Origin of the sequence: Streptococcus sp. 9903, assembly GCF_013276625.1 — a bacterium.
In the GTDB taxonomy this organism is placed as follows: Bacteria; Bacillota; Bacilli; order Lactobacillales; family Streptococcaceae; genus Streptococcus.
In genome coordinates this window covers 1-57,671 of the sequence record NZ_VMLI01000012.1, presented here as the reverse complement: position 1 = coordinate 57,671, position 57,671 = coordinate 1, and the positions used below count along the sequence as shown (strand labels likewise).

Sequence of the window (57,671 nt, the reverse complement as noted above, 5' to 3'; positions counted from 1 at the left end):
TTTTCTTCTAGAAGTTCTGGAAGAATAAGGTCTCCATTCATCAATTTATAGCCTTTGTTTTTGATACTATCAATTTCAATGCCTTCTTGTTCTAGCCGCTTGATGGCTTTCCAAATTGATGTTCGGGTCAGTGATAGTTCTTCTGCAATTTTTTCTCCGCTGATATAATCGGTTTCTTTAGCTAGAATTTGGTAGACGGCTTGGTAGGATTTCATAGTGTTTCCTTTCTCACTAGTTGGTGTTGAGAATATTCTTTTCTTGTTTGACTTGGAGTCTGATTAAAGTATTGTTTATAAGCTTTCGAAAAATGTAGTGGATCTGAAAAACCTACCGAGTATGCAATTACCTTGATAGACTCTTGGGTATTTTCGAGAAGTTGTTTAGCTCGGTGCATTCGAACGTAGAGTAGGTATTCTTTGGGTGATAAGGTATTAAATTCTTTGAATACGCTTGATAAGTAGCTTCTGTGAACGGATAGTTCTTTTGATAAATCTTGAATTGTAAGTGATTGAGGATAGTGGCTATCAATTAATCGTTTGCATTCAAGATAGAGTTGGTAGGTTGATGAAATATTCTTTTTTTTCTGATTGGGAGCAATAGTTCCCAGATGAAACATCAGTTCATGGAGTTGTCCCATGATATGAAGTTGGGCTAATTCATTGGATTTTGTAATCTGAGCGAAGCGAACAATGTCTGAGATGAGTTTTGCAGTAGTCTGGGTATGACAAGTTTCAGATTGGATGAGATAGGATTGATCAGAAATTTGAGAAAGAGCAAAATAGTCAGGAGCTTTCCCTCCAGTGATTCCTAACCAGTAGTAGGCCCAAGGTTCTTCACTATCTGCTTGATAAAAGGTTAATTCATCTGGTTTTAATAGAAAGAAATCTCCTTCTTTTAAATCAACAATTTTACCTTTATAATGAAATTTTCCTTGTCCTTTAGTAATGTAATGTAGAACGTATGTGTCACGAATAGCTGGACCAAAAGAGTAATTTGGTGTGCATTCTTCATATCCATAAAATCTTAGGGAAAGGTCAATTGTTCCAGTCTGGTATTCTGAAAAAACTAGCATGTGCTACCTCCTACCTAACATTTTACCATATTCTTGAGACATTTTTCTATTTTGGAAAGCGATTTCAGATGATAAAATAGAATCAATAAAGTGATGAGGTGAAGTAAATGGGAGTTAGGATAGAGAATAATCTATTTTATGTTGAGAGTAAAAATTTAAGTTTGATTATTGAAAATCGTGATGGGTACTTACTATTGAAACATTTAGGAAAGACTATTAAGAACTATAAAGGTTCCAATAGTGTTTATGAACGAGACCATGCCTTTTCAGGAAATCCAACGGCTCATAATCGAACCTTTAGTTTGGATACGCAACGTCAGATTTTTGGACAACATGGTTTAGGAGATTTTAGGAAACCAACCATACAGGTTCAGCACGATGCAACTGAGGTAACAGATTTTCGTTTTATAGAAGCAAAGATTTTAAAAGGTCAAAATGGTCCACAGGGTTTACCTTCTCCACATAACATGGATGGTACAGAGACTCTTGCCTTGATTTTAGAAGATTCTAAGGCTCAACTTAGTCTGACTTTGTATTATACTGCTTTTAATAATGATTCGACTATTGCTAGCTACAGTAAATTAGAGAATAATAGTAATCAGGAAGTTGTCATCCATAAAGATTTTTCTTTTATGGCTGATGTTCCAGCTGCAGATTACGAAATCGTAACTTTTCAGGGAGCTTATGCTCGTGAAAAGACTGTTCGACGTCAACAGGTAGAACAAGGAATCTTTTCGATTAGTTCGAACCGTGGGGCTTCTGGGCATGCTCAAACACCAGCTCTTCTCTTATGTGATCAAGGAGTCACAGAGGATGCTGGAAATGTGTTTGCTATTCAACTAATGTATAGTGGAAACTTTGAAGCTTTTGTTCAAAAGAATCAATTGAATGAAGTTCGGCTGGCTATTGGGATTAATCCGGAAAACTTTTCTTGGAAGTTAGACCCTGAGGAATATTTTGAAACACCGGTAGCTTTAATGACCTATTCAGATAAGGGATTAACTGGTGTTAGTCATGAAAGTCAGAATTTTATACTGAAGCACATTCTGCCAAGTAAATTTTCTAAAAAAGAACGCCCAATTCTAATCAATAACTGGGAAGCTACTTACTTTGACTTTCAGAGAGAAAAACTGTTAGAGCTAGCTGATGAAGCTAAGAAAGTTGGCATTGAACTTTTTGTATTAGATGATGGTTGGTTTGGCAATCGTTTTGATGATAATCGTGCTTTAGGTGACTGGAGTGTGAATGAGGAAAAACTGGGTGGAAGTCTAGAAAGTCTGATTTCAGCTATCCATGAAAGAGGTTTGCAGTTTGGGCTTTGGTTAGAACCTGAGATGATTTCTGTAGATAGCGATTTGTATTGTAAACATCCTGACTGGGCTATTCAGGTTTCAGGATATGAGCATACCTATTCTAGAAATCAATTAGTACTTAATCTTGCCAATCCTCAGGTAGTAGAATACTTGAAAAATGTCTTAGATCAACTCCTATCTTATCATGAGATTGACTACATCAAATGGGATATGAATCGTAATATGACTAAACTGGGGAATGGATCGAACTACCTAGAGACACAGATGCAATCTCATCAGTACATGTTGGGGCTTTATGAACTTGTCGCTTATCTGACAGAGAAGCACAGCCATATTCTCTTTGAGTCCTGCTCTGGTGGTGGTGGACGAAATGATCTGGGTATGATACGCTATTTCCCACAAGTCTGGGCTAGTGATAATACTGATGCTATTGCACGTTTACCAATTCAATACGGCTCATCCTATCTCTATCCAACCATTTCTATGGGGGCTCATGTGTCAGCAGTACCGAATCATCAGATGGGACGAATGACACCATTAGAAACACGTGGCCATGTAGCAATGATGGGAAATTTGGGCTATGAGCTTGATTTGACAAGTTTATCAGATGAAGAGAAAGCTGAGATTGCTAATCAGGTGAACTTGTATAAAGAATTACGACCAGTAGTTCAGTTAGGACAGCAGTATAGGTTAATCAATCCCGAGTCTGCATCCAATGAAGCAGCTGTACAATTTAATTACGGCAATCAAACGATTGTAACCTACGTTCGCGTTTTGTCAGTTGTAGAGACCATGGAAACAACTTTAAAATTAAAAGATTTTGATGAAGAGGGACTGTATGAATTACAGGAAAATGGAGTAGTTTACTCAGGTGCAGAACTCATGTATGCGGGCTTAACTGTCGTTCTTCCTCAGGGAGATTTCTTCACTAAACAATATGTTTTTGTCAAAAAATAAAAGGAGACAGCCAAATGAAATGGTATAAAAAAATCGGACTTCTTGCAACTACAGGTTTAGCTTTGTTTGGGCTCGGCGCTTGCTCCAACTATGGTAAATATGCGGATGGCACAGTGACCATTGAGTATTTCAACCAGAAAAAAGAAATGACCAAAACCTTGGAAGAAATCGCTCGTGATTATGAGAATGAAAACCCTAAGATCAAGGTCAAAGTCGTCAATGTACCAAATGCTGGTGAAGTATTGAAGACACGTGTTCTTGCAGGAGATGTGCCTGATGTGGTTAATATTTACCCACAGTCCATCGAACTGCAAGAATGGGCAAAAGCAGGTGTCTTTGAAGATTTGAGCAACAAAGATTACCTGAAACGCGTGAAAAATGGCTACGCTGAAAAATATACTGTAAACGAAAAAGTTTACAACGTTCCTTTTACAGCTAATGCTTATGGAATTTACTACAACAAAGATAAATTCGAAGAGCTGGGCTTGAAGGTTCCTGAAACCTGGGATGAATTTGAACAGTTAGTCAAAGACATCGTTACTAAAGGACAAACACCATTTGGAATTGCAGGTGCAGATGCTTGGACACTCAATGGTTACAATCAATTAGCCTTTGCGACAGCAACAGGTGGAGGAAAAGAAGCCAATCAATACCTTCGTTATTCTCAACCAAATGCCATTAAATTGTCGGATTCGATTATGAAAGATGACATCAAGGTCATGGACATCCTTCGCATCAATGGATCTAAGCAAAAGAACTGGGAAGGTGCTGGCTATACCGATGTTATCGGAGCCTTCGCACGTGGGGATGTCCTCATGACACCAAATGGGTCTTGGGCGATCACAGCGATTAATGAACAAAAACCGAACTTTAAGATTGGGACCTTCATGATTCCAGGAAAAGAAAAAGGACAAAGCTTAACCGTTGGTGCGGGAGACTTGGCATGGTCTATCTCAGCCACCACCAAACATCCAAAAGAAGCCAATGCCTTTGTGGAATATATGACCCGTCCAGAAGTCATGCAAAAATACTACGATATAGACGGATCTCCAACAGCGATCGAAGGGGTCAAACAAGCAGGAGAAGATTCACCGCTTGCTGGTATGACCGAATATGCCTTTACGGATCGTCACTTGGTCTGGTTGCAACAATATTGGACCAGTGAAGCAGACTTTCATACCTTGACCATGAACTATGTCTTGACCGGTGATAAACAAGGTATGGTCAATGATTTGAATGCCTTCTTTAACCCGATGAAAGCGGATGTGGATTAGGAGTAGAGAGACTATGAAAAAAGTATTACAAAAATATTGGGCATGGACTTTTGTGGTCATCCCCCTCTTGTTACAAGCAATTTTCTTCTATGTGCCGATGTTTCAAGGAGCCTTTTACAGTTTTACCAACTGGACAGGATTGACTTATAACTACAAATTTGTCGGCTTAAACAACTTTAAGCTCCTCTTCATGGATCCAAAATTCATGAATGCGATTGGCTTTACCGCAATCATTACAATTGCCATGGTGGTTGGTGAGATTGCACTCGGGATCTTCATTGCGCGTGTCTTGAACTCTAAAATCAAAGGCCAAACCTTCTTCCGTGCTTGGTTCTTCTTCCCAGCTGTTTTGTCTGGTTTGACAGTGGCTTTGATCTTCAAGCAAGTATTCAACTACGGTCTTCCAGCGATTGGGAATGCCCTTCATATTGAATTTCTCCAAACCAGTCTTTTAGGGACTAAGTGGGGAGCAATCTTTGCGGCTGTCTTTGTCCTTCTTTGGCAAGGGGTGGCTATGCCCATCATCATCTTCCTAGCTGGTTTGCAATCTATTCCAACTGAGATTACAGAGGCAGCAAGGATTGATGGCGCGACTAGCAAGCAAGTTTTCTGGAACATTGAATTGCCTTACTTGCTACCAAGTGTCTCTATGGTCTTTATCCTAGCCCTAAAAGGTGGGCTGACTGCCTTTGACCAAGTCTTTGCCATGACCGGTGGTGGTCCAAACAATGCCACGACCTCACTTGGGCTTTTGGTTTATAACTATGCCTTTAAAAACAACCAATTCGGTTATGCCAATGCCATTGCCGTAATCTTGTTCTTCTTAATTGTAGTGATTTCGATCATCCAATTGAGAGTATCTAAGAAATTTGAAATTTAAGAGGAGAAGCATGATGAAACAAGATGAAAGAAAAGACCTGATTGGCAAATACATTCTATTGATTCTAGGATCGGTTCTGATTTTAGTGCCGCTCCTTGCTACCCTCTTTAGTTCCTTCAAACCCACTAAGGATATTGTAGACAATTTCTTTGGCTTTCCAACCAACTTCACATGGGACAACTTTAGTCGTCTCTTAGCTGATGGGATCGGAGGCTATTATTGGAACTCTGTCGTCATCACTGTCTTGTCTTTACTTGCAGTAATGATCTTTATTCCTATGGCAGCCTACTCCATAGCTCGCAATATGAGTAAAAGAAAAGTCTTTACCATCATGTATACCCTCTTAATCCTCGGAATCTTCGTACCTTTCCAAGTCATCATGATTCCGATTACGGTTATGATGAGTAAACTCGGTTTGGCTAATACCTTTGGTTTGATCTTGCTCTACTTGACCTATGCGATTCCACAGACCCTCTTTCTCTATGTTGGCTATATCAAAATCTCGATCCCAGAAAGTCTGGATGAAGCAGCAGAGATCGATGGGGCTAATAAATTTACAACCTATTTCCGCATCATCTTCCCAATGATGAAACCGATGCATGCGACAACCATGATCATCAATGCCCTTTGGTTCTGGAATGACTTCATGTTGCCACTCCTTGTCTTGAACCGGGATTCCAAAATGTGGACTCTGCCTTTGTTCCAATACAACTACGCAGGCCAATATTTCAACGACTACGGACCAAGCTTTGCCTCATACGTTGTCGGCATTATCAGTATCACCATTGTCTATCTCTTCTTCCAAAAACATATCATTTCAGGAATGAGCAACGGGGCAGTGAAGTGATACTCAATGAAAATCAAAGAGCAAACTAGGAAGCTAGCCGCAGGTTGCTCAAAGCACAGCTTTGAGGTTGCAGATAAAGCTGACGTGGTTTGAAGAGATTTTCGAAGAGTATAACACGAATTTGATTTACGAAGCCAGGTCATATGAGACTTGGCTTCAATTAGAAAAAGGAGAGTAATGATGCCAATTCAGAATAAAACCATGTTGATTACCTATTCAGATAGTCTTGGAAATAATCTTAAAGACTTATATGAGAATTTGGAAGAGCATTTTGGAGATGCTATTGGAGGAGTTCACCTTCTACCATTTTTCCCATCAACAGGTGATCGTGGATTTGCACCAGTTGACTACGACGAAGTGGACTCAGCTTTTGGTGATTGGGAGGATGTTAAGCGTTTAAGTGAGAAATATTATCTTATGTTTGACTTTATGATTAATCATATTTCTCGTCAATCCAAGTATTATAAGGACTATCAAGAAAAACATGAAGCCAGTGAATTTAAAGATCTCTTTTTAAACTGGGATAAGTTTTGGCCAGAAAACCGTCCGACACAGGCTGATGTAGACTTAATTTACAAGCGTAAGGATCGTGCACCAAAGCAAGAGATTGTGTTTGAAGATGGTTCAGTGGAACATTTGTGGAATACCTTTGGTGAGGAGCAGATTGATCTTGATGTGACCAAAGAAGTAACGATGGAATTTATCCGTAAGACCATTCAGCACTTGGCAAGTAATGGGTGTGATTTGATTCGTCTAGATGCCTTTGCTTATGCAGTGAAGAAATTGGATACTAATGATTTCTTTGTAGAACCAGATATTTGGGATTTATTGGACAAAGTTCGAGATATCGCTGCTGAGTATGGGACAGAGCTCTTACCTGAGATTCATGAACATTATTCGATTCAGTTTAAGATAGCGGATCATGATTACTATGTTTATGATTTTGCTCTTCCAATGGTGACGCTTTATACTCTTTACAGTTCCAGAACAGAGCGTTTGGCTAAGTGGTTAAAGATGAGCCCAATGAAGCAATTTACGACGCTAGACACCCATGATGGGATTGGAGTGGTGGATGTCAAGGACATCCTGACAGATGAGGAGATTGACTATGCTTCAAATGAACTCTATAAGGTTGGAGCTAATGTCAAACGTAAGTACTCCAGTGCAGAGTATAACAATCTAGATATCTACCAAATCAATTCAACTTACTATTCTGCGCTTGGAGATGATGACGACAAGTATTTCCTTGCCCGTTTAATTCAAGCTTTTGTCCCAGGTATTCCCCAGGTCTACTATGTGGGGCTACTAGCAGGAAAGAATGACTTGAAACTATTAGAAGAAACTAAAGAAGGTCGAAATATTAATCGTCATTACTATAGCAATGAGGAAATAGCAGAAGAAGTCCAACGTCCTGTAGTGAAGGCCCTTCTCAATCTATTTTCTTTCCGTAACCGTTCAGAAGCCTTTGAACTAGAAGGAACTATTGACGTTGAAACACCAACAGCCTACAGCATTGTAATCAAACGTCAAAATAAAGATAAGTCCGTAACAGCAGTAGCAGAAATTGATTTGCAAAATCAGACTTATCGGGTAATTGAGAACGGAATTGAAGTAACATTTTGAAGCCTTGATATGGTTGATAAAATAGGGTTTTTATTTTAGAAAACGTTTCCTTTGTTTCCAAATTACTAAAAAAGTGGTACAATATAGGATAGCTTACTATTATCTGAATCAACTGATTTGGAGAGAAAGGATTCATTTTGAAATCAATAGGCTTTATTGAAAAGCTGAAAGGGTTGTCTAGTAAAGAGCTGATTTTATTGGGAATTATCCTGAGTATCTTTTTACCCTTTTATCTTTTTGTAGTTGTATTCTGTTTATATATTATTAGTTTGATTTTTACAGGAGACATGAAAAGTATTTTTCAGAAAATGGGGGAGCATCCGATGCTGCTTCTTTTTCTTGGCTATAGTACTGTAATATCCATTTTTGCACAAAATTGGATGGGAGTTGTAGCTTCAGTAGGAATTTTTCTATTTACTATTTTCTTTTTGCACTATCAGTCGATTTTATCACATAAATTCTTTCGCTTGATTTTGCAGCTCGTCTTGTTTGGTAGCGTCTTGTCAGCTGTTTTTGCGAGTTTAGAACATTTCCAAATTGTGAAGAAATTCAACTATGCTTTTCTTTCACCCAATATGCAGGTCTGGCATCAGAATCGTGCAGAAGTGACCTTCTTTAATCCTAATTATTATGGAATTATTTGTTGTTTCTGTATCATGATTGCCTTCTATCTGTTTACAACGACCAAGTTGAATTGGTTGAAAGTATTCTGTGTGTTTGCAGGCTTTGTGAATCTCTTTGGATTGAACTTTACTCAAAATCGAACTGCCTTTCCTGCTATTATCGCTGGAGCCATTATTTATCTCTTTACGACCATTAAAAACTGGAAGGCCTTTTGGCTTAGTATAGGGGTCTTTGCGATTGGCTTGAGTTTCCTCTTTTCCAGTGATTTGGGAGTTCGGATGGGGACTTTAGACTCTTCTATGGAAGAACGCATTTCTATCTGGGATGCTGGGATGGCCTTGTTTAAGCAAAATCCTTTTTGGGGTGAGGGGCCATTGACCTATATGCACTCTTATCCTAGAATAAATGCTCCTTATCATGAACATGCTCACAGTCTATATATCGATACGATTCTGAGTTACGGAATTGTGGGGACTATTTTATTAGTTTTGTCTTCTGTTGCTCCTGTTCGCTTGATGATGGATATGAGTCAGGAGTCGGGGAAACGTCCGATTATCGGTCTTTATCTGTCTTTCCTTACAGTGGTTGCTGTGCATGGAATCTTTGACTTGGCCCTCTTCTGGATTCAGTCAGGTTTCATTTTCTTGCTAGTTATGTGCAGTATTCCATTGGAGCATCGAACGTTGGTATCGGATATGACGGATTAAGTTTATAAGATTAAAATCTTCTATCTTGGGTAGGAGATTTTTTTATACGATGGGCATGTCGTGCATCTGAGGTGTAAGTCCTCTGTAGGGATTCACCACCGGCGAATTCAATAGCGCTCCCCAAGCCTGACTATCGTGAGGTAGCGGATTAAAATGGTCTGGGGATAGATCGTTTTAAGTCTGACGCAGAAAATAAGAATTGTCAGAGGAAGGGATAGCGAAATCGTACGCTATGAATAGACACGTGATAGCAAGGAGCATATAGTGGATAAGGTAGCGAGAAATTTTAAAGTATAAAAGATAGTCTTAATCTATATGTGTAAATCACGAAAGTAATTGAATTCGGAATAAGGTTGGTGTGAAAAAGATATAGTAAACGGAATCTTGAATACTAGAATGATACTTCTACAATATTATTATAATTTAATTTGAATTCCAAAATCACATTGTTCCGTCCGTATTTTATTTTACTGTATGTCTTCCTAAGCTCCAAAGCTTCTGCGTCAAATTTCCTATTTTCACTGTAGTCTTTGACACTTCGAACGACAATTTGAATCATATATTCAGAAAAAATGAAAAATTTGTGTTAATAAGCCTAAATATTCTGAAAATTCGTTTACTTTTCTTGAAATCTATGATATAATTGATGATAACCTATACTTTATAAGAGGAGTAAATAAATGAAAAAAAGTCAAGTGCTTGCTGTAGCGGGAACTACCTTATTAACGTCAGGAGTTCTAGCTGCGTGTTCAAACACTAGTTCGAATAATGCGAAACTAGCAAAAGATTACCAATATGTTTATCAAACAGATCCAGAAACTTTGGATTATATCGTCAGCAATATCGATTCAACATCATTCGTCACAACAAATGCTGTAGATGGTTTGCTGGCTAATGATAAATATGGTAACCTGGTTCCTTCTATTGCTGAATCATGGACAGTTTCAAAAGATGGTTTGACTTATACCTATAAAATCCGTAAGGATGCTAAATGGGTTACAGCAGAGGGAGAAGAATACGCTCCTGTAACTGCTAAAGACTTCGTTACTGGTTTGAAACATGCTGTAGATGGAAAATCAAAAGGACTTTCAATCGTTAGCTCTTCTATTAAGGGATTAGAAGCCTATATCAAGGGTGAAACAAGCGATTTTTCAACCGTTGGAGTAAAAGCGCTTGATGATCAAACACTAGAATATACCTTGAACCAGCCGGAAACTTTCTGGAATGATAAGACAACTAGTGGTGTTTTGATGCCGGTTAATGAAGAATTCTTAACTTCAAAAGGGGAAGGTTTTGGTGCCCCAACCGATGCTAACTCTATTCTTTATAACGGTCCATTTGTCTTAAAATCTGTAACTCCAAAATCATCTATTGAGATGGCTAAAAATGATGCTTACTGGGACAAAGAAAATGTAAAAATTGAGAACGTTAAGTTCACTTTCTGGGATGGTAAGGACCAAGATGTGATTGCCAAAGGTTTTGCTGATGGTCAATATAGCAAGGCTCGTATCTTCCCTACAAGTTCTACATATGAAAAATATGCAGCTGACTTTAAAGATAACATTTACTTTAATGAACCAGGAGCGGGTGTTGCAACTGTCAGCTTGAACTATGGCCGTACAACCTATAATCATACTGCCAAAACAAGTGATGCTCAAAAGACATCTACTCAGAAAGCATTGCTAAACAAGGAATTCCGTCAAGCCTTGAACTTTGCTGTCGATCGCAATTCTTACTCAGCTCAAACAAATGGTACTGATGGAGCTGCAGTAGCCATCCGTAATACATTTGCACCATATAATCTTCAAGTTGGTAAGAAAACATTTGGTGAATTGGTACAAGATAGCTTGGCTAAGACAAATTCTTCTACTTGGTCAAACGTGTCTCTAGCAGATTCTCAAAATGGCCTTTACAATGAAGAAAAAGCGAAAGAAGTCTTTGCTAAAGCAAAATCAAGTCTACAAGCTGAAGGTGTTGAATTCCCAATCCACTTGGATGCCTTGGTTATCCAAGAATCAACAGCGGTTGTAAACCGTGTTCAATCATTGAAACAATCAATTGAAAAAGTATTGGGTTCAGATAATGTTGTTGTAGACTTACAACAAATGACTCAAGCGGAAGCTTTACCAATTTCATTTAGCGCTCCAACAGCTAAAGAGCAAGACTGGGATATCCATACCTTGCTAGGATGGAACCCTGACTATCAAGATCCTTCTACTTTCTTGGATCAATTCGTCCTTAAGGGAGGAAGCACTCGTCTTTACCTTGGTATTGACCAAAACACAGATGCATCAGTAGTAAGCAAACTTGCTTTAGCTGACTATGGAAAATTACTTGATGACGCAAACAGCGAAAACCAAGATGTTCAAAAACGTTATGAAAAATACGCGGTAGCACAAGCTTGGTTGACTGACAATGCTTTGACAATTCCAGTAATGGCTTCTCCTAAAGAAACAGCCGTTTCATATGTTTCAAAAGTTCTACCATTTAGCTCTTCATATTCAGTAGACGGCCTTAAAGGTGAAAATTCAGGATACTTGAAGTACACTGAAGTTGGTGAAAAAGCAATCACCAAAGAAGAGTATGAAAAAGCTCGTGAAAAATGGTTGAAAGAAAAGACTGAGTCAAACGAGAAAGCTCAAAAAGAATTGGCAAGTCATGTGAAGTAAATAATTTTCAATAGAACTTTCTCTCCAGGAGGAGAAGGTTCTTTTGGGATTTTTAAAGGAAATGATATGAAAAAATATATTTTTATGCGTGTTTTGCGGTCCTTGGTTTCTATCTTCTTAGTAACAACCTTGACCTACACGATTATCTATACAATGGTTCCTCGAAAATTGATTTTCAAACAGGATACCAACTATAACAAGATTGCGACAACGGCTGATAAACGTGATAACTATGAAAATACTGTGTTTGAGCGTATGGGCTACATTGAGTATTACGATACTAAGGAGTTGCAAGAAAAGGCAAGTAGCATGGATTCTTCTGTAACAGTAGAGGCAAATGCGACCAATAAAGCTATTTATGAAAAGTACATCAATCAATTAGGTCATGGTTGGACTTTGGGAGAATTTACTGAAAGTGGTCAATTTTATGCTACTCGTGAAATTCCAATTTTTGAACGTGTTTTTCACTTCTATGCTAACTTGATTGACATTGACCATACAAATAAAATTCAAGACCCTGAAAATCCAGACTTGAAACGCTACCTTCGTTTCGAAAATGATCCAGCTATCGGATGGTCATTGGTCGGTTCGGGTACTAAACATAAATATCTCTTGTACTTCAACAGTCAGTTCCCATTTGTGCATCAAAATTTTGTGAATATCAATTTAGGTGACTCTTATCCAACCTATGCTAATACACCAGTTCTTCAGGTTATTACTCAAGGTCAAGGACAAACCAAAACTGCCCAAGTTCAGTTCCCAACAGGTAAGAAAACGTCTTCTGTAAATATTTACTCAAGAACCTACAAGTCACCTAGTCAGGCTGACTCTCGTGAAGTAGCTAGCTATGGGAAAGATGATCCTTATACAGCGACTGAAAGTAACTACCAATATCCTTCAATGATTGCCAGCTCTGCTGTTGTAGGATTGATCGGTTTGGTGATTTCTTATGCGATTGCCGTGCCACTTGGTTCAGCTATGGCTCGCTTCAAGAATACTTGGATTGATAGCTTTTCAACAGGGGCTTTGACCTTCTTGATGGCTCTTCCAACAATTGCCTTGGTTTATATCGTTCGTTTGGCTGGTTCTTCAATCGGTTTGCCAGATTCATTCCCTATCTTGGGTGCTGGAGATTGGCGTTCGTATGTTTTACCAGCAGTTATCCTTGGTTTGTTGGGTGCTCCGGGTACAGCTATTTGGATTCGTCGTTACATGATTGACTTGCAATCACAAGACTTTGTTCGTTTCGCTCGTGCAAAAGGTTTGTCTGAAAAAGAAATTTCAAACAAACACATCTTTAAAAATGCCATGGTTCCGCTGGTTTCAGGAATTCCTGGTGCCGTTATTGGGGTTATCGGTGGTGCAACCCTTACTGAAACAGTCTTTGCCTTCCCAGGTATGGGTAAAATGTTGATTGACTCTGTAAAAGCATCTAATAACTCTATGGTCGTTGGTCTTGTCTTCATCTTTACATGTATTTCTATCTTCTCACTTCTTTTGGGAGATATTTGGATGACCATTATTGACCCACGTATTAAATTGACTGAGAAAGGAGGCAAATAATGTCTACAATCGATAAAGAAAAATTTCAGTTTGTAAAACGTGACGATTTTGCCTCTGAAACTATTGATGCGCCAGCATATTCTTACTGGAAGTCAGTGTTTAGACAATTTATGAAGAAAAAATCAACTGTAGTTATGTTGGGAATCTTGGTAGCTATCATTTTGATGAGTTTCATCTACCCAATGTTTTCTAAGTTTGATTTCAATGATGTCAGCAAGGTAAACGACTTTAGTGCTCGTTATATCAAGCCAAATGCTGAGCATTGGTTCGGTACAGACAGTAACGGTAAATCGCTCTTTGACGGTGTCTGGTTCGGAGCTCGTAACTCTATCCTCATTTCTGTGATTGCGACAGTGATTAACTTGGTTATCGGTGTTTTTGTCGGTGGTATTTGGGGAATTTCAAAATCAGTTGACCGCGTGATGATGGAAGTTTATAATGTCATCTCAAACATCCCATCTCTTTTGATTGTCATTGTCTTGACTTACTCAATCGGAGCTGGATTCTGGAATTTGATTTTTGCCATGAGTGTAACAACATGGATTGGAATTGCCTTCATGATCCGTGTGCAAATCTTGCGTTATCGTGATTTGGAATACAACTTGGCGTCACGTACTTTGGGAACACCAACCTTGAAGATTGTTGCCAAAAACATTATGCCACAATTGGTATCTGTTATTGTGACAACGATGACTCAAATGCTTCCAAGCTTTATCTCATACGAAGCCTTCTTGTCTTTCTTCGGTCTTGGATTGCCGATTACAGTGCCAAGTTTGGGTCGTTTGATTTCGGATTATTCACAAAACGTAACAACCAATGCTTACTTGTTCTGGATTCCATTGACAACCCTTGTTTTGGTATCCTTGTCCCTTTTCGTAGTTGGTCAAAACTTAGCGGATGCTAGTGATCCACGTACACATAGATAGGAGTAGAAATGACAAAAGAAAAAAATGTAATTTTGACTGCTCGCGATATTGTCGTGGAATTTGACGTTCGTGACAAAGTATTGACAGCCATTCGCGGCGTTTCCCTTGAACTAGTTGAAGGAGAAGTATTAGCCTTGGTAGGGGAGTCAGGATCAGGGAAATCTGTTTTGACAAAGACCTTCACAGGTATGCTTGAAGAAAATGGTCGCATTGCCCAAGGAAGTATTGACTACCGTGGTCAGGATTTGACAACCTTGTCTTCTCACAAGGATTGGGAACAAATTCGTGGTGCTAAGATTGCGACGATCTTCCAGGATCCAATGACTAGTTTGGATCCAATTAAAACAATTGGTAGTCAGATTACAGAAGTTATTGTAAAACACCAAGGAAAAACAGCCAAAGAAGCAAAAGAATTGGCCATTGACTACATGAATAAGGTTGGGATTCCAGACGCAGATAGACGTTTTGATGAATACCCATTCCAATATTCTGGAGGAATGCGTCAACGTATTGTTATTGCGATTGCCCTTGCCTGCCGACCTGATGTCTTGATCTGTGATGAACCAACGACTGCCTTGGATGTGACTATCCAAGCTCAGATTATTGATTTGCTAAAATCTTTACAAAACGAGTATCATTTCACAACAATCTTTATCACCCACGACCTTGGTGTGGTAGCAAGTATTGCGGATAAGGTAGCTGTTATGTATGCAGGAGAAATCGTTGAGTATGGAACGGTTGAGGAAGTCTTCTATGACCCTCGCCATCCATATACATGGAGTCTCTTGTCTAGCTTGCCTCAGCTTGCTGATGATAAAGGGGATCTTTACTCAATCCCAGGAACACCTCCGTCACTCTATACTGACTTGAAAGGGGATGCTTTTGCCTTGCGTTCTGACTACGCAATGCAGATTGACTTCGAACAAAAAGCTCCTCAATTTTCAGTATCAGAGACACATTGGGCTAAAACTTGGCTACTTCATGAGGATGCTCCAAAAGTAGAAAAACCAGCTGTGATTGCAAATCTCCACGATAAAATCCGTGAAAAAATGGGATTTACCCATCTGGAAGATTAGGAGGAAGGAAATGTCTGAAAAATTAGTAGAAATCAAAGATTTAGAAATTTCCTTTGGTGAAGGAAGTAAGAAGTTTGTCGCGGTTAAAAATGCTAACTTTTTTATCAACAAGGGAGAAACTTTCTCGCTTGTAGGTGAGTCCGGTAGTGGGAAAACAACTATTGGTCGTGCGATAATCGGTCTAAATGATACAAGTAATGGTGACATCATTTTTGAAGGTCAAAAGATTAATGGTAAGAAATCGCGTGAACAAGCTGCAGAATTGATTCGTCGTATCCAGATGATTTTCCAAGACCCTGCGGCAAGTTTGAATGAACGTGCGACTGTTGATTATATTATTTCTGAAGGTCTTTACAATTATCATCTGTTCAAAGATGAAGAAGAACGTAAAGAGAAAGTTAAAAATATTATCCGTGAAGTAGGTCTTCTTGCTGAGCACTTGACTCGCTACCCTCATGAATTTTCAGGTGGTCAACGTCAACGTATCGGTATTGCCCGTGCCTTGGTCATGCAACCAGACTTTGTTATTGCGGATGAGCCCATTTCAGCCTTGGACGTTTCTGTGCGTGCCCAAGTATTGAACTTGCTCAAAAAATTCCAAAAAGAACTTGGTTTGACCTATCTCTTCATCGCCCATGACTTGTCGGTTGTTCGTTTTATTTCAGATCGTATCGCAGTTATTTACAAAGGTGTTATTGTAGAGGTTGCAGAAACAGAAGAATTGTTTAACAATCCAATTCACCCATATACTCAGGCCTTGCTTTCAGCTGTACCAATTCCAGATCCAATCTTGGAACGTAAGAAGGTCTTGAAGGTTTATGACCCAAGTCAACACGACTATGAGACTGATAAGCCATCTATGGTTGAAATCCGTCCAGGTCACTATGTTTGGGCTAACCAAGCCGAATTGGCACGTTATCAACAAGGACTAAACTAATAATGGTTTTATAATTTCCATGTCAATTTTATGGAAATTATAAACCTTTTTTGTTGGACTGATTTGAAAAACTTTGAAAGCGCCGTGAAAGAATTTTCGAAAAATTTTAAAAAATTCTGAAAAAATCTTGACAACTAATGAAAAAGGTGGTAAGATAGGAAACATCAAAAAAGAAAGCAGAAAAAGAAATGAATAAGAAACAAGCTGTAACGATGAATCAAAACTTTTACTTTAGCTACTTTAGATAGTGTTTGTAGACATGTCACCATGGATGCAAACAGTTCAAGCAATTTGTTTGTATCTATGTGGCTAAGATTTTTGATTGTGGTCCATATAGATGAATATCTAAATGGACTAGCTAAGTTGTAACTTGTTAGATTATTTCAAGCATCCGTTTAGGTATTATCTAGGCGGTTTTTTGTTTTATACTCTTCGAAAATCTCTTCAAACCACGTCAACGTCGCCTTGCCGTACTCAAGTACAGCCTGCGGCTAGTTTCCTAGTTTGCTCTTTGATTTTCATTGAGTATTATCTTTTCTGAGAAGGAGTTTCATTATGAAAGTTGTTCGAAAATTGCTAGCACCCCTCTTGGTAGTGGGGATCCTCTTAACCTCTCTGATTAGTTTGCATCAGTTGAAGGTAGATAAGAAAAAAGATGTAATTCGTATCGGTATTTCGCAGTTTATTACTCATCAATCTTTGGACGCTACTAGAGAAGGTTTTGTGGATGAGCTAGCCAAACAAGGCTATGTTGAGGGGAAAAATATTGAGATTGATTTGCAAAATGCACAGGGAGAACAAAGAAATCTAAAAACTATTTCCCAGCAACTAGCAGAATCTAGTGATGTTGTTCTAGCCATCGCAACGCCTTCTGCTCAGAGCTTGGCTAATACAACACAAACGACACCGGTTATCTTTTCAGCGGTAACAGATCCTGTCAGTGCCAAGTTGGTTGAGTCAAGAGAACATCCTGGGGGCAATGTAACTGGGACAAGCGATCAGTCATCAGATGCCATTTCAACCCAAATCAATTTGATAAAGAAAGTGTTGCCAAAAGCTAAAACGATTGGAATCCTCTATACTCAGAGCGAACCAAACTCAGTTGTCCAAAAGGATGAAGCTAAGCGACTTCTGGAAGAAAAAGGCTTTACCGTTGTTGAAAAAACAATCTTGGACAGTAACAACGTCAAGGCGGCTGCAGAAAGCTTGATGGCAGAGGTGGATATGGTTTTTGTCCCAACGGATAATATCATTTCGTCAACCATGGAAACAGTTAAGCAGGTTTCTATTAAACACAAGGTTCCGGTATTCGGTGGTTCAACAGAAATGATTGCTGTTGGTGGTTTGTATAACTACGGAACCAATTATGAAGAATTGGGAAGACAGACAGCTCGCATGCTGATTCGTGTTTTAAAAGGTGAGAAGCCAGAAAATATAGCAGTTGAGTTGCCTGAAAAACTGGAATTGCATACCAATCAAGAAATGGCAGGTGCACTAGGAATTGATATTAGTAAGTTAGAAGGCAAGGAATAAGGAGGTTTAAGATGAATTTTGTGTTATCTAGTTTATCAGAAGGTTTGTTGTGGTCGATTATGGCGATTGGGGTCTACTTGACTTTCCGTATTTTGGATATTGCGGATATGACTGCTGAAGGAGCCTTTCCATTGGGGGCGGCTGTCGTCGTATCTCAGATACAGGCAGGGACAAATCCTTGGATTGCGACTTTACTTGCTTTGCTGGCAGGTATGGTAGCAGGTCTAGTATCAGGAATGCTCCATACCAAGATGAAAATTCCAGCCCTCTTGACAGGGATTGTGACCTTGACAGGGCTTTATTCAATCAATATTAAAATCATGGGAAGTGTGCCCAATCTTTCCTTGGGAGATTCTTCGACTGTCTTTAAACAGTTGGCTAGCTTGGGATTGACAAATGAAGAAGCTGTGTTCTCACTCAGTTTAGCCTGTCTCTTACTTGTTTGTTTTGTCTTGACCCTGTTGATGAAAACGGAGATTGGCTTGGTCTTGCGTTCGACTGGGGACAATATTCCGATGAGTGAGGCAAATGGGGTTAATGTAGACACCATGAAGATTGTTGGTTACATGATTTCAAACGGTTTGATTGCCTTGTGTGGTTCCTTGTTCGCCCAAAATGATGGATTTTCAGATGTGACTTCTGGGACAGGAACTATCGTTGTTGGTTTGAGTGCAGTGATTATTGCGGAAGTCTTGATACACGACTTGACCATTGGAGGTCGCCTGTTATCTATCGGAATTGGTGCTATTGTTTACCGTTTGATTATTTTAAATATCTATGAAATTCCAAATCTAGATCAAAACCTGGTTCGTCTTTTTAATGCAATCTTGCTTGCCTTGGTTTTATTTGCGCCAGAATTACAAAAGAGATTAAAGGTTCGTGGTCTGAAATTGAGAAATGAATAGGAGGAAAAAGTTATGGCAAGTTTATTAACACTTGAAAATATCCACAAGACATTTGAAGCAGGGACAGTCAATGAGAACCATGTCCTCAAAGGATTAGATTTAGAAGTTGAAGAGGGAGATTTTATCTCTGTAATCGGTGGAAATGGAGCAGGCAAATCCACTTTGATGAATATCTTGGCTGGCAATCTATCTGTAGACGAAGGGGATCTTTTATTGGCAGGTAAATCCATTAAAAATCTGAGTGTCAGAAAGAGAGCCAAGGATATTGCCCGTGTTTTTCAGGATCCTAAGATGGGAACCGCTTCGCGTTTGACGATTGAGGAGAATATGGCTATTGCCTTGAGACGTGGGCAAAAGAGAGGGCTTGGTTGGGGAGTGAAGGAGAAGGATAGAATCCAGTTCCAAGAAGCCTTGAAAGAGTTGAATATTGGTCTTGAAAATCGCTTGAAAGTGGATACTCAATACCTTTCAGGAGGACAAAGACAGGCCTTGACCCTAGTCATGGCAGCTCTGGTGAAACCCAAACTTTTGCTTTTGGATGAACACACTGCAGCACTTGACCCGAAAACGAGTCAAATGGTGATGGATTTGACGCAAAAGATTGTGGAAGACCATCAGTTGATGACTTTGATGATTACTCATGATATGAACCATGCGATTGAGTACGGAAATCGTCTCATTATGCTCTATCAAGGAAAGATTGTGGTTGATGTTAAGGGAGAGGAGAAAAAGCATCTGACAGTTGAAGACCTTATGCATCTCTTCCAGAAAAATAGTGGCCAAAGTTTAGTTAGTGATGAGTTGGTTTTGGGATAAAGAAAAAGGCTGAGATGTGGCTCAATAATTTTTATGTCACAGAAGTGGAAACAGACTTACGAGTAGCCTACCAAAATGGACAGATTTTACTTTCAAACTATGAAGATGCAGAAGTGTCTGAAAAAATTCTACTCAGACCCTATCAAACACTGGCTATCTATGTAAATTAAACTCAGTAAGGAACCCTCTTTCGCAGAAAAGCAGGGTTCTTTTTGCTGTCTATTCCATCTCTGAAAGCGTAAAACAAACTGGTCAGGGTGGCTAGTTTGTGGTATAATGAAAGAGACTCAAAAAGAAACAGGAGAAAAATGATGGATTTACTTTTAGCAATTGTATTGATTGTGCTAGCTTTTCTAGGAGGAGCTCTTGGAGGAATGTACTTGGTTCGTAAGCAAATTGAAAAAGAATTTGCTGACAACCCACGTTTGAATGCTGAAGCAGTTCGTACTCTTTTGAGTGCAAATGGTCAAAAACCAAGTGAAGCCAAGGTACAACAAGTTTACCACCAAATCATCCGCCAACAAAAGGCAGCCCTTGCTAACAATAAAAAGAAAAAATAAATAAGGAAAAGTCTGGGATGAAAGTTCCAGACTTCTCACTATGTCGGCTAAGGGTTTAGGGATGAGACTTTTTCCTTGCATTCTATTGATATTTGATTATGATTAAGAGAGATAGTTGTTGATTAGGCTGTCATTCAGTTCTTAAAGATAAGTAATCATAATGAACTATCAATCAGAAAAAAGACTAGAAGGAAGACTGTATGGATAATCGACCAATTGGTTTTTTGGATTCGGGTGTCGGGGGCTTGACCGTTGTACGCGAGCTCATGCGCCAGCTTCCCCATGAAGAAATCGTCTATATTGGAGATTCGGCGCGGGCGCCCTATGGTCCCCGTCCTGCTGAGCAAATTCGTGAATATACTTGGCAGTTGGTCAACTTTCTCTTGACCAAGGATGTCAAAATGATTGTCATTGCTTGTAATACTGCGACTGCGGTCGTCTGGGAAGAAATCAAGGCTCAACTAGACATTCCTGTCTTGGGTGTAATTTTACCAGGAGCTTCGGCAGCCATCAAGTCTAGCCAAGGTGGGAAAATCGGGGTCATTGGAACGCCCATGACGGTACAATCAGACATTTATCGTCAGAAAATTCATGATCTGGATCCAGACTTACAGGTGGAGAGTTTGGCCTGTCCCAAGTTTGCTCCCTTGGTTGAGTCGGGTGCTCTGTCAACCAGTGTCACCAAGAAAGTGGTCTATGAAACCCTGCGTCCCTTGGTTGGAAAGGTGGATAGCCTGATTTTGGGCTGTACCCATTATCCGCTCCTCAGACCCATTATTCAAAATGTCATGGGGCCAAAAGTTCAGCTCATTGATAGTGGGGCAGAGTGTGTACGGGATATCTCAGTCTTACTTAATTATTTTGAAATCAATCGTGGTCGCGATGCTGGACCACTTCATCACCGTTTTTACACAACAGCCAGCAGCCAAAGTTTTGCACAAATTGGTGAAGAATGGCTGGAAAAAGAGATTCATGTGGAGCATGTAGAATTATGACAAATAAAATTTATGAATACAAGGATGAACAGGACTGGTATGTCGGGTCCTATGGTATTTTTGGTGGCGTCCGGACGTTGACGGATGATGACTTGGATTTTCCTCTATTGGAGTTTGCCCAAAGATTTCGAGATGAGGATCGAGGTTTTCCTGTTTCTGTTACTGTTTTACGCTATGGTTCTCTCTACCGTTTATTGTCTTTTGTGGTAGATATCCTCAACCAAGAAATGGGACGAAATGTGGAAGTTATCCAACGTCAGGGGGCTTTGCTCTTGGTTGAAAATGGGCAACTCTTGCATGTAGAATTGCCTAAAGAAGGTGTTGATGTAGAAGCTTTCTTTGAGACAAACAAGGTCAGAGAAACCTTATTGATTGCGACTCGTAACGAAGGCAAGACCAAAGAATTCCGAGCTATCTTTGACAAGTTAGGCTACGATGTGGAAAATCTTAATGACTACCCTGACTTGCCTGAAGTAGCTGAAACAGGCATGACCTTTGAAGAAAATGCCCGTCTCAAGGCAGAAACTATTTCTCAATTAACGGGCAAGATGGTTCTGGCAGATGATTCTGGACTCAAGGTCGATGTCCTTGGTGGCTTGCCAGGTGTCTGGTCAGCTCGTTTCGCAGGTGTGGGAGCAACTGATCGTGAAAACAATGCCAAGCTCTTGCACGAATTGGCCATGGTCTTTGAACTCAAGGATCGTTCGGCTCAGTTCCATACAACCCTAGTCGTAGCCAGTCCAAACAAGGAAAGTTTGGTTGTTGAAGCAGACTGGCCTGGCTACATTAACTTTGAACCCAAGGGTGAAAATGGCTTTGGCTATGACCCTCTCTTCCTTGTGGGAGAGACAGGCAAATCCTCAGCTGAGTTAACCCTTGAAGAAAAAAATAGTCAATCTCACCGTGCCTTAGCCGTTAAGAAACTTTTGGAGGTATTTCCATCATGGCAAAGCAAACCATCATTGTAATGAGCGATTCTCATGGCGATAGCTTGATTGTGGAAGAAATCCGTGATCGCTATGTAGGCAAAGTTGATGCCGTTTTTCATAACGGCGATTCTGAACTGCGTCCTGATTCTCCCCTTTGGGAGGGCATCCGCGTTGTTAAAGGGAACATGGACTTTTACGCCGGCTACCCAGAACGTTTGGTGACTGAGCTTGGTTCGACCAAGATTATCCAAACCCATGGTCACTTGTTTGACATCAATTTCAACTTTCAAAAGTTGGACTACTGGGCTCAGGAAGAAAATGCTGATATCTGCCTTTATGGTCACTTGCATGTGCCAAGCGCTTGGATGGAAGGCAAGACCCTCTTTCTAAATCCAGGTTCCATCAGTCAACCACGTGGGACCATCAGAGAATGTCTCTATGCTCGTGTGGAGATTGATGACAGTTATTTCAAAGTGGACTTTTTGACACGAGACCACGAGGTGTATCCGGGCTTGTCCAAGGAGTTTAGCCGATGATTGCCAAGGAGTTTGAGACTTTCTTGTTGGGGCAGGAGGAAACTTTTTTGACCCCTGCTGAAAATCTAGCTGTGTTGATTGATACTCACAATGCAGATCACGCGACACTCTTGCTCAGTCAGATGACCTATACCCGTGTTCCTGTTGTGACAGATGAAAAACACTTTGTTGGGACGATTGGGCTCAGAGATATTATGGCTTATCAGATGGAGCATGATTTGAGTCAAGAAATCATGGCGGATACGGACATTGTTCATATGACCAAAACGGACGTAGCGGTCGTCTCGCCTGATTTTACCATTACGGAGGTCTTGCACAAGCTGGTAGATGAGTCCTTCTTGCCGGTTGTGGATGCGTCAGGAATTTTCCAAGGGATTATTACGCGCAAGTCTATCCTCAAGGCAGTCAATGCCCTCTTGCATGACTTTAGTAAGGAATATGAGATTCGATGCAAATGAAAGACAGGATTTCAGCCTTTTTAGAGGAAAAGCAGGGTCTGTCTGCCAATTCCAAGCAGTCCTATAAGTATGATTTGGAGCAATTTTTAGACATTGTGGGCGAGCGGATTTCGGAGACCAGTCTCAAGATTTACCAAGCCCAGCTAGCCAATCTAAAAATCAGCGCCCAGAAGCGAAAGACTTCGGCCTGTAATCAATTTCTCTACTTTCTCTATCAAAAAGGAGAAGTGGATAGCTTTTATCGTTTGGAATTAGTCAAACAAGCTGAAAAGAAGACCGTAAAACCCGAACTGTTAAACCTAGCCTCTTTTTGGCAGGAAAGTGATTATCCAGAGGGACGCTTGCTAGCGCTCTTAATCCTAGAAATGGGACTCTTGCCAAGTGAGATTTTAGCTCTCAAGGTTGCGGATATCAATCTGGATTTTCAGGTGTTGCGAATCAAGAAGGCTTCCCAACAGAGGATTATCACCATTCCCACGACCTTGCTTTCAGAATTGGAGCCCTTGATGGGCCAGACCTATCTTTTTGAAAGGGCAGGGAAAGCCTATTCTCGTCAGTGGGCCTTTCGTCAGTTAGAAGCTTTTGTCAAGGAGAAAGGTTTTCCAGCACTATCAGCCCAAGCCCTACGGGAACAGTTCATTCTAAGACAAATAGAAAAGAAGGTCGATTTGTACGAAATTGCAAAAAAATTAGGATTAAAAACAGTTCTGACCATAGAAAAATATAGATAATGGATATTAAACTAAAAGATTTTGAAGGGCCTCTGGACTTGCTCTTGCACCTTGTTTCTAAGTACCAGATGGATATCTACGATGTGCCTATTACGGAAGTCATCGAACAGTACCTAGCCTATGTCTCAACCCTGCAGGCCATGCGTCTGGAAGTGACGGGGGAGTACATGGTTATGGCTAGTCAGCTCATGCTGATCAAGAGCCGCAAACTCCTTCCAAAGGTAGCAGAAGTGACCGACTTGGAGGATAACCTAGAGCAGGATCTTCTCTCTCAAATCGAAGAATACCGCAAGTTCAAGCTCTTGGGGGAGCATTTGGAAGCCAAGCACCAAGATCGGGCCCAGTACTATTCCAAAGCACCGACAGAATTGATTTACGAAGATGCGGAGCTTGTGCATGACAAGACGACCATTGACCTCTTTTTGGCTTTTTCAAATATCCTAGCCAAGAAAAAAGAGGAGTTTGCACAGAATCACACGACTATCTTGCGGGATGAGTATAAGATTGAGGATATGATGGTCATCGTGAAAGAGTCCATGACTGGACGAGATCAATTGCGCTTGCAGGATTTGTTTAAGGAAGCCCAGAATGTCCAAGAGGTCATCACCCTCTTTTTGGCAACCCTAGAGTTAATCAAAACCCAGGAGCTGATTCTTGTGCAAGAGGAGAGTTTCGGAGATATTTATCTCATGGAAAAGAAGGAAGAAAGTCAAGTGGCCCAAAGCTAGACTTGATAGAGAGGAAAGATGAGTACTTTAGCAAAAATAGAAGCGCTCTTGTTTGTAGCGGGTGAAGATGGGATTAGAGTCCGCCAGTTAGCTGAACTCCTCTCTCTGCCACCGACAGGCATCCAACAGAGTTTAGAAAAATTAGCTCAGAAGTATGAAAAGGACCCAGATTCCAGTTTGGCTCTGATTGAGACAGGGGGCGCTTATAGATTGGTGACCAAACCTCAATTTGCAGAGATTTTGAAGGAATACTCTAAGGCACCTATCAACCAGAGTTTATCTCGGGCTGCCCTTGAGACCTTGTCCATCATTGCTTACAAACAGCCCATCACACGGATAGAGATTGATGCCATCCGTGGGGTTAACTCGAGTGGGGCCTTGGCAAAGTTGCAGGCCTTTGACTTGATACGAGAAGACGGGAAAAAAGAAGTGTTGGGTCGCCCCAACCTCTATGTGACTACAGATTATTTCCTAGATTACATGGGGATAAACCATTTAGAAGAATTACCAGTGATTGATGAGCTTGAGATTCAAGCCCAAGAAAGCCAATTATTTGGTGAAAGGATAGAAGAAGATGAGAATCAATAAGTATATTGCCCACGCAGGTGTGGCCAGTAGGAGAAAAGCAGAAGAGCTGATCAAGCAAGGTTTGGTGACGGTTAACGGCCAAGTGGTACGTGAACTAGCAACGACCATCAAGTCAGGCGACAAGGTCGAAGTTGAAGGCCAGCCTATCTACAACGAAGAAAAGGTTTACTATCTGCTTAACAAACCACGCGGTGTCATTTCCAGTGTGACAGATGACAAGGGGCGTAAGACTGTTGTCGACCTCTTGCCTAACGTGAAGGAGCGCATCTACCCTGTAGGTCGTTTGGATTGGGATACATCAGGAGTTTTGATTTTGACTAATGATGGGGATTTTACGGATGAGATGATTCACCCTCGTAATGAGATTGACAAGGTTTATGTCGCGCGTGTTAAAGGTGTGGCCAATAAGGATAATCTCCGCCCCTTAACCCGTGGACTTGAGATTGATGGCAAGAAAACCAAGCCGGCTGTCTATGAGATTCTCAAAGTGGACCCAGTTAAAAACCGCTCTGTGGTGCAGTTGACCATCCATGAAGGGCGTAACCACCAGGTTAAAAAGATGTTTGAAGCTGTCGGTCTCCAAGTGGACAAGTTGTCACGGACTCGTTTCGGACACCTAGACTTGACAGGTCTTCGTCCGGGAGAATCCCGCCGTCTTAATAAAAAAGAAATCAGCCAACTACACACCATGGCTGTAACCAAGAAATAATGAAACGAATTTTAATCGCGCCTGTGCGCTTTTACCAACGTTTTATCTCACCAGCCTTTCCACCCTCTTGTCGCTTTGAGCCTACCTGTTCAAACTATATGATTCAGGCTATTGAAAAACATGGCTTCAAGGGTGTTTTGATGGGCTTGTCTCGGATTTTACGTTGCCATCCCTGGTCGAAAACAGGTAAGGACCCCGTCCCAGATCACTTTTCACTCAAACGGAATCAAGAAGGGGAATGAGGTTGGGCAAAAGGTTTTAATAAAATGATAAAAACGCATCCTATCAGGTTTGAGTGAGCTTGATAGGATGCGTTTTATCATGTAAAGATGTGATTGAGTTTAAAGCAGCTTATTTCAAGGCTTTTTGTGCGTCTTCAATCATGAGTTTTGTTGATTCAAGTCCGCCTCCGCTTAGATACCAGAGATCTGGTGTTAGTTGGATGATCTTTCCATTTTTAGCGGCAGGTGTTTCAGCGATGAGGGCATTTTCTAGGACGCCATCGTTGCTTGAGTTGTCACCACCGATGGCAAGGGTACGGTTGATGACAAAGAGGATGTCAGGGTTGATTTCTTTGACACTTTCAAAGCTGACTTCTTGTCCGTGGCGTGAGTCTTCGAATTTAGTGTCAGTTGGCTTGAATTTCAAGGTTTGATACAAGAAAGAGAAACGAGATTGGGCACCAAAGGCAGCCATTTTTCCTTCATTGAGGAGGATAGCAAGGGCTTTTTTGTCAGAACTTTCGTTTTTAGTTGCGACTTCTTGGATGCTCTTGTCTAGCTTGTCCAATTCTTCCTTGGCTTTCTGTGTACCAGTTTCACCAAAGGCGCTTGCTAGGGATTCGATATTAGTCTTGGTAGAAGTCCAGTAGTCATCTTTGCCTGCTTGGAAGAGAACAGTCGGAGCGATTTCGTTGAACTTATCTACGAATTTTTGGGTACGTGGTGAAGTGATAATTAGGTCTGGTTCAAGAGCAGCAAGGGCTTCTAGGTCTGGCTCAACCATAGAACCAACATTTTTAACTTTTCCAGCTAGGTCTTTTAGATAAGTTGGAACAGTTTTTGTAGGCATTCCGACGATATTCTTTTCAAAACCTAAAGCGCGAATAGTATCCGCAGCACCGAGGTCAAAGGTCACAATCTTTTCAGGGACTTTTGAAAGTGTGACTATACCTAGTGAACTTTTAATGGTTACCTCTGTTGGAGCAGAGCTACTTGTCTCCGACTGGCTGGTACTTGAGTTTGAGGTTGTACTACATGCACCAAGTAGGAGCAAGAAGCTAGCCACTAGGGCAGTGAAATAAAGTTTAAGGGATGTTTTCATGATTTCTCCTTTTTAAAATATGATAACGATGTAGGGAGTCTCTAGGTTTTATTGACTAAGAGACTGAAGGTTCTCTAACTCGAGTTTCTGAGTTACTAGCTATAGATACAAATCTTTTTGCCATTGCTATCAGCTAGCGTGATAGGAATCTCATAAAGTTGACTGAGCAGATCAGCTTGCATGATTTGATCGGTTCTTCCCTTGCGAAAGACTCGGCCGTCCTTGAAGGCGACAATTTCATCCGCATACTGGCTGGCCATGTTAATATCGTGGAGGACGATGATAATGGTTTTCCCGAGTTCCTCCACCAGTCGCTTGAGAATCTGCATCATACTAACACTTTGCTTGATATCGAGATTGTTGAGTGGTTCGTCTAGCAAGATAAAGTCTGTATCCTGGGCCAGTACCATAGCGATAAAGACCCGTTGGAGCTGGCCTCCAGACAGGCTATCGATGTAGCGGTCTTTTAAGTTGGTCAGTTCCAGATAGTCCAGAGTTTCTCGGATTTTTTCCCAATCTTCTGGTCTCAGTCGACCTCGGCTGTAGGGAAAACGTCCAAAGCTGACCAGTTCTTCAACCGTCAATTTGGCTTGGTAATTGATTTTCTGCTTTAGGATGGTCAGTTCTTGAGCTAGTTCTTGTGAATTCCAGCTCTCGATTTCACGTCCTTTGATACTGAGAATTCCCTGATCTTTCTTGGTTAGTCTGCTCATGATGGAGAGGAGAGTCGATTTTCCAGCACCATTTGGACCAATAAAGGCTGTCAGTTTCTGAGGACTGACTTCAAGCGAAATGCCTTGCAAAATATCCTGTTTTTGAATGGATTTGTCAATGTTTTCCAGTTTCACTGACGCGCCCTCCTGTAGAGTAAGATAAAGAATAAGAGACCACCTACGCTCTCGATGATCATGCTGATGCGAATTTCCAGTGCAAAGACTCGTTCAATCAGGGCTTGCCCCAAGGTTAAGCTAATAAATCCAACCATAATGGCTACGATAAAGAGTAACTTGTGCCGATAGTCTTTGACAATCAGGTAGGTGAGGTTAGCCAGCATAAAGCCGAAGAAGGCCATAGGCCCTACCAAGGCAGTGGCCGTTGAGGTCAAAAGCACGATGCCCCAGAGGAGTTCTTTCTGTTCTTTTTCAACATCGAGTCCCAATATCTGAGCCGTTTCTCTTTGTAGGTGCAAGACATCCAAAATGACTGCTTTCCGAAAGAAAAAGATTGTCAAAGCAAGGATAATCAGAGAGCCGATGGCTAGGATGGAAGTGTTGAGATGCTGAAAGGAAGCAAAGAGACTGTTCTGCAGTTTATCGTATTCATTTGGATCCATCAGGACTTGGAGGAAGGTACTGATATTTCGAAAGAGACTTCCGAGGGCTAGACAGATCAGCAGGATCAAGACCAGATCTTGTTTCATCAGTGTCTTCAAGTAGCCTTGCAAGGCAAGAAAGAAGAGGGATTGGACAAGAAGTAAAACTAGGAATTCTAAGATAGGAGACTTGTCAAGTTGAAGAAACTTGCTTTCAAAAACCAGTAGCAGGGTTTGTAGTAGGACGTAGAAGGATTCGATTCCCAAAATACTTGGCGTCAGGAAGCGATTTTCCGTAAGGGTTTGAAAACTAATAGTCGAAATCCCTGTCGCGATGGCTACTAAGAGATAAACAACTATCTTTTGGGAACGCAACTTCCAAGCAAAGGCAGACAGCTGGGTGATAGGCCAAAAGTAGAGGAGACAAGCTCCGATGGCCAGAATAATGAGAAGGCAGAAGAGCTTGGTATGTTTGCTTTTAAACTGCATCTCTTCGTCCCCCTCTCCATAGAAGTAGGATAAAGACGAGGCTACCGATGATTCCTAGTAGAAGACTGACAGACAGCTCATAGGGCCGAATCAAGATTCGAGAGAGGATGTCGCAGGCTAGGACCAGATTGACACCAACCAGTACGACCATGAGTTTGGTCTGACTTAGATTATCTCCATAGTGCTTGCGAACAAGATTGGGAACGATGACCCCGAGAAATGGCAAGCCACCCACGGTAATCATGGTGACACTAGTCGTTAGTGCCACCAGAAAGAGGGCCAGTTTTTCAAGTAGGGAGTAGGAAATCCCCAAACTTTCGCTAGTCTCTTTTCCTAGATTCATGATGGTGAAGGTTTGTGATAATTTCCAAACGGCTATCAGGATGATGAGGCCTAAGAAGAGCCACTCATACTGATGGGTCTGAATCATGGAGAAGGAGCCCTGGGTCCAGGCAGTCATACTCTGAACCAGATTGAAACGATAGGCGATAACTTCTGTGACAGAGCCGATAATCCCGCTATAGATGATCCCAATCAGAGGCAACATCCACCTTTCCTTTATAGAAAAAATAGTCATAAAGGCTAGGAAGAAGAGAGTAAATACGATGGATGAAACAAAAGCAAAGACCATCTTTTGAGTCAGACTAGCCGATGGAAAGACAAAGAGGCTCAATACCATTCCTAGTTTGGCAGCTTCAGTGGTTCCAACTGTACTTGGAGCAGCAAACTGATTTTGAGTGATAGTCTGCATGAGAAGTCCTGCCATACTCATACTAGAGGCGGTCAGGAGAATGCTGATAGTTCTTGGGAGACGGGACTCTTGAAAGAGAAGCCAAGTTTCATGATCCAGTGCAAAGAGCTTTCCCCATGAAAAATCACTGGTTCCAATGCTAATAGAGAGAAAGACTAGGAGTAGAAGTAAGCCAATTAAATAATGAGAAAGTTTCATACCCCATCCTTTCATGTAGATTTGGTATTGAAAGATACCTGCGGATATTACTGTAACACGATTTCTTTAATCTGTCAATAAATTTTCTGACAATTTAATAAATAAAACAAGGAGAGAGCGCCAAGCCTTTCTCCTTTGTTATCCTATTCCAAAATGTTTTTGCCTTCTTTAACACGCCAATGATAATCCGATAAAATAATATCTTCAAGAGAGTAGCTAGCTTTCCAATCAAGATATTTTTTAGCTTTTGAGGCGTCTGCTAGGACGCTAGCTGGGTCACCAGCACGGCGAGCAACAATTTCGTGTGATATTTTTTGATTCAGTAATTCTTCAGCAGTTTTAAAGATTTCTTTGACGGTATAGCCTTTTTCAGTTCCTAAGTTAAAGATTTGAGAAGAACTGTTTTCTTGGAAGAGGTAATTCATCCCTTTAACATGAGCCTGTGCAAGGTCCAAGACATGAATGTAATCTCGAATACATGAACCGTCACGTGTATCGTAGTCATCTCCAAATATTTTGAGGCTATCATTTTGTCCCAATGCGGTCTTGTTGATGTTGGGAATGATATGAGTTGGATTTTTCACACGGAGACCGTTTGAAGCATCCATTTCAGCCCCAGCAACATTAAAGTAACGGAAAATGACATATTTCCAGTCGTAGCGATTGGCCATCCAGTAAATCATTCGTTCACCCATCAGTTTTGTCTCAGCATAAGGGTTGACAGGGTCGAGCAGGGTATCTTCAGTTGCTGGCTTGTCGATACAGTTATTACCATAGAGAGAAGCAGTCGAAGAGAACATGATTTTTTGAATGCCAACTTCAGATAAGACTTTGAGAACTTGGTTCATACCAGCAACATTGGCAGTGAAGTATTTACTTGGATTTTCAATACTTTCGCTCACAACAATCTCACCCGCACAATGGAGAACAGCATCAATCTGATTTTCTTCTAAGTAAGCTTTTAGGGCACTAGAATCATAAACATCCAGTTTTTTAAAGCTAGCACGACTATCTACAGCTGAACGATTTCCTGTAGAGAGATTATCGAGGACATGCACCTGATAGCCAGCATTTAAAAGAGCTTTAACGGTATGGGAGCCAATGTAGCCAGCTCCACCTGTAACAAGAATTGTTTTGGTCATGATTTTTTCCTTTTTTTATTTTTTACTAGTTGGAAAATTCTTTTTGATTTAAAAAATTAAATACTTCTAATAACGTATTTGTTCGATCTCCAATCAATACTCCATCAAATCCTAATTTAATAATTTCAGGGATGTCTTTACATTGTAGACCTCCTCCAAATACTAATTTATATTTAAAATTATATATTTGACTAGATATGAACAAATACCTTTTTAGCATAGTTAAATGATTAGAAATTTCTTCTAAACTGTAGTCCTTTTTTCCACTCAATGTTGCACTTAGAATTTCATATGCTATAATAATTTCTTTTCCTTGAAATTGAATTCCTGATAAAAGTTGATGTATCTCAGCAATATAATTTTTATTTTTGCCAAAACAAATAATAGGAGTTATATTTCCAACTATTGTCTGTTTTATTTTTGAACGAATGATATTTTTAGTTTCATTTAAGAATTTTTGTCGTTCTAGATGGCCGACAAATGCATATTTTATATTATAGTAATTGAGATGTTCACAGGTTAAATCACCAACATTTCGCCCCTTTATAGCAATATTTTGCGAAGCAATTGAAAAAGAATATTCATTGTCGTTAACAGGTATTATTGGCGAAATAATTAATTCTGTTTTAACATTTCCTTCATTGAAAAGTTTTAACAGATCTAATTGTTCATGAATACTTAATTTATTTTTAAAGTTGAATATTGTTAACATTTTCACCTTTTTAATATTAAAACTAATTATTTGTTAATTTTGTCATCAATGTATTGTTCTAGTTTTGCTTTGTATTGTTCAAAGTTAGGTTTCTTTACTACATTATGAAATGATAAAGTTTCTCTTTGTGTAAATCCGCAAAACTCCATTGCTTTATGAAATGATATTAGAATTTCGTCTACACTTTTACCATTAAAAAATTCATTGGAATCATTAAAAGTATATTCTGGTGCATTCCATGTTGAAGATATAATATATTCTTTCCCTTTCATGAGTCCACCAGTTCCATATTTATCAGCAAATGAGTAAAACTGCCCATATTCAAATACATTATCAAGATACAATTTTAATTTTCCTGGAACATTAAACCAATAAATTGGGAATTGAAAAATAATTAGGTCAGCCCATAAAAACTTATTTCTTTCATCAATAATATCATATGATTCTACTGAAGATAGCTGTACATTATGATGATGCCGTAATTTATTTAAAAAAATATTGTATAAGCTAAAGTTAAGTTCGCCTTTACAGAAATCATGTTTTTGATATCCGTTTATCAATAAGATGTTCATATTTAATTCCTCCTTGTATTAAAAATATCATTATTTAATATTTTTGTCAATATTTTTATTGAAAACAATTGAAAAACAACCGAAAATATTCTGTAAATCATGAAAATATGAACGTTTTTATTATAAATTATTTTTTTGTACGTTTATTTATAATTAGGTTTGTCTTGGAATAGTTCTTAGCTTTCATCACATATACAAGAGAATACTATCCTTTTCTAAGATACAGTAAGACTAAGATACTAATTTAGAAATCCACCTTCCCGCTATCCTTCTCCTATAAAAAGTGGTAAAATGGATGAAAGAAAGAAGGAACTGAAATGACAACATTATTTTCAAAAATCAAAGAAGTAACAGAACTTGCTGCGATCTCAGGTCATGAAGCGCCTGTCCGTACTTATCTTCGTGAAAAGTTGACACCGCACGTGGATGAAGTGGTGACAGATGGCTTAGGTGGTATTTTTGGTATCAAGCATTCAGAAGCAGCGGATGCGCCGCGCGTCTTGGTCGCTTCTCACATGGATGAAGTTGGTTTTATGGTCAGCGAAATAAAGCCAGATGGTACCTTTCGTGTGGTAGAAATCGGTGGATGGAATCCTATGGTGGTTAGCAGCCAACGTTTCAAACTCTTGACTCGTGATGGTCGTGAAATTCCAGTGATTTCAGGCTCTGTTCCTCCACATTTGACTCGTGGAAAGGGTGGACCAACCATGCCTGCTATTGCAGATATCGTCTTTGATGGCGGTTTTGCGGACAAGGCTGAGGCAGAAAGCTTTGGCATCCGTCCTGGCGACACCATCGTACCAGATAGTTCTGCAATCTTGACGGCCAATGAGAAAAATATCATCTCAAAAGCTTGGGACAACCGCTACGGTGTTCTTATGGTTAGCGAGTTGGCGGAAGCTCTGTCAGGTCAAAAACTGGGAAATGAACTCTATCTTGGCTCTAATGTCCAAGAAGAGGTTGGTCTTCGTGGTGCTCATACATCTACAACTAAGTTTGACCCAGAAGTTTTCCTAGCAGTTGACTGCTCACCTGCTGGTGATGTCTACGGTGGTCAAGGCAAGATTGGAGATGGAACCTTGATTCGTTTCTACGATCCAGGTCACTTGCTTCTCCCAGGAATGAAAGATTTCCTTTTGACAACTGCTGAAGAAGCTGGAATCAAGTACCAATACTACTGTGGTAAAGGCGGAACAGACGCTGGCGCAGCTCATTTGAAAAATGGTGGTGTCCCATCTACAACAATCGGTGTTTGCGCTCGTTATATCCATTCTCACCAAACCCTCTACGCTATGGATGACTTCCTAGAAGCTCAAGCTTTCTTGCAAGCCTTGGTGAAAAAATTGGATCGTTCAACGGTTGATTTGATTAAAAATTATTAAACTTAAGGAGGTGGTAGGGATGGTAGAACCAAACCTAGAAAGCCTTATAAAAGATCTTTACAATCATGCTCGACATGATTTGAGTGAAGATTTAGTTGCTGCTCTCCTAGAGACTGCTAAAAAACTGCCTACTACAAATGAGCAATTGCTGGCAGTTCGTCTCTCAGGCCTGGTCAATCATGAATTGCTCCTAAATCCCAAACATCCGGCACCTGAGTTGCTCAACTTGGCTCGTTTTATCAAGAGAGAAGAAACCAAGTACAGAGGAACCGCAGCTTCTGCCCTTATGTACGGGGAGTTCTTTAAAATGCTTTGATTCCATTGTGGATCAAAGCATTTTTTTGTAAGACCTATCTCGTGAGCGTTCAAATAGTAGTAACAAGGAATCATGAGAAGTTAGCCGAGACTATAGTAGTGAAGAAACTTCTGTAATGGAAGTGGAGCGAAGTGAGGAATCGTCAAACGGTAGGGGATAGGCTGTTTGAAGGGTGCTATGAGAAAGATAGGGTAAGGTGAAATTAAATACGAACAAATTGATTGGGAAATTCAAATCGCTTTCTATCAATGTTTTAGAAGATACAGTGCCCTAGTCCAACTTCAATATACTATAAAAGAACAGATGGAAGTAATTATGATTTACTTCTATCTTTAAAATAAATGGTCTGATAGGAAAAACATGTCCCATCATAAAATATAGGATAGTACGGATGGAAGGCTTTTGTAGACTGGAGGACGAAGGAGTTTAGAAACTCTCGTTAAAAGTTAGTTGAACCGGAGTATGGTGATGTAAATCATTATCAAAAATTATTTCTACATCGAAATAGTTGACAGTTGAAAGGACAAGTGTTACAATTATTTTATTCGTTTCGATATCGAAATAAATTGGAGGTGTTATGAAAGATAGTCATTTGCTAGCCCATCATATTCGTTTGTTGAATGGGCGGATTTTTCAAAAGTTACTGAGTCAAGACCCTGAAGCTCTTTATAGGGGTGAACAGGGGAAGATTTTAGCGGTTTTATGGAATAGTGAAACTGGTTGCGCAACTGCGACAGATATTGCGCTTGCGACTGGGCTTGCAAATAATACGCTGACGACTATGATAAAAAAGCTAGAGGAACAAAAGCTTGTAATTGTTAGTCCGTGTGGAAAAGACAAGCGTAAGAAGTATTTAGTTTTAACGGAGTTAGGCAAGTCCCAGAAAGAAGTGGGACATCGTGTCAGTCAGAAATTGGATACGATCTTTTACAAAGGATTTTCAGAGGAAGAAATTTGTCAGTTTGAAGCCTTTCAAGAAAGAATTTTGGCTAATCTGAAAGAGGAGGAAAATGAGGTTTAAAATGGAGCAAATTAGCTGTTTATAAGTAAAGGCCACTTTTGACTTTGTTTTCCAACTCTTAGGACAAGGAAACTATGTGGTTAGCTATGGTCAGACTCAGATTGATGGCCTTGCTTATGCCCAGTACGATATCTTCCGTTTAGAGAACGGGAAAATTTTTGAGCATTGGGGCAATAAGGAAGTTATGCCTAAGGTAGAAGACTTGACCAATCGAGGGAAGTTTTAAATGAGGATACAGAATGATTGAATACAAAAATGTAGCTTTACGTTACACAGAAAAAGATGTCTTGAGAGATGTTAATTTACGGATTGAGAATGGGGAATTTATGGTTTTAGTAGGGCCTTCTGGGTCCGGTAAGACGACCATGATCAAGATGATTAACCGTCTCTTGGAACCGACTGATGGAAATATTTATATGGATGGCAAGCGCATCAAAGACTATGATGAGCGTGAGCTTCGTCTGTCTACTGGTTATGTTTTACAAGCCATTGCTCTCTTTCCCAATCTAACGGTTGCGGAAAATATTGCCCTGATTCCTGAGATGAAGGACTGGACTAAGGAAGAAATTGCTCAGAAAACAGAAGAGCTTTTAGCTAAGGTTGGTTTACCAGTGGCTGAGTATGGGCATCGTTTGCCTAGTGAATTATCTGGTGGAGAACAGCAACGGGTTGGTATTGTCCGTGCTATGATTGGTCAGCCTAAGATTCTCCTCATGGATGAACCTTTTTCAGCCTTGGATGCTATTTCGAGAAAACAGTTACAGGTTCTGACTAAAGAATTGCATAAAGAGTTTGGGATGACAACGATTTTTGTGACCCATGATACGGATGAAGCCTTGAAGTTGGCGGACCGTATTGCTGTCTTGCAGGATGGAGAAATTCGCCAGGTAGCGAATCCCGAGACTATTTTAAAAGCTCCTGCCACAGAATTTGTAGCAGACTTGTTTGGAGGTAGTGTTCATGACTAATTTAATTGCAACTTTTGAGGATCGTTTTAGCGATTGGTTGACAGCTCTATCTCAACATTTGCAGTTGTCACTGTTGACCTTATTACTAGCTATTTTTATCGCGATTCCCTTGGCTGTTTCTCTTCGCTATCATGAGAAGCTGGCCGACTGGGTCTTGCAGATTGCAGGGATTTTCCAGACTATCCCGTCACTGGCCTTGTTGGGACTCTTTATCCCCTTGATGGGAATTGGAACCTTGCCGGCTTTGACAGCGCTAGTGATTTATGCGATTTTCCCTATTTTGCAAAATACCATCACTGGGCTGAAGGGAATTGATCCGAGTCTACAGGAGGCTGGGATTGCCTTTGGTATGACTAGATGGGAACGTCTCAAGAAGTTTGAAATTCCACTTGCCATGCCTGTTATCATGTCTGGGATTCGGACAGCAGCAGTATTGGTTATCGGTACAGCAACCTTGGCGGCCTTGATTGGTGCAGGGGGACTGGGTTCCTTTATTCTTTTGGGAATTGACCGTAATAATGCCAGTCTGATTCTGATTGGGGCACTTTCTTCTGCGGTGCTAGCTATTGCCTTTAACTTCCTGCTAAAAGTGATGGAAAAAGCAAAATTGCGGACGATTTTCTCTGGTTTTGCCTTGGTGACCTTATTGCTCGGTCTGTCTTATAGTCCAGCCCTTTTGGCTCAAAAAGAGAAAGAAAATTTGGTGATTGCTGGAAAATTGGGTCCAGAACCAGAAATTTTGGCCAATATGTATAAGTTGCTGATTGAAGAAAATACCAGTATGACTGCGACTGTTAAACCGAATTTTGGGAAAACAAGTTTCCTCTATGAAGCTTTGAAAAAAGGCGATATTGACATCTATCCTGAATTTACCGGTACGGTGACTGAAAGTCTACTTCAACCATCACCGAAAGTTAGTCATGAGCCAGATCAGGTTTATCAGGTGGCGCGTGATGGCATTGCCAAACAGGATCATCTAGCCTATCTCAAACCCATGTCTTATCAAAATACCTACGCTGTAGCTGTTCCGAAAAAGATTGCTCAAGAATATGGCTTGAAGACCATTTCGGACTTGAAAAAAGTAGAAGGACAGTTGAAGGCAGGCTTTACTCTCGAGTTTAATGACCGTGAGGATGGAAATAAGGGCTTGCAGTCAATGTATGGTCTCAATCTCAATGTGGCGACCATGGAACCAGCTCTTCGCTATCAGGCAATTCAGTCAGGCGATATTCAAATCACGGACGCTTATTCGACTGATGCGGAATTGGCACGTTATGATTTACAGGTATTGGAAGATGACAAACAACTCTTCCCACCTTATCAAGGGGCTCCACTGATGAAAGAAGCTCTTCTCAAGAAACATCCAGAGTTGGAAACAGTTCTCAATAAATTGGCTGGTAAAATTACTGAAAGCCAGATGAGCCAGCTCAACTACCAAGTCGGTGTTGAAGGCAAGTCAGCAGAACAAGTAGCCAAGGAGTTTCTACAAGAACAAGGTTTGTTGAAGAAATAGCTTGAAAAGCTAAACTCAACTTGGTTAAACGATTATATAGAAGAACGCTCAGACAATGTCGTCTGGGCTTTTTTGATGTGAGAATGACTGAATGTCACTTAAAATGGAAAGAAAGAGAAAATTTTCATGATTTTCTAAAATTTTACTGTAAAGACAGTTGACTATTCATAAAATAGGTGTATAATATTTTGTGAACTACTTAACAAATAAGGGGTTTCAGCTCATGTCGACTAAGGTTAGAAATCTTGTGTATAGGCAGTTCATTATCTAATAGAGCGTTGCGTCCGAAAGTCTATCCAGACACGGCTCTTTAAAAACAAAAGGAGAAATGATGCATACTTATTTGCAAAAGAAAATTGAAAATATCAAAACAACCCTAGGTGAAATGTCAGGTGGTTACCGTCGTATGGTTGCGGCTATGGCTGATTTAGGATTTTCAGGAACTATGAAGGCTATCTGGGATGACCTCTTTGCCCATCGTAGTTTTGCCCAGTGGATTTATTTGCTGGTTTTAGGAAGTTTTCCTCTCTGGCTGGAGTTGGTTTACGAACATCGTATTGTTGACTGGATTGGGATGATTTGTAGCTTGACAGGGATTATCTGTGTAATCTTTGTATCGGAAGGTCGAGCAAGTAATTATCTTTTTGGCTTGATTAACTCTGTTATTTACCTTATTTTGGCCCTACAGAAAGGCTTTTATGGTGAGGTGCTGACGACACTTTACTTCACAGTCATGCAGCCAATTGGACTTCTAGTTTGGATTTATCAGGCACAGTTTAAGAAGGAAAAGCAGGAGTTTGTCGCGCGTAAACTGGACGGCAAGGGCTGGACAAAGTATCTTTCCATTAGTGTGCTTTGGTGGTTGGCCTTTGGCTTCATTTATCAGTCTATTGGTGCCAATCGTCCCTATCGTGATTCAATCACAGATGCAACCAATGGGGTAGGGCAAATCCTCATGACAGCTGTTTACCGTGAACAGTGGATATTCTGGGCGGCTACCAATGTTTTTTCAATCTATCTCTGGTGGGGAGAAAGCCTGCAAATTCAAGGGAAATATCTAATTTATCTCATTAACAGTCTAGTTGGTTGGTATCAATGGAGCAAGGCAGCTAAGCAGAATACTGATTTACTTAACTAGGAAAAGATGTTTGAAAGTGCTGTTTTGAGATTTCGATTAAAACAGATATAGTTGATAATCAAGGATTTATAGTATGAAAAAGAGGATCGGCGGGTCCTCTTTTGTTGTTGAAAAGATAAAAAACTCAGTAACCTAGAAATAAGACAACTGAGCTTTACTCTATATTCAATTTTTAGGAATGAGAAGGTCTAGATAAAATTGGACAACTTCCTGGTCTGTGAAATCTTGACCTTTTTTGAGCCACCAGGTCAATGTCTCGATAAAGTTGGACACGACCAAGTGTTGGAGGTAAGAAGTAGGTAGACTTGGGTGAGTTTGCTTCAAATCAGCAGCCAGCATGGGATAGACGTGGTGCTCAAGCTCTCTCTGTAGTTGACGGAGGAAATAGTCATTTTTGGAGAATAGTAGACTGGTGATATGGTCTTGGTTTTTCTGAAAATGCAGAAAGAGGTGGGCGAGGTAGTCCTCGGTTGAAATGGCTTGCTCTCTTTCAAAAAGATGATGGAAGAGGTAGCGGCAGAGCTGGTCCAGAAGAAGCTCCTTACTTTCATAGTGACAGTAAAAGGTGGATCTTCCCACATCTGCGAGATCAATGATATCCTGAACAGTAGTGGCCTCGTAGCCCTTAGCATTCAAAAGTTGTATAAAAGCTTGATAGATGGCTTTTTTGGTTTTGCTGATACGGCGGTCAATGTTAGTCATATGGACATTTAAGGCAAATTGTTCAGAACTGAATAAAGCTGACGTTTTGCTTCTATCCTTTCTTTGAGTTTTAGTGGATAATGATAATGAACAAGGTGTTCATAAATCTATTATAACAAAGGAATGAGAAATATGAAGGCAAAATATGCTGTTTGGGTGGCTTTTTTCTTAAATTTGACTTATGCCATTGTTGAGTTTATTGCAGGTGGAATATTTGGTTCTAGCGCTGTTCTTGCTGACTCTGTGCATGACTTAGTAGATGCGATTGCAATTGGAATATCAGCTTTTTTAGAAACAATCTCCAATCGTGAAGAAGACAATCAGTACACCTTGGGCTATAAGCGGTTTAGCCTGCTAGGAGCCTTGGTAACAGCTGTGATTCTCGTAACAGGCTCTGTTCTAGTCATTTTGGAAAATGTCACGAAGATTTTGCATCCGCAACCAGTCAATGATGAGGGGATTCTCTGGTTAGGAATTATTGCGATTACTATCAATCTGTTAGCGAGTCTGGTGGTTGGTAAGGGAAGGACAAAGAATGAGTCTATTCTGAGTCTGCATTTTCTGGAAGATACGCTAGGGTGGGTAGCTGTTATCCTGATGGCGATTGTTCTTCGATTTACGGACTGGTATATCCTAGATCCTCTTTTGTCCCTTGTCATTTCTTTCTTTATTCTTTCAAAAGCCCTTCCACGTTTTTGGTCTACACTCAAGATTTTCTTGGATGCTGTGCCAGAAGGTCTTGATATCAAGCAAGTAAAGAGTGGCCTGGAGCGATTGGACAATGTGGCCAGCCTTAATCAGCTTAATCTCTGGACTATGGATGCTTTGGAAAAAAATGCCATTGTCCATGTTTGTCTAAAAGAAATGGAACATATGGAAACTTGTAAAGAGTCTATTCGAATTTTCCTAAAAGATTGTGGTTTTCAAAATATTACCATTGAAATTGATGCTGACCTAGAAACTCACCAAACCCATAAGCGAAAGGTGTGTGACTTGGAACGGAGTTATGAGCATCAACATTAGAAAAAAGTGAAAAATACTTGGGTACTATCTTATTTGGAATAGAGTAATTTCTTTATTATTTAAATATTTCAAAAATTGGTAAGAGAAGAGCATTGTATAAACTCCAGATATATGATTGTTAATGATAAAAATTTTTCGATTAGGTGCAAAATGCTTGACTTGGAGTCAACTCAAAGTTATATAATAAGATAAGTGAGTTAGAGTAGCTTAAACTCAGTGAATGAAATGAGAGGAGGTTAGCGTGTGAATATTAAATCTGCCAGTGATTTGTTGGGAATTTCAGCGGATACGATTCGGTATTATGAACGGGTTGGTCTTGTGCCACCGATTACTCGTACTGCTACTGGGATTCGTGATTTTCAAGATCAGGATATCGAAGCGCTGGAATTTATTAAGTGTTTTCGTTCGGCGGGTGTCTCTGTAGATAGTTTAGTTGACTATATGTCGCTCTACCAAAAGGGAGATGAAACGAGAGAGGAGAGGCTTGGTATTTTAGAAGAGGAAAAGCAAAAATTAGAGGAGCGCTTGTCTCAGCTACAGACAGCTTTAAATCGTTTAAATCTCAAAATTAAACTTTATAAGGAAGGAAAATTTTAAATGAAATCAGCAGTATATACAAAGGCAGGTCAGGTTGGACTTGCTAGCATTGAACGTCCGCAAATAATAGAAGCGGATGATGTGATTATTCGTGTGGTTCGTGCGTGCGTTTGTGGTTCAGATTTATGGAGGTACCGTAATCCAGAAACGAAAGCTGGACACAAAAATAGTGGACACGAAGCGATTGGGATTGTCGAAGAAACTGGGGAAGCCATTACGACGGTGAAACCAGGTGACTTTGTCATCGTCCCTTTTACCCATGGATGTGGTGAGTGTGATGCCTGTCTTGCTGGCTTTGACGGTTCTTGCGACAATCATATTGGTAATAACTTGGGGGGCGATTTTCAGGCGGAATATATCCGTTTCCACTATGCAAACTGGGCGCTGGTTAAAATCCCTGGTCAACCTTCTGACTACACAGAAGGTATGCTAAAGTCCCTCTTGACCCTTGCTGATGTCATGCCAACAGGCTATCATGCGGCGCGTGTTGCAAATGTTCAAAAAGGGGATAAGGTTGTGGTTATCGGTGATGGGGCTGTTGGTCAATGTGCTGTCATCGCAGCTAAAATGCGTGGAGCATCGCAAATTATTCTTATGAGCCGTCATGAAGATCGTCAAAAGATGGCTCTGGAGTCAGGTGCGACAGCTGTTGTAGCTGAACGCGGTCAAGAAGGAATTACCAAGGTGCGTGAAATCCTCGGTGGCGGAGCGGACGCAGCACTTGAATGTGTTGGTACGGAGGCTGCTGTAGAACAGGCGCTAGGTGTTCTCCATAATGGAGGGCGTATGGGATTTGTAGGAGTCCCACACTATAATAATCGTGCTCTTGGTTCGACATTTATGCAAAATATCTCTGTAGCAGGTGGGGCAGCTTCTGCTACAACATACGATAAGCAATTTTTACTAAAAGCCGTCCTTGATGGTGATATCAATCCAGGTCGCGTCTTTACTTCAAGTTATAAACTGGAAGATATCGACCAAGCCTACAAAGATATGGATGAACGTAAGACCATTAAGTCTATGATTGTGATGGATTAAAAAAGAAAATCCTAATGGAGATGTGAGACTCTCTATTAGGATTTTTTGTCATGTTTAATTTGTGGAGTTATGGCAGAGTACTCTCTCTTAAAGTCAGTCTGGTACCCAGCATGGTCAGGCTAGGGATTTTGCGACCGTGGAGTACTTCTTTGTTAAGAATATCCATACCTGCTCGGCCCATTTCTTCGGTATAGACGGTGATGCTGGAGAGGGGAGGATAGACTTGCTTGGTCAGACTAGTATCGTTAAAGGAAATAAGGCTGACGCGGTCTGGCAGGCTGATTCCAGCTTCTTGGAGGGCACGGAGGGCACCGATAGCTAAACTATCGCTAGCTGCAAAAAATGCTGGTGGCAGTTGGTCTCCCAAACTCTGAATAGCCTCCTTCATCAAGTCATAGCCAGACTGGGCAGTAAAGCTTCCTTGAAAGACCAGTTCATCATGATAAATTCCCTTCGCTTGACTGTAGTTTCTGAAATTTTCCAGTCGCTTATCCTCAATGATTTCTTCTTGGTCAGTTGTTTCCTCAATACCTGTTAGAATTCCTATACGGTCTATCCCTTGACTGAGGAAATAATCGACAACCTGTTTCATGGCAGTGTAAAAGTCCGTAATAATGCAGGTATGTCCTAGTGAAAGAGTATCACTGTCTAGAAAGACAAGAGGCTTTTGGTATTCTTCAAAGGCAGAAATCTGAGCTCGGCTAAACTTTCCGATGCAGAGAATCCCGATGACTTCCTCGCTTAGGGTAAAAGGATGGTCATTAAAATAGCGCAAAATATCATAGTCCAGTTCTTGGGCTCTTTTTTCTATGCCTAGGCGAATCTGGTAGTAGTAGAGGTCGTCCAGCTCTCCTTGTTCGCTGACCCATTGGATAATAGCAATCTTTTGCTTGGGCTTGTGGGACTCGCCTGTCTTGAGGTGCTTAGTGTAGCCCAACTCTTCAGCAACAGTTAAAATACGGTGTCTGGTTTCTTCTGTAACAGATAGACTCTGGTCGCGGTTGAGGACGCGGGATACGGTTGCGATAGAGACAGAGGCTAGCTGTGCAATGTCTTTTAAAGTAGCCATAAATCCTCCTTCTTTAAGGTTAGTATATCATATTTTTCTGCTTTTTACTGATAGTTTAGTAAAATTTTAGTAAAAAGGATTGACCTTGGGAAATCCCTTGGATACAATAGAAGAAAACGATTACACGTTAAGGTGACTTAACGGACAGTCAAAGGAGAATTCATATGACACAACATCTTACTGCAGAAGCCCTTCGAAAAGACTTTCTTGCTGTTTTTGGTCAAGAAGCAGACCAAACCTTCTTTTCACCAGGCCGTATCAACTTGATTGGTGAGCACACAGACTACAACGGTGGGCACGTTTTTCCTGCTGCTATTTCCTTGGGAACATACGGGGCAGCTCGCAAACGTGATGATCAAGTCTTGCGTTTCTACTCAGCTAACTTTGAGGACAAGGGCATTATCGAAGTACCTTTAGCTGACCTCAAGTTTGAAAAAGAGCACAACTGGACCAATTATCCAAAAGGAGTTCTTCATTTCTTGCAAGAAGCTGGGCACGTGATTGATAAAGGTTTTGATTTTTATGTTTATGGGAATATCCCAAATGGTGCTGGTTTGTCTTCTTCAGCATCCCTTGAACTCTTGACAGGAGTCGTGGCAGAGCATCTCTTTGATTTAAAATTAGAGCGTCTCGATTTGGTTAAAATCGGAAAACAAACAGAAAATAACTTTATCGGAGTCAACTCTGGTATCATGGACCAGTTTGCTATCGGTATGGGGGCTGATCAACGTGCAATTTACCTAGATACCAATACTTTAGAATACGACTTGGTGCCACTTGATTTGAAGGACAATGTCGTTGTTATTATGAACACCAATAAACGTCGTGAATTGGCGGATTCTAAATATAATGAACGCCGTGCTGAATGTGAAAAAGCAGTGGAAGAATTGCAAGTTGCTTTAGATATTCATACCTTGGGTGAATTGGATGAGTGGGCCTTTGACCAATACAGCTATCTGATTAAAGATGAAAATCGTTTGAAACGTGCTCGTCATGCAATGCTTGAAAATCAACGTACCCTCAGAGCTCAAGCAGCCCTCCAAGCAGGAGATTTGGAAACATTTGGTCGTTTGATGAATGCGTCACACGTTTCTCTAGAACATGACTATGAAGTAACTGGCTTGGAATTGGATACTCTTGTTCACACAGCTTGGGGACAAGAAGGTGTTCTCGGTGCTCGTATGACAGGGGCAGGTTTTGGCGGATGTGCCATTGCTTTAGTGCAAAATGATGCTGTTGAGACCTTTAAGGAAGCTGTAGGCAAACACTACGAGGAAGTAGTTGGATACGCTCCAAGCTTCTATATCGCTGAAGTTGCAGGTGGCACTCGCGTCCTTGACTAGTCAAAAGGAGGCTCTATAGTGACCTTAGTAGATAAATTTGTAACACATATTATTTCTGAAAGTTCATTTGAGGAAATGGATCGAATCTACCTGACCAATCGTGTCTTGGCACGAGTGGGAGATGGTGTTTTGGAAGTTGAGACCAATCTGGATAAAGTGATTGACCTCAAGGACCAGCTGGTTGAGGAAGCCGTTCGATTAGAGACGATTGAGGATAGTCAGACTGCGCGTGAAATCCTTGGTGCTGAACTGATGGATTTGGTGACTCCTTGTCCGAGTCAGGTCAATCGTGACTTTTGGGCAACCTATGCCCACTCTCCTGAGCAAGCGATAGAGGATTTTTACCAACTCAGTCAGAAGAATGACTACATCAAACTCAAGGCCATTGCTAAAAATATCGCCTACAGAGTACCATCTGACTACGGAGATCTAGAAATAACCATCAACCTCTCTAAGCCTGAAAAGGATCCTAAGGAGATTGCGGCAGCCAAGTTGGTGCAAGCTAGCAATTATCCCCAGTGTCAGCTTTGTCTAGAGAATGAGGGCTACCATGGTCTAGTTAACCACCCAGCTCGCAGTAACCACCGTATTATCCGTTTTAAAATGGCTACTCAGGAGTGGGGTTTCCAGTATTCACCTTATGCCTACTTTAATGAGCACTGTATTTTCTTAGACGGTCAGCATCGTCCCATGGCCATTAGTCGTCAGAGCTTTGAACGTCTGCTGGCTATCGTAGAACAGTTTCCAGGCTATTTTGCTGGCTCTAATGCCGACCTGCCGATTGTGGGGGGCTCTATTCTAACTCATGATCATTATCAGGGAGGCCGTCACGTATTTCCTATGGAATTAGCTCCCTTGCAAAAGACTTTCTATTTTGCTGGTTTTGAGCAGGTTAAGGCTGGGATTGTCAAGTGGCCCATGTCAGTGTTGCGTTTGACTTCGGATTCCAAAGAGGATTTGATCAACTTGGCTGACAAGATTTTGCAGGAATGGCGTCAGTATTCAGATCCTAGTGTGCAGATTTTGGCAGAGACAGACGGGACACCGCATCACACCATCACACCTATAGCCCGTAAGCGCGACGGTCAGTTTGAGTTGGACTTGGTCTTGAGGGACAATCAGACTTCTGCAGAACATCCTGATGGCATCTATCATCCTCACAAGGATGTCCAACATATCAAGAAGGAAAATATCGGCTTGATTGAGGTCATGGGCTTGGCAATCCTGCCACCACGTCTGAAAGAAGAAGTGGAGCAAGTTGCTAGCTATCTTGTAGGAGAAGCTGTTACAGTTGCCGATTATCATCAGGAATGGGCAGACCAACTCAAAGTCCAACATCCAGATCTAGCGGAAAAAGAAAAAGCCCTTGAAATCGTCAAGGACTCTGTTGGTGCTATCTTTGCGCGTGTCCTTGAGGATGCAGGAGTCTACAAGCAGACAGAACAAGGACAGGCAGCCTTTATGCGCTTTGTGGAGCAGGTCGGAATTTTACCAGACTAGGAGCATTCTCCTTGCACAGTCCTATAAAAAGTAGTATCATAGTGTCGTTTGAAATATCAGGAGGAAACGATGAAAGATTTTCATTTTGACGCTATATCTGCCTTTGAAAATTACGAAATTGAACAAATGAGAGATGGTCACGTTGTGGTGACGACAAAAGTAGTGAACTCGTCGCTCAACTACTATGGCAATGCCCATGGTGGCTATCTCTTTACCCTTTGTGACCAAATCAGTGGTCTTGTGGTGATTTCACTTGGCTTAGATGGAGTGACACTCCAGTCTTCCATCAACTACCTTAAGGCAGGAAAACTCGACGACGTGTTGACCATTAAAGGAGAATGCGTCCATCAAGGTCGCACAACCTGTGTCGTGGATGTGGATATTACCAATCAAGAAGGCAGAAATGTCTGCAAGGCAACCTTCACCATGTTTGTCACAGGCCAACGATCAGAAGATAGACAGGTGGGGATATAGATAACTAAAAAAGAGGCTCGCACCTCTTTTTCTTATTTCTTTTTATGATTTAATACGGCATTGAGTACAATGGCGAGTAGGCTGGCTACGACGATTCCGTTTGAGAAGAACATTTGGAAGGCTGTCGGCATGCTGACAAAGAGATTGCTGTTATTTAGACCGACACCTGCAGCGATTGAAACAGCTGCGATAAGGAAGTTATGTTCATTGTTAGCAAAGTCAACACGAGCGAGGATTTGCATCCCTTGAATCGATACAAAACCAAACATCACCAGCATGGCACCACCGAGGACAGGGCTCGGAATGATTTGAGCAAGGGCACCAAACTTAGGAAGGAGTCCAAGGAGAACCAGGAAACCAGCTGCGTAGTAGATTGGCAGGCGAGTCTTGATACCTGATAATTTAACCAACCCAACGTTTTGTGAAAATCCTGTGTAAGGGAAGGTGTTAAAGATTCCTCCGAGAAGTACGGCCAAACCTTCTGCGCGGTAACCGTTGCGCAGGCGCGTGCTGTCGATTGGATCTTTTGTGATATCAGACAAGGCTAGATAAACACCAGTCGACTCAACCATAGACACCGTTGCGATGATACACATCATGACAACGGATGAGATTTCAAAGGTTGGCATCCCAAAGTAGAGGGGAGTTGGGACATGGACAAGTGGTGCTGCTGCAACAGGAGAGAAGTCCACCAAGCCCATGGTAGCAGCAATGGCAGTTCCAACAACCAAACCAATCAAAATAGAGATAGACTTGATAAATCCTTTGGTAAAGATGTTAATCAAGAGGATAATCAGAACAGTGATAGCTGCAAGCAAGAGACTTTGACCAGTTGGCTCTGGAACATTATTTCCCATATTTCCAATAGCGACAGGAATCAAGGTTAAACCAATCGTAGTAATAACAGATCCTGTTACGATAGATGGGAAGAGATTGGCCACTTTTGAGAAGATGCCTGAAACAAGAACAACGTAAATCCCTGATGCGATAAGGGCACCAAACATAGCGCCACTACCATGGCTTTGTCCAATCATAATCAAGGGAGCGACTGATTGGAAGGCAACTCCGAGAACGACTGGGAGTCCAATACCAAAGTATTTGTTGAGTTGGAGTTGGAGGAAAGTTGCCACCCCACACATGAAGATATCTGTAGAAATCAGGTAGGTCAATTGCTCAGTTGAATAGCCAAGGGCTGTCGCAATCATGATGGGAACCAGGATAGATCCTGAGTACATGGCTAGTAAGTGCTGCAAGCCAAGAACGGCTGCTTGTGAATGTTTTTCTTGAGTTTGCATTAGAGATCTGCCTCCTTAAATACGACTTGACCATTTTCAAAACGATCCAAACGAGCGAGTGATAGAACAGGGTAGCCTGCTTTTTCAAGCAAATCACGGCCATCTTGGAAGGATTTTTCAATCACAATACCGATAGCTTCGACTGTGGCACCAGCTTGTTCGATGATTTGAATCAAGCCTTTGGCAGCTTGGCCATTAGCAAGGAAATCGTCGATAATCAAGACCTTGTCCTCTGGTGAGAGGAATTTTCCAGCGATAGAAACGGTGCTGGTTACCTGCTTGGTAAAGGAGTAAACTTCGGCAGTTAAGATTCCTTCGTTCATAGTGATGTTTTTAGCTTTTTTAGCGAAAATCATGGGAACGTTTAAGGCTTCAGCTGTAAAAATGGCTGGGGCAATACCCGACGCTTCAATGGTCACGACTTTGGTAATACCAGCAGAAGCAAATTTTTCCGCAAAAACCTTACCAATCTCTCGCATCAAGCTAAAGTCAACTTGGTGGGTTAAAAAGGAATCCACCTTGAGGATGTTATCACCCAAGATATGCCCATCCTTGAGGATGCGCTCTTCTAATAATTTCATAAGACCTCCTAAAGTCTAAAAGACAATTTACTTGTTGTTTAAATGTTTCTATAGTGATCCCTTTTGCTAGTACTATATATTTGATAAAACTATTACGAGCGAAGCGAGTCTTATCAAATATTTCCCGTTGTAGTGGTATCATAGACAATAATCTTGTTATTGTCTATGACGGGATTTTTGAGACTTTTGGCTCAAAAATTAGGGATGAAATTCCGAAGGAAGTTGCTCCCGTCCGCACTAATTAAGGGAAATATTAAAAATATTCAAAAAAGACCTACTTAATCTCTAAGCAAATCCCCAAAATAGGCATGGCAAAAACGCCATACCTCACTCTGACTTACTTATTGTTAGGTGTTCCGGCACCTTGTAGAAACGTCGTGCCAATTCACGACATAAACAAGTAAAATGATATTTAATTTAAAATAGGCTTGTGCCAATGTTTTTATTTTACACTAAATAACTTTAGAAATCAACTGTTTTGTTAGTGTTTTGGTTTAAAAAGCGAACGAATATAATAAAAATGGGCAAAAGTTAACTTATTAGCTAACCTTTAGAAGGTTTTTCCATCATAAAAGGCATATTATCAAGATTTTTCAAGATCTGCCAATATGCCTTTTTCTAACTTTAAAGACGTTTTCCCAATCTTTATTATTCTACTCGCTAAATCTTAAAAAATAGCCATCTGGATCCAAAATCGCAAATTCATGGGGATATATAAAGCTATCTCCTACTCGAAATTCTCTTTTTGTCAGGGGACGATGGATAGGATAGTCAGCTTCCAGCAGTTTTTGGTGGAGCTGAGGAACATCTGCAATGCCAAAGGAAATATTGACACCGCGCCCGAAAGGATAGGTCAGCTGAGCTAATTCTTCTGCGCTGCCTTCTTCTAGCATAAGTTGGCAGTCTTCAAGCGAGAGGAAGAGAAATTTCTCCTCTGGACGATCGTATTCGACAGAGAATCCTAGCAGGTCGCAGTAGAAGTGGCGTGATTTTTCGATGTCAGATACTACAAATTCAGGAATGACAGCTTGATAGTCCATTCGTTTTCTCCTTAGAGTTCAATCTCCAAGACAATGGGTGTATGGTCTTGACGAGCTCCTGAGTCAATCATGTCAGACTTTGTCACCTTGTCAGAGATGCGGTTACTTGTGAGCCAGTAGTCGATTCTCCAGCCTGTATTGTTGATTTTAGAAGTCTTGCTGCGTTGTGCCCACCAAGTGTAGCGTTCTGGAACATCGCCGTGAACATGACGGAAAGTATCGGTAAATCCTGTTGCCAAAAGGTTGGTAAATCCAGCACGTTCCTCGTCGGTAAATCCTGGTGAACGGCGGTTGCTGGCAGGATTTGCAAGGTCGATTTCATTGTGGGCTACGTTGTAGTCACCGGTCGCAAGGACTGGTTTTTCTTTGTCTAGTTCAGCCAAGTATTCCGCATATTTGACATCCCAGACTTGACGTTCTTCCAAGCGTTTGAGGCCATCGCCAGCATTTGGTGTGTAAACTTGGGTTACGAAAAATTCATCAAATTCTAGAGTGATGATACGGCCTTCCAAGTCCATGGTAGACGGAGCACCGATTTCTGGGAAGCTGATAGTAGGCGTAAGTTCTTTCTTATAAAGGAACATGGTTCCAGCATAGCCTTTACGGGCAGGTTCTTGGGAAGAGCGCCACGTGTTTTCGTAGCCTGGGAAGAGTTCTTCTAAAATTTCTAGGTGTTTCTTTGTAGGGCCCTTGGCAGAAAGCTTGGTTTCTTGGATAGCGATAATATCAGCATTTTCAGCGACCAAGGTTTGTAGGACTTCTTGGGACAATTTGGCACGAGCTGAGTCACTCGTTAGGGCAGCATTGAGGGAATCAATATTCCATGAGATAAGTTTCATAAAGTTACCTTTTTCATTCAGATTATAGATTTTATTATACCAGAAAAAGGTCTATTTCCCCAACGTATGGTTTGAAAAATCACCCTCTTTCGTTTATAATAAAGAATGATTTTATGAAAGGGAGTGAAAATAAATGAAATTTTACTCATATGACTATGTGCTTAGCCAAATCAGTCAACAAAATGGAATCATGATTGGCTTTGGGATTGTGCTCCTAGCTATCACAGGATTTTTTGCTTTTAAGGCTTATCGAGATAAAAAGGGGACTAAGTTTCGGGAATTGGTCATGATTTTGGCCTTGACCTTGGTAGCCATGCTTTTGGTAACAATCTCAAAATACCAGACCAATCAAGCCTCTAACAATCAATTTCAAACCTCACTTCATTTCATAGAGGTTGTTTCCAAAGACTTGGGGGTGGATAAATCAGAAGTTTACGTCAATACTTCTGCAGCCACTGATGGAGCGCTTGTCAAGGTAGGTTCAAATGTTTATCGTGCTATGAACGGGAGCCAACCAGACAAGTATCTTTTAGAGAAAATAGAATTGCATCAAACAGATACTATTGAATTGGTGGAGGTAAACAAATGACGCTCAACTATATGGAAATTTTAATCAAACTAGCCTTGGGTCTCTTCCCACTTGTTTTTGTTATCAATGTGACAGGAAAGGGGAACCTGGCGCCTAACTCTGCGACAGACCAAATTCAGAACTATGTTCTTGGTGGTATTATCGGTGGGGTGATTTACAATAGTTCTATCAGTATTCTCCAGTACGCAGTGATTCTGATGATGTGGACGATTTTGGTCTTGACCCTCAAGTGGCTTAATAACAATGTTCGTTTTGTCAAACGCTTGATTGATGGAAAACCGACTCTCCTCATCAAAAATGGGCAGATTGACCCAGAAGCCTGTCGTTCAGTTGGCTTGTCTGCGGCAGATGTTGCTCTCAAACTTCGTAGCCAAGGGATTTTCCAGATGAAACAAGTCAAACGTGCTGTGCAGGAGCAAAATGGCCAACTCATTGTGGTCCAAATGGGAGATGAAAATCCTAAGTATCCAGTTGTGACTGACGGTGTGATTCAAGTTGATGTTTTGGAATCGATTGGCCGTAGCGAAGAGTGGTTGCTTGATAATCTCAGCAAGCAAGGGCATGACAATGTAGCCAACATCTTTATCGCTGAGTATGACAAGGGTGCTGTTACAGTCGTAACCTATGAATAAGAAAAACCTGGGGTTTTGGCCTCAGGTTTCCATTTGCAATCAGAAAGGGATTTTATGTCCATTATTCAAAAACTTTGGTGGTTTTTCAAGTTAGAAAAACGCCGTTATCTAGTCGGAATTGTGGCCCTGGTCTTGGTTTCCGTCCTCAATCTCATTCCTCCCATGGTTATGGGGCGGGTCATTGATGCCATCACATCGGGGCAATTAACCCAGCAGGACCTCCTTCTTGACCTATTTTACTTGCTACTTGCGGCCTTTGGGATGTACTATCTGCGCTATGTTTGGCGTATGTATATCCTTGGGACTTCCTACCGTTTGGGACAGATTATGCGCTCTCGCTTATTTGAGCATTTCACAAAAATGTCTCCAGCCTTTTATCAAACCTATCGGACGGGGGACCTGATGGCACACGCAACCAACGATATCAATGCCCTAACGCGTCTGGCAGGGGGTGGTGTTATGTCTGCGGTAGATGCCTCTATCACGGCTCTAGTGACCTTGCTGACCATGCTTTTTAGCATTTCTTGGCAGATGACGCTAGTTGCCATTCTCCCCCTGCCTTTCATGGCTTATGCGACCAGTCGTCTAGGGAGAAAGACCCACAAAGCCTTTGGCGAGTCACAAGCTGCCTTTTCTGAACTCAATAACAAGGTGCAGGAGTCTGTATCAGGTATCAAAGTGACCAAGTCTTTCGGGTATCAGGCTGATGAGTTGAAGTCATTTCAAGCGGTCAATGAATTGACCTTCCAAAAGAACCTGCAAACCATGAAATACGATAGTCTCTTTGATCCTATGGTTCTCTTGTTTGTTGGTTCCTCCTATGTGTTAACGCTCTTGGTCGGCTCCTTGATGGTTCAGGAAGGGCAGATTACAGTTGGGAATCTGGTCACCTTTATTAGCTACTTAGATATGCTGGTTTGGCCTCTCATGGCCATCGGCTTCCTCTTTAATATTACTCAGCGAGGGAAGGTTTCCTATCAGCGGATTGAGGAACTTTTGTCTCAGGAATCACCTGTACAAGACCCTGAGATTCCTTTAGATGGCATTGAAAACGGGCGCTTGCAGTATGCCATTGACAGCTTTGCCTTTGAAAATGAGGAGACACTGACGGATATTCACTTTAGTCTGGAAAAAGGGCAAACTCTGGGCTTGGTCGGGCAGACAGGCTCTGGAAAAACGTCCTTGATTAAACTTCTCTTGCGTGAATACGATGTGGATGAGGGAGCCATTTATCTAAATGGTCACGATATTCGTGACTACCGTTTGACAGACCTTCGCAGTCTCATGGGCTATGTCCCTCAGGACCAGTTTCTCTTTGCGACTTCAATCTTAGACAATATTCGCTTTGGCAATCCTAAACTGCCACTTTCAGCGGTCGAGGAAGCGACGAAGCTAGCCCAAGTTTACCAAGACATTGTAGACATGCCTCAGGGATTTGAGACCATTATCGGTGAAAAGGGAGTCAGTCTTTCTGGTGGTCAAAAGCAGCGTCTGGCCATGAGTCGGGCTATGATTTTAGACCCTGATATCTTGATTTTGGATGATTCTTTGTCGGCCGTGGATGCCAAGACGGAGTATGCGATTATCGACAACCTCAAGGAGACGCGCAAGGACAAGACAACCATCATCACGGCCCATCGCCTCAGTGCAGTTGTCCATGCAGATCTAATCTTGGTTCTGCAAAATGGTCAAATTATTGAACAGGGCACACACGAAGACTTGCTAGCTTTGGATGGCTGGTATGCCCAAACCTACCAGTCTCAGCAGTTGGAAATGAAGGGAGAAGAAGATGCAGAATAAGAAAGAACAATGGGCTGTATTGAAGCGCTTGATGTCCTATCTCAAGCCTTACGGGCTCCTGACCTTTTTGGCACTCGGTTTTCTCCTAGCGACGACGGTCATTAAAAGTGTCATTCCCCTTGTGGCTTCCCAGTTTATCGACCAGTATCTGAGTAATCTTAACCAACTGGCCATTACCGTTTTGCTGGCCTACTATGGCCTTTATATTCTACAAACTCTAGTTCAGTATGTCGGTAATCTTCTCTTTGCGCGCGTGTCTTACAGTATTGTTAAGGATATTCGTCGCGATGCCTTTGCCAATACGGAAAAACTGGGTATGGCTTACTTTGACAAGACACCAGCAGGCTCCATCGTCTCGCGTTTGACAAATGACACCGAGACTATTAGTGATATGTTTTCGGGGATTCTCTCCAGCTTTATCTCAGCAGTTTTCATCTTTCTGACAACTCTTTATACCATGTTGGTGTTGGATTTTCGTTTGACAGCTTTGATCTTGCTCTTTCTCCCCTTGATTTTCCTTTTGGTCAATCTCTATCGGAAAAAATCAGTGAAAATCATTGAGAAAACTAGAAGTCTCTTGTCAGATATCAATAGCAAGCTGGCCGAAAACATCGAAGGAATCAGGATTATCCAGGCCTTTAATCAAGAGAAGCGCCTACAGGCAGAATTTGATGAAATCAACCAAGAACACTTGGTCTACGCCAACCGTTCTGTAGCCTTGGATGCCCTCTTTTTGCGACCTGCCATGAGTTTGCTGAAACTCCTAGGATATGCAGTTTTAATGGCCTATTTTGGCTATCGTGGACTTTATCTGGGAATAACAGCAGGAACTATGTATGCCTTTATCCAGTATATCAATCGTCTCTTTGACCCCTTGATTGAGGTGACGCAAAACTTTTCAACCCTGCAAACGTCCATGGTTTCTGCAGGCCGTGTCTTTGCTCTGATCGACGAGAGGACCTATGAGCCCCTTCAAGAAGATGGGCAGGATAAAGTCAAAGAAGGCAATATTCGATTTGAACATGTGTGTTTCTCATATGATGGCAAACATCCGATTCTGGATGATATTTCCTTTTCGGTTAACAAGGGTGAAACCATTGCCTTTGTAGGTCATACAGGTTCTGGGAAATCGTCTATTATCAATGTCCTCATGCGCTTTTATGAATTCCAGTCAGGGCGAGTTCTCTTGGACGATGTAGATATCCGGGACTACAGTCAGGAAGAGTTGAGAAAAAACATCGGGCTGGTCTTGCAGGAACCCTTCCTCTATCATGGAACAATCAAGTCCAATATCGCCATGTACCAAGAAATCAGTGATGAGCAGGTCCAGACTGCAGCTAGCTTCGTGGATGCAGATTCCTTTATTCAAGAACTTCCGCAGGGTTATGATTCCCCTGTTTCCGAGCGTGGTTTGAGTTTTTCAACTGGTCAGCGTCAGCTTCTGGCCTTTGCTAGAACAGTCGCCAGTCAGCCTAAAATCCTGATTTTAGATGAAGCGACCGCCAATATTGACTCTGAAACAGAAAGTTTGGTTCAAGCTTCACTGGCTAAGATGAGACAGGGGCGGACAACCATTGCCATCGCCCACCGCCTTTCTACTATCCAAGACGCCAACTGCATCTATGTTTTGGACAAGGGGCGCATCATCGAGAGCGGAACCCATGAGGAACTCTTGGCCTTGGGAGGAACCTATCACAAGATGTATAGTTTGCAGGCAGGGGCCATGGCCTAATACTCTTTGAAAATCTTTTCAAACTAGGTCAGCTTTACCTGCAATCTCAAAGCTGTACATTGATTTTCATTGAGCATAAGAAGGAAATCCTTCAAATTACAGATTTCTTTCACCGCCTTTTCCATTTTGTGGTATAATGAAAAATGTTGACAAATAGTATAATAAAAACAAAGGAGAAACAGCATGCTGAAATGGGAAGACTTGCCCGTGGAAATGAAATCAAGCGAGGTTGAGTCTTACTACCAGCTTGTCTCTAAAAGGAAGGGTTCGCTGATTTTCAAGCGTTGTTTGGACTGGGTCTTGGCCTTGGTTGTACTGGTTCTGACCTCTCCCATCTTTCTCATCTTGAGCATTTGGATCAAGTTGGATAGCAAGGGGCCAGTGATTTACAAGCAAGAGCGTGTGACCCAGTACAACCGTCGGTTCAAGATTTGGAAGTTCCGTACCATGGTGACGGATGCAGATAAAAAAGGGAGTCTGGTGACTTCTGCTAACGATAGTCGTATTACCAAGGTTGGCAATTTCATCCGCCGTGTGCGTTTGGACGAACTGCCTCAGCTGGTCAATGTCCTTAAAGGCGAAATGTCCTTTGTTGGTACACGACCTGAAGTACCTCGTTACACAGAGCAGTATAGCCCTGAAATGATGGCGACCTTGCTCTTACCAGCAGGGATTACCTCTCCAGCCAGCATCAACTACAAGGATGAGGACACCATCATCAGTCAAATGACGGAGAAAGGTCTGTCGGTTGACCAAGCTTATGTAGAACACGTTCTTCCTGAAAAGATGCGCTATAACCTTTCTTATCTCCGAGAATTTAGTTTCCTTGGAGACATCAAAATCATGTTTCAAACCGTGTTTGAAGTGCTAAAATAAAGTAGTCATGAGAGAATGAGTACAGATAAAAGGAGCAAATCAATGCCAAATTACAATATTCCATTTTCACCACCCGATATTACGGAAGCAGAAATTGCTGAAGTAGCGGATACCCTGCGTTCTGGTTGGATCACAACAGGTCCTAAGACAAAAGAACTAGAGCGCCGCTTGTCTCAATATACACAGACACCTAAGACTGTCTGCCTCAATTCTGCAACTGCGGCTCTTGAGTTGATTTTACGTGTGCTTGAAGTGGGTCCTGGAGATGAAGTCATCGTTCCAGCTATGACTTATACAGCTTCATGTAGTGTCATCACTCACGTAGGGGCGACCCCTGTCATGGTGGATATCCAAGCAGATACTTTTGAAATGGACTATGACTTGCTTGAGCAAGCTATCACTGAAAAGACTAAAGTGATTATCCCAGTAGAACTTGCAGGGATTGTTTGCGATTATGACCGTTTGTTCCAAGTTGTGGAGAAGAAACGCGACCTTTTTGCTGCTTCAAGCAAGTGGCAACAGGCCTTTAATCGTATCGTGATTGTTTCTGATAGTGCCCATGCTTTGGGATCAACTTATAAAGGGCAACCTGCTGGTTCTATCGCTGACTTTACTTCCTTCTCATTCCATGCCGTTAAGAACTTTACAACAGCTGAGGGAGGAAGCGCCACTTGGAAATATAATCCAGCGATTGACGACGAAGAGATGTACAAGGAGTTCCAAATTCTTTCCCTTCATGGTCAAACTAAGGATGCTCTTGCTAAGATGCAGCTGGGTTCTTGGGAATACGATATCGTAACGCCGGCCTACAAGTGCAATATGACAGATATCATGGCTTCGCTTGGTTTGGTACAATTAGACCGTTACCCAAGTTTGCTTGGCCGTCGTAAGGATATCGTGGATCGCTATGATCGTGGTTTTGCAGGTTCTCGCATCCATCCATTGGCACACAAGACTGATACTGTCGAATCTTCACGCCATCTCTACATCACCCATGTAGAAGGAGCAAGCCTAGAAGAACGTAATCTCATCATCCAAGAATTGGCTAAAGCAGGTATTGCAAGTAACGTCCACTACAAACCGCTTCCGCTCTTGACAGCCTATAAGAATCTTGGCTTTGATATGGCGAATTATCCTAAGGCTTATGCCTTCTTTGAAAATGAAATTACGCTCCCTCTTCACACTAAACTCAGCGATGAAGAAGTGGACTATATCATTGAGACTTTCAAAACAGTTTCTGAAAAAGTACTAGCTTCATCAAAAAAATTGTAAAAAAGTCTTGACAAAGAAAAAACAAAGTATTAAAATAAGTTCAACAAATCAGAAAAGTAACTATTTTTGATCTTCAGGGAGCCTGTGGTGATTGTGAACAGGTGGTCGGAAGTAGTGAAAGTGGGCTGATTTTAAAAATGAATTTGAAACAATGAAAATTCGGTGCGCACACCTTACAGTGCAACTTGTTGTTAGACAAGGCAGAGATGTAAAGGGATAGTCCCTTTATAATTGAGGTGGCACCGCGTTACCAACGCCCTCACACGGAATTTAATTCTGTGTGTGGGCTTTTTTCTGTCCGTCGTTTTGTTTATCTTTTATTAGGGCCTTAAGTCGCTTTGATGAACTTGAGTTCTATCTACAGCTTCTTGCCTACTACTAAAAGCAAACAAAAAGGCCGGACTAATACGAAAAAAGCTAGTAATACTCAATGAAAATCAAAGAGCAAACTAGGAAACTAGCCGCAGGCTGCTCAA

The 57,671-nt window shown here is 41.2% G+C and carries 57 protein-coding genes, 2 pseudogenes and 1 riboswitch (1 of these 60 running past the window's edge); of the genes and pseudogenes, 44 read left to right on the top strand and 15 right to left on the bottom strand.

The annotated features are described in order from the left end of the window. Positions 1 to 215 carry the 5' portion of a bifunctional biotin--[acetyl-CoA-carboxylase] ligase/biotin operon repressor BirA gene (gene birA, locus HT696_RS05745; RefSeq protein WP_164227023.1) on the bottom strand. The gene continues 721 nt to the left of window position 1, outside the view, so the window shows 215 of its 936 coding nt (coding positions 1-215); its start codon is at positions 213 to 215; its stop codon lies off the left edge, out of view. Then, positions 212 to 1,072 carry an AraC family ligand binding domain-containing protein gene (locus HT696_RS05740; RefSeq protein WP_173283172.1) on the bottom strand — a complete coding sequence of 287 codons (861 nt, stop codon included), beginning with the start codon at positions 1,070 to 1,072 and terminating at the stop codon, positions 212 to 214. Before HT696_RS05740 ends, birA begins: the two co-directional genes overlap by 4 nt. A gap of 107 nt (positions 1,073 to 1,179) precedes the next feature. Between HT696_RS05740 and HT696_RS05735 the strand changes: the two genes are divergently transcribed. The 25 genes and pseudogenes from HT696_RS05735 (at position 1,180) to yidD (ending at position 26,198) form a co-directional block, all read left to right on the top strand. After that, the gene (locus HT696_RS05735; protein ID WP_173283170.1) at positions 1,180 to 3,342 is read left to right on the top strand and encodes an alpha-galactosidase; all 2,163 of its coding nucleotides are present in this window, start codon (positions 1,180 to 1,182) and stop codon (positions 3,340 to 3,342) included. A 14-nt stretch (positions 3,343 to 3,356) separates the two neighbouring features. Further along, positions 3,357 to 4,616, top strand: a complete 1,260-nt coding sequence (locus tag HT696_RS05730; RefSeq protein ID WP_173283168.1) for an extracellular solute-binding protein — start codon at positions 3,357 to 3,359, stop codon at positions 4,614 to 4,616. A gap of 13 nt (positions 4,617 to 4,629) precedes the next feature. Next, a complete protein-coding gene (locus tag HT696_RS05725) occupies positions 4,630 to 5,496 on the top strand; it encodes a sugar ABC transporter permease (protein WP_173283166.1) in 867 nt (288 codons plus the stop codon). Positions 5,497 to 5,509: 13 nt separating this feature from the next. Then, positions 5,510 to 6,343 carry a carbohydrate ABC transporter permease gene (locus tag HT696_RS05720; protein ID WP_173283163.1) on the top strand — a complete coding sequence of 278 codons (834 nt, stop codon included), beginning with the start codon at positions 5,510 to 5,512 and terminating at the stop codon, positions 6,341 to 6,343. 180 nt (positions 6,344 to 6,523) lie between these two features. Further along, on the top strand, positions 6,524 to 7,966 hold the full coding sequence (gtfA, locus tag HT696_RS05715) for a sucrose phosphorylase (protein ID WP_173283427.1): 1,443 nt from the start codon (positions 6,524 to 6,526) through the stop codon (positions 7,964 to 7,966). A gap of 137 nt (positions 7,967 to 8,103) precedes the next feature. Next, the gene (locus tag HT696_RS05710; RefSeq protein WP_173283426.1) at positions 8,104 to 9,297 is read left to right on the top strand and encodes an O-antigen ligase; all 1,194 of its coding nucleotides are present in this window, start codon (positions 8,104 to 8,106) and stop codon (positions 9,295 to 9,297) included. 680 nt (positions 9,298 to 9,977) lie between these two features. After that, a complete protein-coding gene (locus tag HT696_RS05705) occupies positions 9,978 to 11,966 on the top strand; it encodes a peptide ABC transporter substrate-binding protein (RefSeq protein WP_173283425.1) in 1,989 nt (662 codons plus the stop codon). 66 nt (positions 11,967 to 12,032) lie between these two features. Beyond that, positions 12,033 to 13,529: an ABC transporter permease gene (locus HT696_RS05700; protein WP_173283424.1), complete on the top strand. Its 1,497-nt coding sequence runs from the start codon at positions 12,033 to 12,035 to the stop codon at positions 13,527 to 13,529. Beyond that, entirely contained in the window at positions 13,529 to 14,455 is a 927-nt protein-coding gene (gene oppC, locus HT696_RS05695; RefSeq protein WP_000103703.1) for an oligopeptide ABC transporter permease OppC, read from the top strand. The genes HT696_RS05700 and oppC overlap by 1 nt, the downstream gene beginning before the upstream one ends. Before the next feature lie 8 nt (positions 14,456 to 14,463). Next, positions 14,464 to 15,531: an ABC transporter ATP-binding protein gene (locus tag HT696_RS05690; RefSeq protein ID WP_173283423.1), complete on the top strand. Its 1,068-nt coding sequence runs from the start codon at positions 14,464 to 14,466 to the stop codon at positions 15,529 to 15,531. A gap of 10 nt (positions 15,532 to 15,541) precedes the next feature. Then, the gene (locus HT696_RS05685; RefSeq protein ID WP_173276999.1) at positions 15,542 to 16,468 is read left to right on the top strand and encodes an ATP-binding cassette domain-containing protein; all 927 of its coding nucleotides are present in this window, start codon (positions 15,542 to 15,544) and stop codon (positions 16,466 to 16,468) included. A gap of 555 nt (positions 16,469 to 17,023) precedes the next feature. Continuing rightward, the gene (locus tag HT696_RS05680; protein ID WP_173282419.1) at positions 17,024 to 18,001 is read left to right on the top strand and encodes an ABC transporter substrate-binding protein; all 978 of its coding nucleotides are present in this window, start codon (positions 17,024 to 17,026) and stop codon (positions 17,999 to 18,001) included. An 11-nt stretch (positions 18,002 to 18,012) separates the two neighbouring features. Continuing rightward, on the top strand, positions 18,013 to 18,906 hold the full coding sequence (locus HT696_RS05675) for an ABC transporter permease (protein WP_173282420.1): 894 nt from the start codon (positions 18,013 to 18,015) through the stop codon (positions 18,904 to 18,906). Positions 18,907 to 18,918: 12 nt separating this feature from the next. Continuing rightward, a complete protein-coding gene (locus HT696_RS05670) occupies positions 18,919 to 19,722 on the top strand; it encodes an ATP-binding cassette domain-containing protein (protein WP_173282421.1) in 804 nt (267 codons plus the stop codon). Positions 19,723 to 19,736: 14 nt separating this feature from the next. Further along, a pseudogene (locus HT696_RS05665) lies at positions 19,737 to 19,892 on the top strand (alpha,alpha-phosphotrehalase); the annotation flags it as partial. A 141-nt stretch (positions 19,893 to 20,033) separates the two neighbouring features. After that, complete coding sequence (locus tag HT696_RS05660) at positions 20,034 to 20,282, top strand: YneF family protein (RefSeq protein WP_000364990.1); 249 nt, start codon at positions 20,034 to 20,036, stop codon at positions 20,280 to 20,282. Between the two features lie 200 nt (positions 20,283 to 20,482). Beyond that, complete coding sequence (racE, locus tag HT696_RS05655) at positions 20,483 to 21,277, top strand: glutamate racemase (RefSeq protein WP_000370376.1); 795 nt, start codon at positions 20,483 to 20,485, stop codon at positions 21,275 to 21,277. Continuing rightward, positions 21,274 to 22,245 (top strand): nucleoside-triphosphate diphosphatase, encoded by a 972-nt coding sequence (locus HT696_RS05650; protein WP_000182445.1) that lies wholly within the window; start codon positions 21,274 to 21,276, stop codon positions 22,243 to 22,245. The genes racE and HT696_RS05650 overlap by 4 nt, the downstream gene beginning before the upstream one ends. Further along, positions 22,221 to 22,742 carry a metallophosphoesterase gene (locus HT696_RS05645; RefSeq protein ID WP_023947098.1) on the top strand — a complete coding sequence of 174 codons (522 nt, stop codon included), beginning with the start codon at positions 22,221 to 22,223 and terminating at the stop codon, positions 22,740 to 22,742. Before HT696_RS05650 ends, HT696_RS05645 begins: the two co-directional genes overlap by 25 nt. Next, on the top strand, positions 22,739 to 23,200 hold the full coding sequence (gene cbpB, locus HT696_RS05640) for a cyclic-di-AMP-binding protein CbpB (protein ID WP_000560710.1): 462 nt from the start codon (positions 22,739 to 22,741) through the stop codon (positions 23,198 to 23,200). The genes HT696_RS05645 and cbpB overlap by 4 nt, the downstream gene beginning before the upstream one ends. Further along, positions 23,197 to 23,931 (top strand): site-specific tyrosine recombinase XerD, encoded by a 735-nt coding sequence (gene xerD, locus HT696_RS05635; protein WP_004269590.1) that lies wholly within the window; start codon positions 23,197 to 23,199, stop codon positions 23,929 to 23,931. Before cbpB ends, xerD begins: the two co-directional genes overlap by 4 nt. Beyond that, positions 23,931 to 24,659, top strand: coding sequence for a segregation/condensation protein A (locus HT696_RS05630; protein ID WP_000351902.1), 729 nt, complete (start codon positions 23,931 to 23,933; stop codon positions 24,657 to 24,659). The genes xerD and HT696_RS05630 overlap by 1 nt, the downstream gene beginning before the upstream one ends. A gap of 18 nt (positions 24,660 to 24,677) precedes the next feature. Next, a complete protein-coding gene (gene scpB / locus HT696_RS05625) occupies positions 24,678 to 25,247 on the top strand; it encodes an SMC-Scp complex subunit ScpB (protein WP_000105303.1) in 570 nt (189 codons plus the stop codon). Continuing rightward, complete coding sequence (locus tag HT696_RS05620; RefSeq protein ID WP_001222228.1) at positions 25,234 to 25,956, top strand: pseudouridine synthase; 723 nt, start codon at positions 25,234 to 25,236, stop codon at positions 25,954 to 25,956. The genes scpB and HT696_RS05620 overlap by 14 nt, the downstream gene beginning before the upstream one ends. Further along, positions 25,956 to 26,198 carry a membrane protein insertion efficiency factor YidD gene (gene yidD / locus HT696_RS05615; RefSeq protein WP_000821632.1) on the top strand — a complete coding sequence of 81 codons (243 nt, stop codon included), beginning with the start codon at positions 25,956 to 25,958 and terminating at the stop codon, positions 26,196 to 26,198. The genes HT696_RS05620 and yidD overlap by 1 nt, the downstream gene beginning before the upstream one ends. Before the next feature lie 109 nt (positions 26,199 to 26,307). Here the strand turns inward: yidD and HT696_RS05610 are convergent, their stop codons facing one another. From HT696_RS05610 to HT696_RS05580, 7 genes are all read right to left on the bottom strand, one after another. Then, positions 26,308 to 27,279 (bottom strand): siderophore ABC transporter substrate-binding protein, encoded by a 972-nt coding sequence (locus HT696_RS05610; protein ID WP_173282422.1) that lies wholly within the window; start codon positions 27,277 to 27,279, stop codon positions 26,308 to 26,310. A 95-nt stretch (positions 27,280 to 27,374) separates the two neighbouring features. After that, positions 27,375 to 28,127, bottom strand: coding sequence for an ATP-binding cassette domain-containing protein (locus HT696_RS05605; RefSeq protein ID WP_173282423.1), 753 nt, complete (start codon positions 28,125 to 28,127; stop codon positions 27,375 to 27,377). Continuing rightward, entirely contained in the window at positions 28,124 to 29,080 is a 957-nt protein-coding gene (locus tag HT696_RS05600) for an iron chelate uptake ABC transporter family permease subunit (RefSeq protein WP_173282424.1), read from the bottom strand. The genes HT696_RS05605 and HT696_RS05600 overlap by 4 nt, the downstream gene beginning before the upstream one ends. After that, a complete protein-coding gene (locus HT696_RS05595; RefSeq protein WP_173282425.1) occupies positions 29,070 to 30,029 on the bottom strand; it encodes an iron chelate uptake ABC transporter family permease subunit in 960 nt (319 codons plus the stop codon). The genes HT696_RS05600 and HT696_RS05595 overlap by 11 nt, the downstream gene beginning before the upstream one ends. 143 nt (positions 30,030 to 30,172) lie before the next feature. After that, positions 30,173 to 31,171, bottom strand: coding sequence for a UDP-glucose 4-epimerase GalE (galE, locus tag HT696_RS05590; RefSeq protein WP_173282426.1), 999 nt, complete (start codon positions 31,169 to 31,171; stop codon positions 30,173 to 30,175). Between the two features lie 25 nt (positions 31,172 to 31,196). Further along, a complete protein-coding gene (locus HT696_RS05585; RefSeq protein ID WP_164226039.1) occupies positions 31,197 to 31,883 on the bottom strand; it encodes a triose-phosphate isomerase in 687 nt (228 codons plus the stop codon). Between the two features lie 26 nt (positions 31,884 to 31,909). After that, positions 31,910 to 32,455 (bottom strand): NAD(P)H-dependent oxidoreductase, encoded by a 546-nt coding sequence (locus HT696_RS05580; RefSeq protein WP_164226040.1) that lies wholly within the window; start codon positions 32,453 to 32,455, stop codon positions 31,910 to 31,912. Positions 32,456 to 32,772: 317 nt separating this feature from the next. Here HT696_RS05580 and pepA point away from each other — a divergent pair, with 317 nt between their 5' ends. The 7 genes and pseudogenes from pepA (at position 32,773) to pnuC (ending at position 38,793) form a co-directional block, all read left to right on the top strand. Further along, positions 32,773 to 33,837, top strand: coding sequence for a glutamyl aminopeptidase (pepA, locus tag HT696_RS05575; protein WP_173282427.1), 1,065 nt, complete (start codon positions 32,773 to 32,775; stop codon positions 33,835 to 33,837). Between the two features lie 19 nt (positions 33,838 to 33,856). After that, positions 33,857 to 34,153, top strand: a complete 297-nt coding sequence (locus HT696_RS05570) for a bacteriocin immunity protein (RefSeq protein WP_173282428.1) — start codon at positions 33,857 to 33,859, stop codon at positions 34,151 to 34,153. A 577-nt stretch (positions 34,154 to 34,730) separates the two neighbouring features. Then, complete coding sequence (locus HT696_RS05565; RefSeq protein ID WP_173282429.1) at positions 34,731 to 35,174, top strand: MarR family transcriptional regulator; 444 nt, start codon at positions 34,731 to 34,733, stop codon at positions 35,172 to 35,174. Between the two features lie 34 nt (positions 35,175 to 35,208). Continuing rightward, a pseudogene (locus tag HT696_RS05560) lies at positions 35,209 to 35,400 on the top strand (polyketide cyclase); the annotation flags it as partial. Positions 35,401 to 35,413: 13 nt separating this feature from the next. Continuing rightward, positions 35,414 to 36,142: an ABC transporter ATP-binding protein gene (locus tag HT696_RS05555; protein ID WP_173282431.1), complete on the top strand. Its 729-nt coding sequence runs from the start codon at positions 35,414 to 35,416 to the stop codon at positions 36,140 to 36,142. Beyond that, positions 36,135 to 37,655 (top strand): ABC transporter permease/substrate-binding protein, encoded by a 1,521-nt coding sequence (locus HT696_RS05550; protein ID WP_173282432.1) that lies wholly within the window; start codon positions 36,135 to 36,137, stop codon positions 37,653 to 37,655. Before HT696_RS05555 ends, HT696_RS05550 begins: the two co-directional genes overlap by 8 nt. 331 nt (positions 37,656 to 37,986) lie before the next feature. After that, positions 37,987 to 38,793 (top strand): nicotinamide riboside transporter PnuC, encoded by an 807-nt coding sequence (pnuC, locus tag HT696_RS05545; RefSeq protein ID WP_000557779.1) that lies wholly within the window; start codon positions 37,987 to 37,989, stop codon positions 38,791 to 38,793. 165 nt (positions 38,794 to 38,958) lie between these two features. Here pnuC and HT696_RS05540 read toward each other — a convergent pair whose 3' ends face one another. Further along, the gene (locus HT696_RS05540; protein ID WP_000181701.1) at positions 38,959 to 39,495 is read right to left on the bottom strand and encodes a TetR/AcrR family transcriptional regulator; all 537 of its coding nucleotides are present in this window, start codon (positions 39,493 to 39,495) and stop codon (positions 38,959 to 38,961) included. Positions 39,496 to 39,627: 132 nt separating this feature from the next. Here HT696_RS05540 and czcD point away from each other — a divergent pair, with 132 nt between their 5' ends. From czcD to HT696_RS05525, 3 genes are all read left to right on the top strand, one after another. After that, complete coding sequence (gene czcD / locus HT696_RS05535; RefSeq protein WP_173253193.1) at positions 39,628 to 40,518, top strand: cation diffusion facilitator family transporter CzcD; 891 nt, start codon at positions 39,628 to 39,630, stop codon at positions 40,516 to 40,518. 243 nt (positions 40,519 to 40,761) lie between these two features. Beyond that, a complete protein-coding gene (gene nmlR, locus HT696_RS05530) occupies positions 40,762 to 41,115 on the top strand; it encodes a stress response transcriptional regulator NmlR (protein ID WP_001022629.1) in 354 nt (117 codons plus the stop codon). Next, on the top strand, positions 41,116 to 42,153 hold the full coding sequence (locus tag HT696_RS05525; protein WP_164226048.1) for a zinc-binding dehydrogenase: 1,038 nt from the start codon (positions 41,116 to 41,118) through the stop codon (positions 42,151 to 42,153). Between the two features lie 67 nt (positions 42,154 to 42,220). On the opposite strand, the gene galR is transcribed toward HT696_RS05525, so the two are convergent. Further along, a complete protein-coding gene (galR, locus tag HT696_RS05520) occupies positions 42,221 to 43,222 on the bottom strand; it encodes a DNA-binding transcriptional regulator GalR (protein WP_164226049.1) in 1,002 nt (333 codons plus the stop codon). 164 nt (positions 43,223 to 43,386) lie between these two features. On the opposite strand from galR, the gene HT696_RS05515 reads away from it, so the two are divergent. The 3 genes from HT696_RS05515 (at position 43,387) to HT696_RS05505 (ending at position 46,539) form a co-directional block, all read left to right on the top strand. Next, positions 43,387 to 44,565, top strand: coding sequence for a galactokinase (locus tag HT696_RS05515; RefSeq protein ID WP_164226050.1), 1,179 nt, complete (start codon positions 43,387 to 43,389; stop codon positions 44,563 to 44,565). 18 nt (positions 44,566 to 44,583) lie between these two features. Further along, positions 44,584 to 46,065, top strand: a complete 1,482-nt coding sequence (locus HT696_RS05510; RefSeq protein ID WP_173253192.1) for a UDP-glucose--hexose-1-phosphate uridylyltransferase — start codon at positions 44,584 to 44,586, stop codon at positions 46,063 to 46,065. Positions 46,066 to 46,134: 69 nt separating this feature from the next. Further along, positions 46,135 to 46,539: a PaaI family thioesterase gene (locus HT696_RS05505; RefSeq protein WP_164226052.1), complete on the top strand. Its 405-nt coding sequence runs from the start codon at positions 46,135 to 46,137 to the stop codon at positions 46,537 to 46,539. A 32-nt stretch (positions 46,540 to 46,571) separates the two neighbouring features. Here the strand turns inward: HT696_RS05505 and HT696_RS05500 are convergent, their stop codons facing one another. From HT696_RS05500 to HT696_RS05485, 4 genes are all read right to left on the bottom strand, one after another. After that, on the bottom strand, positions 46,572 to 47,834 hold the full coding sequence (locus tag HT696_RS05500; RefSeq protein WP_173283422.1) for a nucleobase:cation symporter-2 family protein: 1,263 nt from the start codon (positions 47,832 to 47,834) through the stop codon (positions 46,572 to 46,574). Next, on the bottom strand, positions 47,834 to 48,415 hold the full coding sequence (locus tag HT696_RS05495; RefSeq protein ID WP_000770411.1) for a xanthine phosphoribosyltransferase: 582 nt from the start codon (positions 48,413 to 48,415) through the stop codon (positions 47,834 to 47,836). Before HT696_RS05495 ends, HT696_RS05500 begins: the two co-directional genes overlap by 1 nt. A 324-nt stretch (positions 48,416 to 48,739) precedes the next feature. Beyond that, a riboswitch (purine riboswitch) is annotated at positions 48,740 to 48,835 on the bottom strand. Positions 48,836 to 49,068: 233 nt separating this feature from the next. Beyond that, a complete protein-coding gene (locus HT696_RS05490; protein WP_173213133.1) occupies positions 49,069 to 49,455 on the bottom strand; it encodes a VOC family protein in 387 nt (128 codons plus the stop codon). An 11-nt stretch (positions 49,456 to 49,466) separates the two neighbouring features. Then, positions 49,467 to 50,294: an exodeoxyribonuclease III gene (locus HT696_RS05485; protein WP_173213131.1), complete on the bottom strand. Its 828-nt coding sequence runs from the start codon at positions 50,292 to 50,294 to the stop codon at positions 49,467 to 49,469. Between the two features lie 133 nt (positions 50,295 to 50,427). Here HT696_RS05485 and HT696_RS05480 point away from each other — a divergent pair, with 133 nt between their 5' ends. From HT696_RS05480 to HT696_RS05455, 6 genes are all read left to right on the top strand, one after another. Next, positions 50,428 to 50,883 carry a DUF3290 family protein gene (locus tag HT696_RS05480; RefSeq protein ID WP_173283421.1) on the top strand — a complete coding sequence of 152 codons (456 nt, stop codon included), beginning with the start codon at positions 50,428 to 50,430 and terminating at the stop codon, positions 50,881 to 50,883. Beyond that, positions 50,880 to 51,515 carry a DUF421 domain-containing protein gene (locus tag HT696_RS05475; RefSeq protein WP_173283420.1) on the top strand — a complete coding sequence of 212 codons (636 nt, stop codon included), beginning with the start codon at positions 50,880 to 50,882 and terminating at the stop codon, positions 51,513 to 51,515. Before HT696_RS05480 ends, HT696_RS05475 begins: the two co-directional genes overlap by 4 nt. A 54-nt stretch (positions 51,516 to 51,569) precedes the next feature. Next, positions 51,570 to 53,315 (top strand): ABC transporter transmembrane domain-containing protein, encoded by a 1,746-nt coding sequence (locus HT696_RS05470; protein WP_173283419.1) that lies wholly within the window; start codon positions 51,570 to 51,572, stop codon positions 53,313 to 53,315. Continuing rightward, positions 53,305 to 55,047 (top strand): ABC transporter ATP-binding protein, encoded by a 1,743-nt coding sequence (locus tag HT696_RS05465; RefSeq protein ID WP_173283418.1) that lies wholly within the window; start codon positions 53,305 to 53,307, stop codon positions 55,045 to 55,047. The genes HT696_RS05470 and HT696_RS05465 overlap by 11 nt, the downstream gene beginning before the upstream one ends. 183 nt (positions 55,048 to 55,230) lie before the next feature. Then, positions 55,231 to 55,923: a sugar transferase gene (locus tag HT696_RS05460; protein ID WP_033676439.1), complete on the top strand. Its 693-nt coding sequence runs from the start codon at positions 55,231 to 55,233 to the stop codon at positions 55,921 to 55,923. Between the two features lie 42 nt (positions 55,924 to 55,965). After that, positions 55,966 to 57,195: a DegT/DnrJ/EryC1/StrS aminotransferase family protein gene (locus tag HT696_RS05455; RefSeq protein ID WP_173283417.1), complete on the top strand. Its 1,230-nt coding sequence runs from the start codon at positions 55,966 to 55,968 to the stop codon at positions 57,193 to 57,195. Positions 57,196 to 57,671 lie beyond the last annotated feature (476 nt).

Coding starts and splice junctions, on each gene's coding strand:
- HT696_RS05740 (WP_173283172.1), bottom strand. CDS start 1,072: ATGCTAGTTTTTTCAGAATACCAGACTGGAACAATTGACCTTTCCCTA.
- HT696_RS05735 (WP_173283170.1), top strand. CDS start 1,180: ATGGGAGTTAGGATAGAGAATAATCTATTTTATGTTGAGAGTAAAAAT.
- HT696_RS05730 (WP_173283168.1), top strand. CDS start 3,357: ATGAAATGGTATAAAAAAATCGGACTTCTTGCAACTACAGGTTTAGCT.
- HT696_RS05725 (WP_173283166.1), top strand. CDS start 4,630: ATGAAAAAAGTATTACAAAAATATTGGGCATGGACTTTTGTGGTCATC.
- HT696_RS05720 (WP_173283163.1), top strand. CDS start 5,510: ATGAAACAAGATGAAAGAAAAGACCTGATTGGCAAATACATTCTATTG.
- gtfA (WP_173283427.1), top strand. CDS start 6,524: ATGCCAATTCAGAATAAAACCATGTTGATTACCTATTCAGATAGTCTT.
- HT696_RS05705 (WP_173283425.1), top strand. CDS start 9,978: ATGAAAAAAAGTCAAGTGCTTGCTGTAGCGGGAACTACCTTATTAACG.
- HT696_RS05700 (WP_173283424.1), top strand. CDS start 12,033: ATGAAAAAATATATTTTTATGCGTGTTTTGCGGTCCTTGGTTTCTATC.
- oppC (WP_000103703.1), top strand. CDS start 13,529: ATGTCTACAATCGATAAAGAAAAATTTCAGTTTGTAAAACGTGACGAT.
- HT696_RS05690 (WP_173283423.1), top strand. CDS start 14,464: ATGACAAAAGAAAAAAATGTAATTTTGACTGCTCGCGATATTGTCGTG.
- HT696_RS05685 (WP_173276999.1), top strand. CDS start 15,542: ATGTCTGAAAAATTAGTAGAAATCAAAGATTTAGAAATTTCCTTTGGT.
- HT696_RS05680 (WP_173282419.1), top strand. CDS start 17,024: ATGAAAGTTGTTCGAAAATTGCTAGCACCCCTCTTGGTAGTGGGGATC.
- HT696_RS05675 (WP_173282420.1), top strand. CDS start 18,013: ATGAATTTTGTGTTATCTAGTTTATCAGAAGGTTTGTTGTGGTCGATT.
- HT696_RS05670 (WP_173282421.1), top strand. CDS start 18,919: ATGGCAAGTTTATTAACACTTGAAAATATCCACAAGACATTTGAAGCA.
- HT696_RS05660 (WP_000364990.1), top strand. CDS start 20,034: ATGGATTTACTTTTAGCAATTGTATTGATTGTGCTAGCTTTTCTAGGA.
- racE (WP_000370376.1), top strand. CDS start 20,483: ATGGATAATCGACCAATTGGTTTTTTGGATTCGGGTGTCGGGGGCTTG.
- HT696_RS05650 (WP_000182445.1), top strand. CDS start 21,274: ATGACAAATAAAATTTATGAATACAAGGATGAACAGGACTGGTATGTC.
- HT696_RS05645 (WP_023947098.1), top strand. CDS start 22,221: ATGGCAAAGCAAACCATCATTGTAATGAGCGATTCTCATGGCGATAGC.
- cbpB (WP_000560710.1), top strand. CDS start 22,739: ATGATTGCCAAGGAGTTTGAGACTTTCTTGTTGGGGCAGGAGGAAACT.
- xerD (WP_004269590.1), top strand. CDS start 23,197: ATGAAAGACAGGATTTCAGCCTTTTTAGAGGAAAAGCAGGGTCTGTCT.
- HT696_RS05630 (WP_000351902.1), top strand. CDS start 23,931: ATGGATATTAAACTAAAAGATTTTGAAGGGCCTCTGGACTTGCTCTTG.
- scpB (WP_000105303.1), top strand. CDS start 24,678: ATGAGTACTTTAGCAAAAATAGAAGCGCTCTTGTTTGTAGCGGGTGAA.
- HT696_RS05620 (WP_001222228.1), top strand. CDS start 25,234: ATGAGAATCAATAAGTATATTGCCCACGCAGGTGTGGCCAGTAGGAGA.
- yidD (WP_000821632.1), top strand. CDS start 25,956: ATGAAACGAATTTTAATCGCGCCTGTGCGCTTTTACCAACGTTTTATC.
- HT696_RS05610 (WP_173282422.1), bottom strand. CDS start 27,279: ATGAAAACATCCCTTAAACTTTATTTCACTGCCCTAGTGGCTAGCTTC.
- HT696_RS05600 (WP_173282424.1), bottom strand. CDS start 29,080: ATGCAGTTTAAAAGCAAACATACCAAGCTCTTCTGCCTTCTCATTATT.
- HT696_RS05595 (WP_173282425.1), bottom strand. CDS start 30,029: ATGAAACTTTCTCATTATTTAATTGGCTTACTTCTACTCCTAGTCTTT.
- galE (WP_173282426.1), bottom strand. CDS start 31,171: ATGACCAAAACAATTCTTGTTACAGGTGGAGCTGGCTACATTGGCTCC.
- HT696_RS05585 (WP_164226039.1), bottom strand. CDS start 31,883: ATGTTAACAATATTCAACTTTAAAAATAAATTAAGTATTCATGAACAA.
- HT696_RS05580 (WP_164226040.1), bottom strand. CDS start 32,455: ATGAACATCTTATTGATAAACGGATATCAAAAACATGATTTCTGTAAA.
- pepA (WP_173282427.1), top strand. CDS start 32,773: ATGACAACATTATTTTCAAAAATCAAAGAAGTAACAGAACTTGCTGCG.
- HT696_RS05570 (WP_173282428.1), top strand. CDS start 33,857: ATGGTAGAACCAAACCTAGAAAGCCTTATAAAAGATCTTTACAATCAT.
- HT696_RS05565 (WP_173282429.1), top strand. CDS start 34,731: ATGAAAGATAGTCATTTGCTAGCCCATCATATTCGTTTGTTGAATGGG.
- HT696_RS05555 (WP_173282431.1), top strand. CDS start 35,414: ATGATTGAATACAAAAATGTAGCTTTACGTTACACAGAAAAAGATGTC.
- HT696_RS05550 (WP_173282432.1), top strand. CDS start 36,135: ATGACTAATTTAATTGCAACTTTTGAGGATCGTTTTAGCGATTGGTTG.
- pnuC (WP_000557779.1), top strand. CDS start 37,987: ATGCATACTTATTTGCAAAAGAAAATTGAAAATATCAAAACAACCCTA.
- HT696_RS05540 (WP_000181701.1), bottom strand. CDS start 39,495: ATGACTAACATTGACCGCCGTATCAGCAAAACCAAAAAAGCCATCTAT.
- czcD (WP_173253193.1), top strand. CDS start 39,628: ATGAAGGCAAAATATGCTGTTTGGGTGGCTTTTTTCTTAAATTTGACT.
- HT696_RS05525 (WP_164226048.1), top strand. CDS start 41,116: ATGAAATCAGCAGTATATACAAAGGCAGGTCAGGTTGGACTTGCTAGC.
- galR (WP_164226049.1), bottom strand. CDS start 43,222: ATGGCTACTTTAAAAGACATTGCACAGCTAGCCTCTGTCTCTATCGCA.
- HT696_RS05515 (WP_164226050.1), top strand. CDS start 43,387: ATGACACAACATCTTACTGCAGAAGCCCTTCGAAAAGACTTTCTTGCT.
- HT696_RS05505 (WP_164226052.1), top strand. CDS start 46,135: ATGAAAGATTTTCATTTTGACGCTATATCTGCCTTTGAAAATTACGAA.
- HT696_RS05500 (WP_173283422.1), bottom strand. CDS start 47,834: ATGCAAACTCAAGAAAAACATTCACAAGCAGCCGTTCTTGGCTTGCAG.
- HT696_RS05495 (WP_000770411.1), bottom strand. CDS start 48,415: ATGAAATTATTAGAAGAGCGCATCCTCAAGGATGGGCATATCTTGGGT.
- HT696_RS05490 (WP_173213133.1), bottom strand. CDS start 49,455: ATGGACTATCAAGCTGTCATTCCTGAATTTGTAGTATCTGACATCGAA.
- HT696_RS05485 (WP_173213131.1), bottom strand. CDS start 50,294: ATGAAACTTATCTCATGGAATATTGATTCCCTCAATGCTGCCCTAACG.
- HT696_RS05480 (WP_173283421.1), top strand. CDS start 50,428: ATGAAATTTTACTCATATGACTATGTGCTTAGCCAAATCAGTCAACAA.
- HT696_RS05475 (WP_173283420.1), top strand. CDS start 50,880: ATGACGCTCAACTATATGGAAATTTTAATCAAACTAGCCTTGGGTCTC.
- HT696_RS05470 (WP_173283419.1), top strand. CDS start 51,570: ATGTCCATTATTCAAAAACTTTGGTGGTTTTTCAAGTTAGAAAAACGC.
- HT696_RS05465 (WP_173283418.1), top strand. CDS start 53,305: ATGCAGAATAAGAAAGAACAATGGGCTGTATTGAAGCGCTTGATGTCC.
- HT696_RS05460 (WP_033676439.1), top strand. CDS start 55,231: ATGCTGAAATGGGAAGACTTGCCCGTGGAAATGAAATCAAGCGAGGTT.
- HT696_RS05455 (WP_173283417.1), top strand. CDS start 55,966: ATGCCAAATTACAATATTCCATTTTCACCACCCGATATTACGGAAGCA.